At 64.8% G+C, this 55,890-nt stretch carries 50 protein-coding genes, 2 tRNA genes, 1 rRNA gene and 1 riboswitch (1 of these 54 cut by a window edge); of the genes, 30 read left to right on the top strand and 23 right to left on the bottom strand.

Annotation, left to right across the window (positions count from 1 at the left end):
- The 3 genes in view from IVB26_RS34845 to IVB26_RS34835 are tightly spaced (each overlapping or abutting the next) and all read left to right on the top strand, a layout consistent with a single transcriptional unit that may run on beyond the window.
- A protein-coding gene (locus tag IVB26_RS34845) for an ABC transporter permease (RefSeq protein ID WP_246924975.1) crosses the window boundary here: on the top strand, positions 1-237 show its final stretch. The gene continues 681 nt to the left of window position 1, outside the view; only the last 237 of its 918 coding nucleotides appear in the window; its start codon lies beyond the left edge, outside the window; the stop codon is at positions 235-237.
- Positions 237-1,232 carry an ABC transporter ATP-binding protein gene (locus tag IVB26_RS34840; RefSeq protein WP_247969458.1) on the top strand — a complete coding sequence of 332 codons (996 nt, stop codon included), beginning with the start codon at positions 237-239 and terminating at the stop codon, positions 1,230-1,232. The genes IVB26_RS34845 and IVB26_RS34840 overlap by 1 nt, the downstream gene beginning before the upstream one ends.
- On the top strand, positions 1,229-2,197 hold the full coding sequence (locus tag IVB26_RS34835; RefSeq protein WP_247969457.1) for an ABC transporter ATP-binding protein: 969 nt from the start codon (positions 1,229-1,231) through the stop codon (positions 2,195-2,197). The genes IVB26_RS34840 and IVB26_RS34835 overlap by 4 nt, the downstream gene beginning before the upstream one ends.
- 18 nt (positions 2,198-2,215) lie before the next feature.
- Here IVB26_RS34835 and IVB26_RS34830 read toward each other — a convergent pair whose 3' ends face one another.
- Positions 2,216-4,120: a sensor domain-containing diguanylate cyclase gene (locus IVB26_RS34830; RefSeq protein WP_247969456.1), complete on the bottom strand. Its 1,905-nt coding sequence runs from the start codon at positions 4,118-4,120 to the stop codon at positions 2,216-2,218.
- A gap of 180 nt (positions 4,121-4,300) precedes the next feature.
- Entirely contained in the window at positions 4,301-4,522 is a 222-nt protein-coding gene (locus IVB26_RS34825; RefSeq protein ID WP_246925967.1) for a dodecin, read from the bottom strand.
- 246 nt (positions 4,523-4,768) lie between these two features.
- Between IVB26_RS34825 and IVB26_RS34820 the strand changes: the two genes are divergently transcribed.
- Entirely contained in the window at positions 4,769-5,800 is a 1,032-nt protein-coding gene (locus IVB26_RS34820; RefSeq protein ID WP_247973348.1) for a glycoside hydrolase family 16 protein, read from the top strand.
- On the opposite strand, the gene IVB26_RS34815 is transcribed toward IVB26_RS34820, so the two are convergent.
- The 7 genes from IVB26_RS34815 to IVB26_RS34785 form a co-directional block, all read right to left on the bottom strand.
- Positions 5,767-6,324 carry an HNH endonuclease gene (locus IVB26_RS34815; RefSeq protein ID WP_061880676.1) on the bottom strand — a complete coding sequence of 186 codons (558 nt, stop codon included), beginning with the start codon at positions 6,322-6,324 and terminating at the stop codon, positions 5,767-5,769. The two genes, IVB26_RS34820 and IVB26_RS34815, sit on opposite strands and share 34 nt — an antisense overlap.
- 214 nt (positions 6,325-6,538) lie before the next feature.
- Entirely contained in the window at positions 6,539-7,516 is a 978-nt protein-coding gene (locus IVB26_RS34810) for a peptidyl-alpha-hydroxyglycine alpha-amidating lyase family protein (protein WP_247969455.1), read from the bottom strand.
- 129 nt (positions 7,517-7,645) lie between these two features.
- Complete coding sequence (locus IVB26_RS34805; RefSeq protein ID WP_247969454.1) at positions 7,646-9,421, bottom strand: flavin-containing monooxygenase; 1,776 nt, start codon at positions 9,419-9,421, stop codon at positions 7,646-7,648.
- A gap of 135 nt (positions 9,422-9,556) precedes the next feature.
- Positions 9,557-10,642, bottom strand: coding sequence for a DUF2855 family protein (locus IVB26_RS34800; RefSeq protein WP_247969453.1), 1,086 nt, complete (start codon positions 10,640-10,642; stop codon positions 9,557-9,559).
- A 105-nt stretch (positions 10,643-10,747) separates the two neighbouring features.
- Positions 10,748-12,268, bottom strand: coding sequence for an acyl-CoA synthetase (locus IVB26_RS34795; RefSeq protein ID WP_247969452.1), 1,521 nt, complete (start codon positions 12,266-12,268; stop codon positions 10,748-10,750).
- Between the two features lie 23 nt (positions 12,269-12,291).
- Entirely contained in the window at positions 12,292-13,476 is a 1,185-nt protein-coding gene (locus IVB26_RS34790) for an ABC transporter substrate-binding protein (protein WP_247969451.1), read from the bottom strand.
- Positions 13,477-13,529: 53 nt separating this feature from the next.
- Entirely contained in the window at positions 13,530-14,504 is a 975-nt protein-coding gene (locus IVB26_RS34785) for an NAD(P)H-dependent flavin oxidoreductase (protein ID WP_247969450.1), read from the bottom strand.
- A gap of 181 nt (positions 14,505-14,685) precedes the next feature.
- On the opposite strand from IVB26_RS34785, the gene IVB26_RS34780 reads away from it, so the two are divergent.
- A complete protein-coding gene (locus IVB26_RS34780) occupies positions 14,686-15,573 on the top strand; it encodes a LysR family transcriptional regulator (protein WP_247969449.1) in 888 nt (295 codons plus the stop codon).
- Here IVB26_RS34780 and IVB26_RS34775 read toward each other — a convergent pair.
- Positions 15,570-16,223 carry a DNA-3-methyladenine glycosylase family protein gene (locus tag IVB26_RS34775; protein WP_247969448.1) on the bottom strand — a complete coding sequence of 218 codons (654 nt, stop codon included), beginning with the start codon at positions 16,221-16,223 and terminating at the stop codon, positions 15,570-15,572. The genes IVB26_RS34780 and IVB26_RS34775 overlap by 4 nt on opposite strands.
- Positions 16,224-16,338: 115 nt before the next feature.
- Here IVB26_RS34775 and gluQRS point away from each other — a divergent pair, with 115 nt between their 5' ends.
- The gene (gluQRS, locus tag IVB26_RS34770; RefSeq protein WP_247973347.1) at positions 16,339-17,208 is read left to right on the top strand and encodes a tRNA glutamyl-Q(34) synthetase GluQRS; all 870 of its coding nucleotides are present in this window, start codon (positions 16,339-16,341) and stop codon (positions 17,206-17,208) included.
- Positions 17,209-17,312: 104 nt separating this feature from the next.
- Positions 17,313-18,578 (top strand): ATP-binding protein, encoded by a 1,266-nt coding sequence (locus tag IVB26_RS34765; RefSeq protein ID WP_247969447.1) that lies wholly within the window; start codon positions 17,313-17,315, stop codon positions 18,576-18,578.
- Here the strand turns inward: IVB26_RS34765 and IVB26_RS34760 are convergent.
- Complete coding sequence (locus IVB26_RS34760) at positions 18,502-19,395, bottom strand: YihY/virulence factor BrkB family protein (RefSeq protein WP_247969446.1); 894 nt, start codon at positions 19,393-19,395, stop codon at positions 18,502-18,504. The genes IVB26_RS34765 and IVB26_RS34760 overlap by 77 nt on opposite strands.
- A gap of 296 nt (positions 19,396-19,691) precedes the next feature.
- On the opposite strand from IVB26_RS34760, the gene IVB26_RS34755 reads away from it, so the two are divergent.
- The 6 genes from IVB26_RS34755 to IVB26_RS34730 all read left to right on the top strand — a co-directional run bounded on the left by IVB26_RS34755 (position 19,692) and on the right by IVB26_RS34730 (position 23,807).
- Positions 19,692-19,886 (top strand): twin transmembrane helix small protein, encoded by a 195-nt coding sequence (locus tag IVB26_RS34755; RefSeq protein ID WP_008543342.1) that lies wholly within the window; start codon positions 19,692-19,694, stop codon positions 19,884-19,886.
- An 86-nt stretch (positions 19,887-19,972) separates the two neighbouring features.
- On the top strand, positions 19,973-20,545 hold the full coding sequence (locus IVB26_RS34750) for a cob(I)yrinic acid a,c-diamide adenosyltransferase (protein ID WP_247969445.1): 573 nt from the start codon (positions 19,973-19,975) through the stop codon (positions 20,543-20,545).
- 126 nt (positions 20,546-20,671) lie between these two features.
- Positions 20,672-21,421, top strand: coding sequence for an electron transfer flavoprotein subunit beta/FixA family protein (locus IVB26_RS34745; RefSeq protein WP_247006978.1), 750 nt, complete (start codon positions 20,672-20,674; stop codon positions 21,419-21,421).
- Positions 21,421-22,365: an electron transfer flavoprotein subunit alpha/FixB family protein gene (locus IVB26_RS34740; RefSeq protein ID WP_247969444.1), complete on the top strand. Its 945-nt coding sequence runs from the start codon at positions 21,421-21,423 to the stop codon at positions 22,363-22,365. Before IVB26_RS34745 ends, IVB26_RS34740 begins: the two co-directional genes overlap by 1 nt.
- A gap of 191 nt (positions 22,366-22,556) precedes the next feature.
- Entirely contained in the window at positions 22,557-23,438 is an 882-nt protein-coding gene (locus tag IVB26_RS34735) for a 3-hydroxybutyryl-CoA dehydrogenase (protein ID WP_063203650.1), read from the top strand.
- A gap of 174 nt (positions 23,439-23,612) precedes the next feature.
- Complete coding sequence (locus tag IVB26_RS34730) at positions 23,613-23,807, top strand: hypothetical protein (RefSeq protein WP_008543352.1); 195 nt, start codon at positions 23,613-23,615, stop codon at positions 23,805-23,807.
- 7 nt (positions 23,808-23,814) lie between these two features.
- Here IVB26_RS34730 and tlpA read toward each other — a convergent pair whose 3' ends face one another.
- Complete coding sequence (tlpA, locus tag IVB26_RS34725) at positions 23,815-24,480, bottom strand: thiol:disulfide interchange protein TlpA (RefSeq protein ID WP_247969443.1); 666 nt, start codon at positions 24,478-24,480, stop codon at positions 23,815-23,817.
- Between the two features lie 101 nt (positions 24,481-24,581).
- On the opposite strand from tlpA, the gene argH reads away from it, so the two are divergent.
- The 3 genes from argH (at position 24,582) to lysA (ending at position 27,661) form a co-directional block, all read left to right on the top strand.
- Positions 24,582-25,979, top strand: a complete 1,398-nt coding sequence (gene argH, locus IVB26_RS34720; protein WP_247969442.1) for an argininosuccinate lyase — start codon at positions 24,582-24,584, stop codon at positions 25,977-25,979.
- 93 nt (positions 25,980-26,072) lie between these two features.
- The gene (gene lptM / locus IVB26_RS34715; protein WP_247969441.1) at positions 26,073-26,372 is read left to right on the top strand and encodes an LPS translocon maturation chaperone LptM; all 300 of its coding nucleotides are present in this window, start codon (positions 26,073-26,075) and stop codon (positions 26,370-26,372) included.
- A gap of 23 nt (positions 26,373-26,395) precedes the next feature.
- On the top strand, positions 26,396-27,661 hold the full coding sequence (lysA, locus tag IVB26_RS34710) for a diaminopimelate decarboxylase (protein ID WP_247969440.1): 1,266 nt from the start codon (positions 26,396-26,398) through the stop codon (positions 27,659-27,661).
- Positions 27,662-27,771: 110 nt separating this feature from the next.
- Here lysA and IVB26_RS34705 read toward each other — a convergent pair whose 3' ends face one another.
- Both IVB26_RS34705 and IVB26_RS34700 read right to left on the bottom strand, forming a co-directional pair.
- Positions 27,772-28,677, bottom strand: a complete 906-nt coding sequence (locus IVB26_RS34705) for an NAD(P)-dependent oxidoreductase (RefSeq protein ID WP_247969439.1) — start codon at positions 28,675-28,677, stop codon at positions 27,772-27,774.
- A 129-nt stretch (positions 28,678-28,806) separates the two neighbouring features.
- Positions 28,807-29,190 carry a carboxymuconolactone decarboxylase family protein gene (locus IVB26_RS34700; RefSeq protein WP_247969438.1) on the bottom strand — a complete coding sequence of 128 codons (384 nt, stop codon included), beginning with the start codon at positions 29,188-29,190 and terminating at the stop codon, positions 28,807-28,809.
- 178 nt (positions 29,191-29,368) lie between these two features.
- Here IVB26_RS34700 and IVB26_RS34695 point away from each other — a divergent pair, with 178 nt between their 5' ends.
- A complete protein-coding gene (locus tag IVB26_RS34695; protein WP_247969437.1) occupies positions 29,369-31,318 on the top strand; it encodes a TIGR02302 family protein in 1,950 nt (649 codons plus the stop codon).
- Positions 31,306-32,457, top strand: a complete 1,152-nt coding sequence (locus IVB26_RS34690; RefSeq protein WP_247969436.1) for a DUF4175 family protein — start codon at positions 31,306-31,308, stop codon at positions 32,455-32,457. The genes IVB26_RS34695 and IVB26_RS34690 overlap by 13 nt, the downstream gene beginning before the upstream one ends.
- Before the next feature lie 142 nt (positions 32,458-32,599).
- Here IVB26_RS34690 and IVB26_RS34685 read toward each other — a convergent pair whose 3' ends face one another.
- Both IVB26_RS34685 and IVB26_RS34680 read right to left on the bottom strand, forming a co-directional pair.
- Complete coding sequence (locus IVB26_RS34685) at positions 32,600-32,974, bottom strand: response regulator (RefSeq protein ID WP_028139933.1); 375 nt, start codon at positions 32,972-32,974, stop codon at positions 32,600-32,602.
- Between the two features lie 50 nt (positions 32,975-33,024).
- Positions 33,025-33,903 carry an MJ0042-type zinc finger domain-containing protein gene (locus IVB26_RS34680; protein ID WP_247969435.1) on the bottom strand — a complete coding sequence of 293 codons (879 nt, stop codon included), beginning with the start codon at positions 33,901-33,903 and terminating at the stop codon, positions 33,025-33,027.
- Between the two features lie 151 nt (positions 33,904-34,054).
- On the opposite strand from IVB26_RS34680, the gene ftsE reads away from it, so the two are divergent.
- The 4 genes from ftsE (at position 34,055) to IVB26_RS34660 (ending at position 37,428) form a co-directional block, all read left to right on the top strand.
- Positions 34,055-34,714 (top strand): cell division ATP-binding protein FtsE, encoded by a 660-nt coding sequence (ftsE, locus tag IVB26_RS34675; RefSeq protein WP_063694655.1) that lies wholly within the window; start codon positions 34,055-34,057, stop codon positions 34,712-34,714.
- On the top strand, positions 34,707-35,675 hold the full coding sequence (locus IVB26_RS34670; protein ID WP_247969434.1) for a cell division protein FtsX: 969 nt from the start codon (positions 34,707-34,709) through the stop codon (positions 35,673-35,675). Before ftsE ends, IVB26_RS34670 begins: the two co-directional genes overlap by 8 nt.
- 239 nt (positions 35,676-35,914) lie before the next feature.
- Positions 35,915-36,619 (top strand): YdcF family protein, encoded by a 705-nt coding sequence (locus IVB26_RS34665; protein ID WP_247969433.1) that lies wholly within the window; start codon positions 35,915-35,917, stop codon positions 36,617-36,619.
- A 35-nt stretch (positions 36,620-36,654) separates the two neighbouring features.
- The gene (locus IVB26_RS34660) at positions 36,655-37,428 is read left to right on the top strand and encodes a lysophospholipid acyltransferase family protein (protein ID WP_247969432.1); all 774 of its coding nucleotides are present in this window, start codon (positions 36,655-36,657) and stop codon (positions 37,426-37,428) included.
- On the opposite strand, the gene IVB26_RS34655 is transcribed toward IVB26_RS34660, so the two are convergent.
- Positions 37,425-38,030, bottom strand: a complete 606-nt coding sequence (locus IVB26_RS34655) for a gamma-glutamylcyclotransferase (RefSeq protein WP_247969431.1) — start codon at positions 38,028-38,030, stop codon at positions 37,425-37,427. The two genes, IVB26_RS34660 and IVB26_RS34655, sit on opposite strands and share 4 nt — an antisense overlap.
- Positions 38,031-38,140: 110 nt before the next feature.
- Here IVB26_RS34655 and IVB26_RS34650 point away from each other — a divergent pair, with 110 nt between their 5' ends.
- Positions 38,141-39,325: a DUF2125 domain-containing protein gene (locus IVB26_RS34650; protein ID WP_247969430.1), complete on the top strand. Its 1,185-nt coding sequence runs from the start codon at positions 38,141-38,143 to the stop codon at positions 39,323-39,325.
- A gap of 102 nt (positions 39,326-39,427) precedes the next feature.
- On the opposite strand, the gene IVB26_RS34645 is transcribed toward IVB26_RS34650, so the two are convergent.
- The 3 genes from IVB26_RS34645 to IVB26_RS34635 are packed head-to-tail and all read right to left on the bottom strand — an operon-like array spanning position 39,428 to position 42,345.
- Entirely contained in the window at positions 39,428-40,366 is a 939-nt protein-coding gene (locus tag IVB26_RS34645; protein ID WP_247969429.1) for a prephenate/arogenate dehydrogenase family protein, read from the bottom strand.
- Positions 40,363-41,460 carry a histidinol-phosphate transaminase gene (gene hisC, locus IVB26_RS34640; RefSeq protein WP_247969428.1) on the bottom strand — a complete coding sequence of 366 codons (1,098 nt, stop codon included), beginning with the start codon at positions 41,458-41,460 and terminating at the stop codon, positions 40,363-40,365. The genes IVB26_RS34645 and hisC overlap by 4 nt, the downstream gene beginning before the upstream one ends.
- Before the next feature lie 36 nt (positions 41,461-41,496).
- Positions 41,497-42,345, bottom strand: coding sequence for a chorismate mutase (locus IVB26_RS34635; RefSeq protein ID WP_246921941.1), 849 nt, complete (start codon positions 42,343-42,345; stop codon positions 41,497-41,499).
- 158 nt (positions 42,346-42,503) lie between these two features.
- Positions 42,504-42,583: riboswitch (SAM riboswitch) on the top strand.
- 91 nt (positions 42,584-42,674) lie between these two features.
- Between IVB26_RS34635 and metX the strand changes: the two genes are divergently transcribed.
- The gene (gene metX, locus IVB26_RS34630) at positions 42,675-43,871 is read left to right on the top strand and encodes a homoserine O-acetyltransferase MetX (RefSeq protein WP_247973346.1); all 1,197 of its coding nucleotides are present in this window, start codon (positions 42,675-42,677) and stop codon (positions 43,869-43,871) included.
- Between the two features lies 1 nt (position 43,872).
- Positions 43,873-44,535, top strand: coding sequence for a methionine biosynthesis protein MetW (gene metW, locus IVB26_RS34625; protein WP_247310433.1), 663 nt, complete (start codon positions 43,873-43,875; stop codon positions 44,533-44,535).
- Between the two features lie 117 nt (positions 44,536-44,652).
- Here the strand turns inward: metW and IVB26_RS34620 are convergent, their stop codons facing one another.
- Positions 44,653-45,516, bottom strand: coding sequence for an alpha/beta fold hydrolase (locus tag IVB26_RS34620; protein WP_247969427.1), 864 nt, complete (start codon positions 45,514-45,516; stop codon positions 44,653-44,655).
- Positions 45,517-45,732: 216 nt separating this feature from the next.
- On the opposite strand from IVB26_RS34620, the gene IVB26_RS34615 reads away from it, so the two are divergent.
- Positions 45,733-46,509 (top strand): TIGR02594 family protein, encoded by a 777-nt coding sequence (locus IVB26_RS34615; protein WP_247969426.1) that lies wholly within the window; start codon positions 45,733-45,735, stop codon positions 46,507-46,509.
- A 111-nt stretch (positions 46,510-46,620) separates the two neighbouring features.
- Here the strand turns inward: IVB26_RS34615 and IVB26_RS34610 are convergent, their stop codons facing one another.
- The gene (locus tag IVB26_RS34610) at positions 46,621-47,409 is read right to left on the bottom strand and encodes an MOSC domain-containing protein (protein WP_247969425.1); all 789 of its coding nucleotides are present in this window, start codon (positions 47,407-47,409) and stop codon (positions 46,621-46,623) included.
- A gap of 238 nt (positions 47,410-47,647) precedes the next feature.
- Between IVB26_RS34610 and clpB the strand changes: the two genes are divergently transcribed.
- Positions 47,648-50,287, top strand: coding sequence for an ATP-dependent chaperone ClpB (clpB, locus tag IVB26_RS34605; RefSeq protein WP_247969424.1), 2,640 nt, complete (start codon positions 47,648-47,650; stop codon positions 50,285-50,287).
- A gap of 380 nt (positions 50,288-50,667) precedes the next feature.
- On the opposite strand, the gene IVB26_RS34600 is transcribed toward clpB, so the two are convergent.
- Positions 50,668-52,731, bottom strand: coding sequence for a M23 family metallopeptidase (locus IVB26_RS34600; RefSeq protein WP_247969423.1), 2,064 nt, complete (start codon positions 52,729-52,731; stop codon positions 50,668-50,670).
- 1,128 nt (positions 52,732-53,859) lie between these two features.
- Here IVB26_RS34600 and IVB26_RS34595 point away from each other — a divergent pair.
- The 3 genes from IVB26_RS34595 to IVB26_RS34585 all read left to right on the top strand — a co-directional run bounded on the left by IVB26_RS34595 (position 53,860) and on the right by IVB26_RS34585 (position 55,721).
- A 16S ribosomal RNA gene (locus IVB26_RS34595) occupies positions 53,860-55,348 on the top strand.
- Positions 55,349-55,535: 187 nt separating this feature from the next.
- A tRNA-Ile gene (locus IVB26_RS34590) sits at positions 55,536-55,612 on the top strand.
- A 33-nt stretch (positions 55,613-55,645) separates the two neighbouring features.
- Positions 55,646-55,721: transfer RNA gene (locus IVB26_RS34585), tRNA-Ala, on the top strand.
- The last annotated feature ends 169 nt before the right edge of the window (positions 55,722-55,890 follow it).

The raw sequence follows: 55,890 nt of genomic DNA, 5'->3' as shown, positions 1-55,890 counted from the left end.
GGCACCATCGACGTTGCCGCCGCGATCATCGCGGAATCGACGCTGTCCTTCCTCGGCCTCGGTTTCCCGCCGGATACGCCGACCTGGGGGCGGCTGCTGTACGACGCCAAGGACTTCCTCGACATCGGCCCGCACTGGGCGCTGTTTCCGGGCGGCGCGATCTTCATCGCGGTGGTCGCCATCAACTTCATCGGCGACGGCCTGCGTGACGCGCTCGATGCGCGGCGGGTGATCTGATGGCGCCGCTGCTCGAGATCAAGGGCCTGAAAACCCACTTCTCCACCGACGACGGCATCCTCCAGGCCGTCGACGGCGTCGACATCTCCATCAACCGGGGCGAGACGCTCTGCGTCGTCGGAGAATCCGGCTGCGGCAAGACCGTGACCGCGATGTCGATCCTGAAGCTGATCGCGATGCCGCCGGGCCGGATCGCGGCGGGGCAGATCATCTTCGAGGGCCGCGATCTCGTGCCGCTGACCAGCAATCAGCTCGACGAGATCAGGGCCAAGGAGATCGGCTTCATCTTCCAGGAGCCGATGACCTCGCTCAATCCGGTGCTCACCATCGGCGAGCAGATCGCCGAGAGCCTGCGCCGCCACGAGGCGGTGACCAGGAAGCAGGCGCTCGAGCGCACCATCGAGATGCTGAAGCTGGTGCAGATCCCGAATGCCGAAGGCCGCGTGCACAATTATCCTCACCAGTTCTCCGGCGGCATGCGCCAGCGCGTGATGATCGCGATGGCACTGGCCTGCAAGCCGAAGCTGATCATCGCCGACGAGCCCACCACCGCGCTCGACGTCACCATCCAGGCGCAGATCCTCGACCTCTTGCAGGACATGAAGGAGCGCTTCGGCATGGCGGTGATGCTGATCACCCATGCCATGGGCGTGGTCGCCGAGACCGCGCAGCGCGTCGTCGTGATGTATGCCGGCAAGGTGGTGGAGGAGGCGCCGGTCGACGAGCTGTTCGGCAATCCGCGCCATCCCTATACGCAAGGATTGATCCGCTCGATCCCGCGCATCGATCTCGACAGCGAGCACAAGACGCGGCTCGAGGCGATCGGCGGCTCGGTACCGATCCTGATCAACCCACCCGTCGGCTGCCGCTTCGCGCCGCGCTGTAAATTCGCCATGAGCGTCTGCACCGAGAATGAGCCGCTGCTGCGCGAGGTCTCGCCCGGCCATCGCATGGCCTGTCACCTCGGCGACACCAATCTGGGAGGCGCGGCATGAGCGAGCCCTTGCTGCAAGTCTCCAACCTGAAGAAGCATTTCCCCGTGCTCGGCGGCCTGCTGTCGCGCCAGGTCGGCACCGTCTATGCCGTCGACGGCGTGTCGTTCTCGGTCAACCGCGGCGAGACGCTCGGTCTCGTCGGCGAATCCGGCTGCGGCAAGTCGACCACGGGACGCTGCGTGCTGCGGCTGATCGAGCCGACCGACGGCGAGGTCACCTTCGACGGCCAGGACGTTCGTCAGCTCGGCGGCAATGATCTGCGCGCGATGCGCCGGAACATGCAGCTGGTGTTCCAGGACCCGTTTGCCTCGCTCAATCCGCGCATGACGGTCGGCGCCATCCTCGGCGAGGCCTTCACCATCCACAATCTCGCTTCGTCCGCGAAAGAGCGCGAGGAGCGCGTCGCGGGCCTGCTGGTCAAGGTCGGGCTCAAGGCCGAGCACATGCGGCGCTATCCGCATGAATTCTCCGGCGGCCAGCGCCAGCGCATCGTGATCGCGCGCGCGCTCGCAGTCGAGCCGAAGCTGATCGTCTGCGACGAGCCGGTCTCGGCGCTCGACGTGTCGATCCAGGCCCAGGTGATCAACCTGCTGGAAGACCTCCAGGCCGAGCTGAACCTCACCTATCTCTTCGTCGCGCACGACCTCTCCGTGGTCGAGCACATCTCCGACCGCGTCGCGGTGATGTATCTCGGCCGCATCGTCGAACTTGCCAAGGCCAGCGATCTCTACCGCAACCCGCAGCATCCCTATACCAGGGCGCTATTGTCAGCGGTGCCGGTGCCAGATCCCAAGCTCAAGCGCGAGCGCATCCGACTCAAGGGCGACGTGCCGAGCCCGATGAAGCCGCCGTCGGGCTGCCACTTCCACACCCGCTGTCCCATCGCCCAGCCGCGCTGCGCGGAAAGCGCGCCGGAGCTGAGGGAAGGAGCGGGCGGACACTTCGTGTCGTGCCATCTGGCGTGAGGGCCGTCACCGATCTCCTCACGCCGTCTTCGCGGGCCATGGTATGACCTGTCCCGACATCACCAGCCGGTCACGGCCGCCGTCCTTGGCGGCGTAGAGCGCGCGGTCGGCGGCGGCGACCAGCGTGCTGCAGTCCATCGTGGTCTCGGACGGAACAGCCGATGCGCCGCCGAGGCTCGCAGTCACCAGCCGGGTCGGCGGATTTTGTCCATGCAGGATGGCGAGCTCCTGTAGTGCCTGGCGAATTCCTTCGCCGACCTCGGCGCAGCCGTCAGGGCCGGTATTCGGCAGCAATACGGCGAATTCCTCGCCGCCATAACGCGCGGCGAGATCGGCCGGGCGCCTGGCCTGAGCCGATAGAATCCGGCCGAGCGCGCGCAGGCAGGCGTCGCCCGCAAGATGCCCGTAATGGTCGTTGAACTTCTTGAAATGATCGACATCGATCAGCAGCAGCGAGAGCTGCGTGCCGTCGCGCCGGGCCCGCGCCCATTCGTCGGCAAGGCGCTCGTCGAATGCGCGCCGGTTGGCAAGGCCCGTGAGACCGTCGGTTGTTGCCAGCGAGGCGAGCTTGTCCTGAAGGTCCTTCTGCTCGGTGATGTCGCGCACGACCGCGACGACGCCGTCGATCGCGCCGCTGTCCGACGCCAGGGTCACGTGCAGCGCCGCCTCGGCCCAGATATCACCCTTGTCGCGATGGCGCTGGCGATAGACGAACCGCGCCTCCTCGGCTTCGCCATTCCTCAGCGCGGCGATGGCCTGCTCGACCCTTTCCATGTCGTCCGCGTGAATGCCGGCCAGGGCCGACGTGCCCAGCAATTCTTCGGCCGACCAGCCGGTGATGCGCGCGCAGGACGGAGAGACGTACAGCAGCCGGTTATCCAGCCCGATGCGGGTCACCATGTCGCTGGATTGCTCGGCCAGCAGGCGGAAATTGGCTTCCTTGGCGACGAGGGCCTGTGCCGTGCGTTGCCGCTGCAGCAACTGACGGACAAGATAGTAGCCGATCACGGCGATCAGCAGGACGAGACCGACGACGAAAGTCATGCGCGCGGCTGCCGCGCTCCGCCAGGGGGCCAGCACGTCGTCCTGCGACTTGCTCGCCAGCACCATCAGGGGATAGCGGCTGCTGCGCTGGTAATAGCTCAGCCGCTGCACGCCATCGAGCGGCGACTTGAAATAGTAGACCGCCGCGGCGGGGCGGCTGTCCCACCCCTTGAACAACGGCGCATTGGACAGGTCGCGTCCGGCGAAGGCGCCGCTCTCGTCGCGGCTGCGCGCCAGCATGATGCCACTGTTGTTGAGCAGCGACGCCGAGCCGTTCGGGCCGATGTCGAACCGCTCGTAGAACTTGACGAAATAGCTGACGTCGATCGTGAGCAGGGCGACGCCGGCGAAGCCGCCGTCGGAATCGTTGATCCGGCGGGACGCGGTGATGATCCATTGGCCTCCGGCGCGGCTTTTGATCGGAGGTCCGATCAGCGTGCCCGGGTCCGGCGAGTCGCGATGGCGCTTGAAATATTCCCGGTCGCTGTTGTTGAGCTTGGAGAAGTCGAGGCGCTCGGTCGTGGCAAGCCACCGGCCGCTCGCGTCATAGACGAAGATGCCGCGGATGCGGTCCGATGATTTGCGCGTGGGGAGATAGGCCTGGAGCTTTGCGATCGTGTCCGGTCCGGTTCCGTCGAGTTCGAGCCGATGGACCAGCCCGACCAGGAGCGTATCGACGAGCTCGAACGTGTCGTCCGCATGCTGGACCAGGGCTTGGGCCAGATTGGCGACATCGACCTCGGCGTTCCTGAGGTCGGCCTCGCGCGCTTCCCATTCGCGCCAGGCACTCAGGGCCAGGATCGCCACGCAAATCAGCACGACAAACCCTGCCGCCCAGAGCGGAAGACGCGTCTTGCCGAGTTCGCGGCTGGTGACCATCAGGCTTGCTCCATATTGGAGCAAACCTGCCACTTTCACCTTAACGGCCTGTTGCGATATTTGCGATGATTGCGCTGGTCCGTGCTGGACCGGGGGCGGCTGTGGATATTACGATCGCCTCGCGTCGGGCGGAGGTTCACGCCGCGCCGCGCGCGACGGTTCCGCCCGGCGTGCGCCGCGTCATCCCTCCAGCGTGAAGCCGACGCGCAGCGTCACCTGGTAGTGGCGGACGGTGCCGTTCTCGATGTGGCCGCGCGTCTGCACCACCTCGAACCATTTCATCTCGCGAACGGTCTTCCCGGCGCGGCTGACCGCGTTCTTGATCGCGTCCTCGATCGAGGTCTCGGACGATCCGACCAGTTCCAGGATCTTGTAGACGTGATCATGTTCGGCTGTGGGCATGATGAGCCTCCCTTACTGTGGCACGCCTTGCCGCGTGCGCTCTGATCTGAACGAGCGCCGGTCCTCCGGGTTCCGTCCCGTGACGGCCCGCAAGCATCGGGGGGGGTGGAGCGCGCCGTCCCGGGGCGGAGGGGGAGGCGGGAGAAATGGTTCTCAAATCACCCGCTGGCGTTGGATGCCACGGTTGCCCGGGCGGAAATCGCTGAGCTAACCTATGGGGATGTCATGGCATCTTCGAGTGCGGTGATGATCGACCGTTGGACGAGGGGCGCTCTGGTTGCGATCGGTCTCGGCGTGCTGCCTGCGCCGTGTACTGCGCAGGATGAGCTCGATGGCGCGCCGGCGAGCATGTCGCTGCAGGTCACGACCGATCCTTCCACCATCGCGTGCCGCAGGCTGGAGGCGGTCAATCCCGCCTCGCTCGTGTTCCTGCCGCTGCGCCGGACTTTCAGCGAGGAATTTGACGAGCATCCGCTGTCAAACGGACGCTGGGTCCCGCATTATGCGGGCGGAGCGGCCTGGCCGGAGGCGCGCTATTGGGGCGGCGACGGCTCCGACTTCAAGCGCAAGACCAGCGCCAATGGCGAGCAGCAGATCTACGTCGATCCGCGTTATGCGGGTCGTGCGGCGGCGCCACTCGGGCTCGATCCGTTCAGGGTGAAGGACGGCGTGCTGTCGATCATCGCCAGCCGCACGCCGCCGGAATTGAAACCGTTGCTGTTCGATAACGAATACATCTCGGGCATCCTGACGACCCAGGGCACGTTCGCCCAGAAGCATGGGTATTTCGAAATCCGCGCCAAGGTGCCGGTCGGCCATGCGGTGTGGCCGGCATTCTGGATGCTGGCGGACGACGGTGGCTGGCCGCCGGAGGTCGACGTGCTGGAGGGCCGCGGCGAGCGGCCGGGCGATCTGGTGATGACGACGCATTGGCGGATCCCCTCGACCCAGAAGATCCAGTCCTGTGGCTTCGATTTCGCGGTCGGCGACGCCTCCAGCGTATTCCACAATTACGGTGTGCTGTGGCAGGAGGATCGCCTGGTCTATTTCATCGACCGCAGGCCGGTCTCCGACATCAAGGTGCCGATCGGCTTCGACGATCCCATGTACATGATCGTCAATCTTGCGATCGGGTCGAAGTTCTTTCTCGGGGTTGGTCCCGTCGATGCGGAATCGCCGCCGAGCGTCGCGTTCGAGATCGATCGGATTTCCGCCTATCAGATCGACATCGAGCAGGCGCAACCCTACGGATCCAGCTCCGTATCCCAGTACAGATAGTCGAGCCAGCTATCGTGCAGATAGTTCGGCGGGAACAGGCGGCCGTTGCGGTGGAGCTGGTGTACGGTCGGCGCGAACGCGTTCTGGCGTGGAAACATCCTGGCCTGAGCGGGCGTCAGATTTCCCTTGCGTAAGTTACAGGGCGAGCACGCCGCGACCACGTTCTCCCAGGTGGTCTGGCCGCCTTTGCTGCGCGGGATGATGTGATCGAAGGTCAGGTCTTCGGGCGAGCCGCAATATTGGCAGGCGAAACGATCGCGCAGGAAGACGTTGAATCGGGTGAAGGCCGGATGGGTGGTCGGCTTGACGAAGGATTTGAGCGAGACGACGCTCGGTAGCTGCATCTGCAGCGTGGGACTGTGGACCGCCTGATCGTAGTGAGCGACGATGTTGACGCGGTCGAGAAACACCGCCTTGATCGCGTCCTGCCACGACCAAAGAGACAGCGGGTAGTAACTCAGCGGCCGGAAGTCCGCATTCAGCACCAACACCGGCCAACTGCCTTGCGAGACATGTGCGTTCAAGTAACGCTCCCGGCCTCCAATATACGCTGCGAAGCAGCATGTACTGACATACTACATGCAGCGTGACGGGATTGTGAAGCCCGTTGAGCGACTTATTCAGGCGCAAGCAATGCGGCGGCGGGGTGGCAAAAGCGCGCAAAATGCCGCGATTCCAAGGGGCCAACTTGGCTGGTCCGGAACCGCTTGCCCCTGCGCGTCGTGCTTCGTCCGGCAGCTACCCCCGTACCCGCTCAAGCTTCTGCAAACAGCGCGTGGCGCGCACCGTGGCCGGCATCTCCTCGTCGGGAAAGCTCGTCTTCCAGTCGGTGACGCCGACCTCGCCGACATAGATGTCGCCTTTCGAATCCAGCGCGATGCCGTGGGGCGCCAGGAATTTTCCGCTGGCAACGCCCGGGCCCTCCTCGCCGCCGAGCCGCGCGATGCGCTTGCCCTTGGCGTCAACGATCGACAGCCTCGGGCCGAGATTGGGCACCTTGCGGTTGACGGCCATGCCCGGGCCGAGCTCGCCGATCACGAAGGTCGGGCTCTTGGCCCCGCCGCAGCAGCACAGCGCGCAAGGCCGGTGCAGATTGTTCCACTGCGTTTCGTATCTGCCCTCGCCGTTGAACACCTGGACGCGATGGTTTTCGCGGTCGGCGACGTAGACCCAGCCGTCGGCATCGGTGGCGATGTTGTGCACGATGTTGAACTGGCCGGGATCGCTGCCCGGCTCGCCCCAGCTCTTGAGCAGCTTGCCGTCGTGGGTGAACTTGTGCACGCGTGTATTGCCATAGCCGTCGGAGACGTAGATCTCGCCCTTTGGCGACAGCGCGGTATGGGTGCAGCGATGGAACGGCTCGCCGCTCATGAACGGTGACGGCTTTGCGGGGATGCCGATCGTCAGCAGCACCTTGCCGTCGGTGGTGCATTTGCGCACGGTATGGTCGCCGTCATCGGTGCAATAGAGATTGTCGTCGGCATCGATGTGCAGGCCGTGCGCGCGCGAGAACAGCCCTTCGCCGAAGCTGCGCAGGAAATTGCCCTGGCGGTCCAGCACCACCATCGGATGGGCGCCACGATTGAAGACGTAGATCTGGTCGCGGCTGTCGACCGCGACCGAGGCGACGTCGGTGAGCTGCCAGCCGTCCGGCAGTTTTGCGAAATTGTCGACGACGCGGTAGCGGTGCTCGCCGGTGCCGAGAATGGCTGGCATTGGTGTCCTCTCACTGTTGCTGTCGTGCTCGACTGCATCCGCGTCGTCATTGCGAGCGCAGCGAAGCAATCCAGAATTTTTTTCGAGGCGACAGTCTGGATTGCTTCGCTGCGCTCGCAATGACGGGGGTCAGACCGTGCCCACCTCACGCCCCAAAATCCCTTCCTCGATCGCCTTGATCTGGAGCGCGAGATATTTCGAGTTGATGCGGCACTGCGCGAGGCTGCCGGCGATGAACCAGAGCCCGGGCTGCCTGGTGCGCGCATACATGTTGCGCAGCTCGAGGCCGTCGCCAAAACCCCAGATCGGGCCGACGCGGTCGGCGATGCCATCACCGAACAGCTTTCGCACCAGATAGTCCTGCGGCTTGTAGCCGGTCGAGAGCACGATGAGATCGGCGGCAACGGTCGAGCCGTCCTTCATCCGCGCGCCTTCCGCGACGAAGCCCTCGATGTCAGCAAACTGCCTGAGTCCGATCTTGCCCTCGACGATCAGGTTGGAGCAGCCGACGTTGAAATAATAGCCGCCGCCGCGCGTGAGGTATTTGAATTGCCACCCCGTCCCGGCCTCGCCGAAATCGAGCTTGAAGCCGACGCGAGTGAGGCCGTCGAGCAGCTCCTTGTCGAGCTCCTTGGACTGCTCCGTCAGCATCACATGGGTTTTCTGCGCCAGCGGCGTCGGCATCGAGGCCGCGATCAGATCATTGTCCTCGAGCGTGCCTTCATTGTAGGTCGCATAAGCGAGTTGCGCCGATGGCTCGATATTGGTGACCAGCGTGGCTGCGCGCTGCACCAGCGTCACCTCGGCGCCGCTGGAATAGAGATCCTGCGCGATGTCGTGACCGCTGTTGCCGGTGCCGATGACGATCGCCCGCTTGCCTGCCCAGTTCTCGCCGTCCTCGTAGCCGCTGGAATGCAGCAGCGTACCCCGGAAATTGGTGAGGCTCGGAATGTCAGGGATGTTGGCGATGCCGCTGACGCCGGTCGCCATGATCACGTGGCGCGGATGCATGGTCCGCCTGCTGCCGTCGGCGCGGCGCAGTGTGACCGTCCAGCGTGCCTTGGCCTCGTCATATGCGCCGTCTTCGAACTCGGTGCCGGTCCAGAAGTTCAGCTCCATGGCCTCGACATAAGCTTCGAACCAATTGGCGAGCTTGTCCTTGGGAATATAGGTCGGCCAGTTCGGCGGAAACGGCATGTAGGGCAGGTGATTGACTTGCACCTGGTTGTGCAGGGTCAGTGCGTGATAGCGCTTGCGCCAATTGTCGCCGATCCGCATCTCGCGATCGACGATCAGCGCGTCGACCTGCAACTGCTTCAGCCGCGCTGCGATCGCGAGCCCGGCCTGGCCGCCGCCGACCACCAGCACGGCCGGATCGCGTTTCGCATAGTCGCGCGAGGCGTTGCGCAAATCGAGCCAGTTCGGTCCGCGGAAATCGCGGGAATAGGCCTGGCCGCGCGGGCGCGACGTACCGAGCTGCTCTTCGAAACCCTTGAGCTCGTCGAGGGCGGTCAGCAGCGTCCAAGCCTTCAGACGATTGCCATCAGCGCTATCCGGAATGAGCCGGATGATGCCGCTGCCGCGCCCGATTGCGGTTTCGAAATTGAAGATCGCTTCGATGGTGTTGGTGCCGGCGCGGCTCACCCAGCGCGGCGGCGCGCGGTTGGGCGCGATCTTGAAATCGGCGGGCGCCGCCTTGGGCGCGAGCGTGGCCAGCGCTTGCGCAATCGTTTGGCGGCCGGCGATCGTTTGCAGGTTCCAGCTCAGCGCCAGCACGTCGCGCCAGAAGCTGTCGGCGAGGAAGAGGCGGTCCAGCGTGGAGGGATCGGGCCTGCCCAATCCGCGCTCGAACGCGTCGAGCCAGCCTTGCGCGGCGACGGAAATATCCTTCGTCCTGTCCAGCATGCGCGACCTCGTGGCCGTCTTCGCGGCGTTTCCTCGCGAGCATGATCCGGAAAAGTGTGCGGCGGTTTTCCGAAGAGATCACGCTCCAATCATGGAGGTCGAGGCTATCTGGTTTCATTGGCACCCAAAAGCCGGTTACCCCAGCAGCGAGAGCATATGCCCCTGCTCAGGCGGAATGCGCCCCTTCAGCGTCTGGAGATAAATCCGCTGCACCGCCGCCGGCCCACGGCTCTCGATCACGGTGAGGCATCTCTCCAAAAGAGGTGCGAAGCCCGACCAAGCCGCGCCAAAACGCTGCTCGACGCCGCCGGGCCCCCAATCCTTGGCGCGCTTGCGGATCTGGTCCGGTGCGAAGAACCAGCGCGGCTTTGCCCCGGGCAGGGTGCCTTCGTCGGCATCGCTCGCCCGATGCGTCAAACCGACGCGCACGGAGCACTTCATCTGGTCGTGGAAATGCTGATGCAGCTCGGCCCGCAACGCGCTGCTGCCGGCCATGTCGACGAAAGCGACCGGCGCATCCGTCGGCAGCGCGCGGACGCGATCATAGGTGACGACCTCGTCGTAACAGGGCAGCGAGCCGACGAAGTCGGCATTGCCCGCGGACGTGAGGCCAATCACCTTGCGGCCGCGCGTATGCAGCAGATGAGCGAGCCCGAACGCGGTCTTGCTGGAGGCGCTGGAGAGCAGCACAGCGCGTGCGCCAAAATCCTCGTTCTCGGCAAGGAAGTCGTCGACCAGGAACGACAGCATGAACAATGGCCGCAGCAGCGCCTGAAGGTCGCCCTGGTGTCCGGCAAAGGCGGGATCGCCGGTGACGCGGGAATAGAGATTGTAGACCGGCGAGACCTGCTTGCGATGCTCGGCACCGTCGCGAAGCGCGCGCTTGCTGACGTCCGCAGCCTCGATGACGAGGTGCGTTGCCATCGGGAAATAGCCGAACAACCGCTCGCCCACGGCGACGCCTGGATGTTTCGAGGCAATGACCTCGCCAAATCCCCACACCGGGATGTTGCCGAAGCCCTCCGGTGCCGGAAAAATCTGCCAGTATTTCAGCTCGTCGCCCATCACGGCATAGGTGATGTTGTTGGCGGTCAGCGCGAAGCGCTCGACCTTCACCAGCAGTGCGTCCTGCGGCAGCGCGGCTGCATCCGGGATGACGGTCTCGATCAGCTTGAATTGCTCGAGATCGTTGCGCGCAACGACGAAGTCGGTCGATGTCATGGTGAAGCCCTCGGCTTTTTCCGTGCCGGGATCTTGTCTTTCAGCCGCGGATGCTTTGCAACAGCAACATAGTTTTAAACGCCGTTTGTGGGCTAACTCCTAGGTTCAGTCCGGTTTCTTGTCCGCCCAGTAGGGATCGCGCAGCTTGCGCTTGAAGATCTTTCCGGTCGCCTCGCGCGGCAGGGCGTCCATGAACCGGACCTCTTTCGGCACCTTGAAGTTGGCCAGCCGCTCGCGCAGCCAGCCCTGCACGGACGCCGCGGACAGAAGGACGCCTGTCTCCGGCTCGATGCAGGCGCACAGCCGCTCACCATATTCGGCGTCGGGGATGCCGAACACGGCGCAATCGCGCACGCCGGGCATCGCGATCAGCACGTTCTCGATCTCGGCGGGGTAGATGTTGACGCCGCCTGATATCACCATGTCGCGCTTGCGGTCGCACAGGAACAGATAACCGTCCTCGTCGAGATAGCCGACGTCGCCCACGCTGACGAGACCGTCGCGCCCCGCCTCGGCGCGCGCCTGCGCCTTGCCGTGATAGTCGAAATCGGGCACCGCCGTCTGGCGCATGTAGATTTCGCCGACCTCGTTGGCACCACAGAGGCTGCCGTCCTCGCGAAAAATCCTGACGATGCCGCCGTCGATGGCGCGGCCGACCGTGCCGGGCTTCTTCAGGGCCTCCTCCGCGGAGTGCCAGACCGGGATGCCGGTCTCGGTCGAGCCGAAATATTCGTTGATCACCGGTCCCCACCAGTCGATCATCGCTCTCTTCACGTCGGGCGGACAGGGTGCGGCGCCGTGCACGACGAAGCGCAGCGACGAGAGATAGTAGCGCTGCCGGACTGCGTCGGGCAGTCGGAGCAGGCGTACGAACATGGTCGGAACCATGTGGATGTGCGTCACGCCGTGACGCTCGATCAGCGCAAGCAGCTCCTCCGCGTCGAACCGCGGCTGCAGGATGATGGTGCAGCCGTTGCGGAATGCCATCATGCCGTAGGAATGCGGCGCCGAATGATACATCGGTCCGTTGATCAGCACGACCTGGTCCTCGCGCGGCTTGATGCCGTAGGCGATCGCGCCGACGCGTTCGGAAGCGGCCGCCTGCTCGGGCTGCATCGGCATGCGCCGCACGCCCTTCGGCATGCCCGTGGTCCCCGAGGTGTAGATCATCGCCGCCGCTCGGCGCGGCGGCTCCTGGGTTTCCGGATGCCCATCGCGCCAGCGGTCCCAATCCATCAACCCCGCCGGGACCTCGGTCAGATCAGGAGGAATTGCGAAGGTCGCCGCGAGCTCGGGCGGCGTCGCGACGACGAGGAGGTGGATATCCACCGGCACGCCGTCGCGGATCTGCGGCAGCAGATCGGCATGGCAGACCAGGATCTTGGCGCCGCTGTCGGTCAGGATGTAACGGACTTCCTCGGCCTTGAGATGCCAGTTGATCGGCACCACCGGGCTGCCCAATGCGGCCGCGGCCGCGACCACCTCGAACAGGGCGAAATCGTTGCGCAGCATCATGGCAACCGGTGCGCCTTCGGCAAGGCCGAGGGTGCGAAGCCCGCTCGCCGCGCGTTTGATGCGTGCCTGGATCGCGTCATAGCCGATTAGGCGTTCGCCGCTGATGATCATGATCTGTCCTTGTTCCGTTCGCGTCAGCGATCATCCAGCACGTCGCCGAATCCCACCCAGCTCTTGCCGTTGAAGCGGCGGAGCTGAAGCTGCTGGAACGGCAGATAGTCGTCGGGGCCGGTGCTCACACTCATGCCCGGCAGCAGCAGCGGCAACTTCGCCTCTTTCAGAGAAGCGGCCTGCCGCATGATGTTGTCGCGGCTGAAATCATCCTTGCACGCCTTCAGCACCGCCATCAGCAGCGTCGCGTAATGGTAGCCGGCCGCGTAGTTGGAATTGGAGAGGTCCGCATTCGGCATGTATTGCTTCATGAAGGCGAAAAATTCCTTCGTGCCTGGATCGCTGGCCCATTGCGGGTCCATCGTGTCCTTCTGGTTGCTCGACGAGATCAGGCCGACCGCATTGTCGAGGCCAGCGGGCTCGAGGAACGAGATCGACGACGCTGACGTCGGCACGAACAGCAGGTCAGGCTTCCAGCCGATCTCGGCCACGCCCTTGATCATCTGCGAGGTGAACTTGCCGAGCACGACGCCGAACAGAACATCGGCGCCCGATGCCTTCAGGGTCGAGAGTTGCGAGCTGATCGTCGGCGCGCTGGTCTCGTAGGTCTGCTCAGCGATGATCATGCCGGCGGCCTTGTCGCCGAGCGCGCGCTTGAAGCCGGCGACATAGTCGCGGCCGAAATCGTCGTTCTGGGACAGGATGGCGATCTTGGCGCCGGGCTTGGTGCGCAGCACGTGCTTGGCATAGACCACGCCTTCGGACTCGTAGGCGGCCATGCCGGGCATGGTCCACGGATATTTCTGCGGATCGGCCCATTTCGTCGCGCCCGAGAGCACGAACAGCTGCGGCACCTTCTTGCCGTTGAGGTACCGATGCACCGCGCTGTTGGTGGCTGTGCCGAGCGAGCCGAACATCATCAGCACCTCGTCCTGCTCCACCAGCTTGCGGGTCTGCTCGACCGTCTTCGGCGGCGAATAGGCATCGTCCAGCGTGATGAACTTGACCTTGCGGCCGTTGATGCCGCCTTCGGCATTGACCTTCTCGAAGAAGGCCTCCTGCGCCCGCCCGATCGCGCCGAAACCGGAGACGGGGCCGCTATAGGGCAGGGTCTGTCCGATGCGGATCTCATCGCTGCTTCCGGCATCGGCGCTGCCGACGGCGAGCGTCAGCAGCGACATGCCGATCAATGCGGCTGCCAGCTTCATGGTATTCTCCCGTTTTTTTCTTGTCGGTCCAATCTTGTCGTTGGACCGCGTCGTCAGGCGCTCGCGCGCATCAGGAAGTCCTGGCGGGCCTGATCGAATTCAGCTTTCAACCGGTCGACCAGGTCGGAGACGGGCGGCGCGTCGGTGATCTGGCCGATGCCCTGGCCGCATCCCCAGATGTCGCGCCACGCCTTGGATTTCATGTTGCCCCCGGAGCCGAAGTTCATCTTGGTCTTGTCGGCGATCGGCAGATTGGCCGGATCGAGGCCCGCGGCGGCGATGGAAGGGCCGAGATAGTTGCCGTGCACGCCGGTGAACAGGTTCGTGTAGACGATGTCGTGCGCGGCGTGTTGCGTCAGCGCGGACTTATAGCCTTCGTCGGCGTTGGCTTCCTGTGTCGCGATGAAGCGCGTGCCCATATAGGCGAGGTCGGCGCCCAGCGTCAGCGCCGAGGCGATGCCAAAACCGTCGCTGATCGCGCCCGACAGCAGGATCGCGCCGTCAAACCATTGCTTGACCTCGCGCACCAGCGCGAATGGCGACAGCGTGCCGGCATGACCGCCCGCACCGGCGCAGACCAGGATCAGGCCATCAACGCCCTGCTCGGCGGCTTTTCGCGCATGCTTGACGTTGATGACGTCGTGGAACACCAGCCCGCCATAGGAATGCGCGGCCTCGACGAGCTCTGCCGGCGGCCGCAGCGAGGTGATGATGATGGGCGCCTTGTGCTTTACGCACGTCTCCATGTCCTTCATCAGCCGGTCGTTCGAGGCATGGCAGATCTGGTTGACGGCGTAGGGTGCGACCTTCTTGCCGGGATTGCGGGATTTGTATTCGCCGAGCTCGTCTTCAATGCGGCTGAGCCATTCGTCGAGCTTCTCGACCGGACGGGCGTTGAGCGCGGGAAAGGAGCCGACGACGCCCGCCTTGCACTGGGCGATCACCAGCTCCGGTCCGGAGACGATGAAGAGCGGCGAGCCGACGACCGGCAGCTCCAGATTGTTCTTGAGCAGGGCAGGCAGTGCCATTCGATCCTCCTGACGACGCGCATCGCTGGTCCTTCCGGATGACGGTGAGCGCTTCCATGTCGATTGTCGCGCTGGCGGGGTGCTCCCGCCTCGCGGTTTGATCTCACTATAGGGTTGGACGGCGGGTGGAGTATGGTTCAATATTGAACATATGCTTATTCAGTATTGAACGGAGCTGCCGGTGGATTGGGACCTCTGCAAGACCTTCGTCGCGGTGGCAGATACCGGCAGCTTTACCGCCGCGGCGCGGCGGCTGCACGCCAGCCATCCGACCGTCAGCCGCAAGATCGCGGCGCTGGAGGCGCAGCTCGGCACCAAGCTGCTGGCCCGCGCTGCCGACGGCTTCGTGCTCACTGCCGACGGCCGTACTCTGCGTGAGCATGCCGAGGCGATGGCGGCTGCCGCGCTCCGCGCCGAGGCTGCCGTCGGCGCCGGGGGGCGCAAGGCGCGCGGCACGGTCAAGCTGTCGATCGGGGCGACGCTGGCCTCACACTGGCTGATGCCCCGCCTTCACGCCTTTCTGAGCACGCATGATCACATCCGGCTCGAGATCATCACCCATCCGTTTCCGGCCAGCGTGCGGCGCCGGGAAGCCGACGTCGTGCTGCGGCCGTTCGACTGCGGCGAGGAAAATCTGGTCGGCCGCAAGATCGGCCGTCTCGGCACCGGCTTCTATGCCTCGCACGACTATGCCGCCGGCCGGTCCCTGCCGGAGCGCAGCGGCGAGTGGAAGGGGCACAGCGTGATCGGCTTTGCCGACCAGGATTCCAACGCGCAGCTTGCACGATGGAGCGACGCGATCACGCGCCAGGGCACGATCGTGATGCGCTGCTCGTCGCAGGGCGACATGCTGGCGGCGGTCCGCGCCGGGATCGGAATCTCCGCGCTGTCGTGCCTCGTCGGGGAAAGCTATCCCGACCTCGTGCGCGTCGCTCCGCAGAAGCTCGCCAGCGTGTCCGACCTGTGGCTGCTGGCCCATCCCGACCTCGTCGAGCTCCCTGCGGTGCGAGCCGTGATTGACTTCGTGGCCGAATGCGCCCGCGCCGATCGCGAGCGGCTGCGTGGCTAGCTTGACCCGGCGAGCACGCCCTCGCGCTTCTTCACCGCGCGATAATAGCTCCACCACAAATGCGCCGCCGCGCCGCGCAGGGGGCGCCAGGGTTCGGCGAGCGGCGCCATCTGCTTCTCCGTCGGCCGCGCCTGAAGGCCGAGGCCGATCTTGATGGCTTCCTGCACGGCGAGGTCGCCCGCCGGCCAGGCATCGCCATGGCCGAGGCAAAACAGGAGATAGACGTCCGCGGTCCAGGGGCCGATGCCGGGCAGCGCGATCAGCGTGTGATGCGCGGCGTCGGCATCTTCCTCGGCGAGCACGTCGAGGTTCAGCCGCTGCGCTCTGATCTCGCGCGCGAGATGCTTCAGCGTCTTGATCTTGGCGGCCGAGAGCCCGAGCCGCCCCAGCCGGTCGGCACGGGCGCGGCCCACCGCCTCATGATCGAACGGCTCGAACGCCGCCGACAGCCGCCCCCAGATCGCCGCGGCGCTGGCGGTCGAGAGCTGCTGCCCGCACACGATGTGGGCAAGGCCCGCAAAGCCCGGCTCGCGCCGTCGCAGCGCCGGCATGCCGGCCGCCGCAAGCACGGGTTTCAGGCGCGGATCGCGCTTGATCAGCGCATGGACGGCTTCTTCGAGATCGGACTGGGTTTCGAGGTGGATCGTCATGGTCACTCAACTTGTCATGCGCGGGCTTGACCCGCGCATCCATCTCCTATCGTAACAGAATCGTGGAAGATGGATTGCCGGGTCAAGCCCGGCAATGACGAGGTCCATGAAACCGATGCCACCCGTTTTCCGATTTGCCCCGAGCCCGAACGGCCACCTCCATCTCGGTCACGCCTATTCCGCGCTGCTCAACTTCGATCGCGCGCGCGAGACCGGCGGGCGGCTGTTGCTGCGGATCGAGGACATCGACACGACGCGCTGCCGGCCGGAATTCGAGACGGCGATTGAGGAGGATCTCGCCTGGCTCGGGATCAATTGGGAGACGCCGGTGCGTCGGCAGTCGGAGCATCTCGCCGACTATCGCGCCGCGCTGGACAGACTGTCCGCGCTTGGCCTTGTCTATCCCGCCTTCGAGAGCCGCGCCGAGATCGCACAGCTCGTTTCCGCGCGTGAGGCGGACGGCCCCTGGCCGCGCGATCCCGACGGCGCGCCGCTTTATCCCGGCGATTCAAAATCGCTGCCTGCCGGTGAGCGGTCGCGGCTGATCACGTCAGGCGCGCCCTACGCGCTGCGGCTCGACATGGCGGCCGCCTGTCAGCGCGCCGCCGGGCTGACGTGGCGCGAACGCGGCGCGCGCCCCGACGGCGAGGGCGGCATTGTCCCGGCGCGCCCCGAAGCGTGGGGCGACGTGATCCTGGCCCGGAAGGAGACGCCGACCAGCTACCATCTGTCCGTCGTCGTGGATGACGCACTTCAGGGCGTCAGCGAGATCGTGCGGGGCCAGGACCTGTTTCACGCCACCTCGGTGCACCGCCTGCTCCAGGTCCTGCTCGGCCTGCCCGAACCCGCCTACCGCCATCACCGGCTGATTTGCGACGAGACTGGGCGGAAGCTGTCGAAATCGAACCGCTCGACCGGTCTGCGCGCCTTGCGCGCGGCCGGCGTCACGCCTGCCGGCATCCGTCAGCTGGTGGGATTAGGTTAAGTTTCTCTGGGGGTTAGCTAAACGCCGCCGTGACTCCGGGGGTTCCGCCGTGTCATGCTTGGCCGACAGCCTGGGGTTCGAAGGGGACACTTCGAAGGGGATTCATGGCGGCGAAAAAGCGCGCAGCGCGCACCACGCGGACGTCCAAGCGACCGCCTCGGAAGCGGTCCGGGCTGGTGGCCTCGTCGCGCAAGCGCAGCACCAATGTGGTCGCGCCTGATGTGGTCCAGGCGGCGCTCGCCGCCTTTGCCCATGAAGTTCGCACCCCCCTGACCGGCATTCTGGCGATCAGCGACCTGCTCGCGACCTCCGATCTCGGCGAACGGGAACGGCGCTGGGCCGACACCATCAAGGCCGGTGCCGAGCATCTGGCGAGCCTTGCCACGCTGTTCGTGGATGCCGCCAGAACCGGCAAGGGGGCCGGGAAGGGCGGAGGCACGCTGCGACAGGACCTGTTCGACCTGCGAACGCTTGCCCGCAATGCCGGCGATTCGCTGGCCGGCCGGGCCGCGGCCAAGGGGCTGAGGGCCGAGGTGGAAATCTCCGAAAAGCTGCCGGGGCTGGTGGTCGGCGATCCCGTCCGCCTGCGCGCCGCGCTCGAGAACCTGATCGACAATGCCGTGAAATTCACCGACCAGGGCGGCGTGGCCCTCGCTGTCGAGCCGTGGCGTCCCGTCAAGGGCAAAGCCAAAGGCAGGGTCGGCGTCGCCTTCGCGGTGTCCGACAGCGGCATCGGCTTGACCATGGCCGAGATCAAGCGGCTGTTCCGCCCGTTCACCCAGGCCAATGTCACCATCGCCTCGCGCTTCGGTGGCGCTGGCCTCGGCCTATCCTCGGTCAAGCAATTGGCGCGTGCGATGGGCGGCGACATCATCGTTGCTCCCCGGCGGGGCGGCGGCGCCACCTTTACGCTGACGGTGTCGCTCGATGCGGCGGGATCGGACAAATCTCGCGGGAGGAAGGGCGAAGCCGAACCAGATGCGGTTGCGGCGCTGCGCGTCCTCAGCGTCGAGGACAATCCGTTCGGTCGCGTCGTGCTCAACACCATTCTGACCGAGCTCGGCCATCATGCCGAGTTCATCGGGCGCGGCGAGGACGCCGTGAACCGACTGGAGCAGGGCGCATTCGATGCGGTGCTGATGGACATGGTTCTGCCCGGCATCGACGGCGTCGAAGCCATCCGGCGGATCCGCACCATGCCGACGCAGTTGGCTCAGATCCCGATCATCGGAGTTTCCGGTCGCGGCGAGGACGAGGCGGCTTCGCGCGAGGCGGGCGCCGATGCCTTCCTGGTCAAGCCTGTGTCTCCGCGGGCGCTAGCGACTGCGCTGCTTGAAGCGACACGCCGTGAGGAAGTCGCGACTTTATGATCGCGGCGTTGAGCTCGCCGCCGTAAACGAAGATCGCGGCGATGAAGTACAGAAACACCAGCGCGATGATCACCGAGGCGAGCCCCGCATACATCGTCACGTAATTGTTGGCGAAGCGGGCCAGATATTGTCCGAACACGACGCTGGAGATCAGCGAGGCCACGATGGTGAAGACGATGCCAGGCAGGATCTGGAGAAAGCCGCGCCGTCCTGCCGGTAGCCAGGCATGCAGAATGATCAGCGCCACCACCAGCGCACTGATGGTGATGCCGTAGCGCAGCCAGGTGAGGATGCTTTCGTTCGACTCGACGAATAGCGGGATATGGCGCCGCGCCGCTTCGATCAGAAGCGGACCGAGCACGATCAGGAACGCCATGGCGAGCGCGGTGAAAGCTGCAATCAACGTGTAGGCAATCGATTCCAGCCGCAGCCAGTACCAGCGCCGCATCTCCACCACCGCATAGGCGCGGTTGAGCGCGACCCGGAGCGCCTCGACGCCGTTGGAAGCGAAATAGACCGACAGTGCCGCGCCGATGGTCAGAATGCCGGTGCGGGTCGTGGTCAGCACGTCGTGGACCTCGCCCGAGATCGAATCGGCGACCTGCTTGGGCCAGATCTGCAACATCAGGCTGGCGGCCTGGTCGGCGAGTTCCTTCGAGCCGAAGAAGCCGGCGAGCGAGGTCAGCACGATCAGGAACGGGAATAGCGCCATCAGCGTCGACAGCGCGATGTGGCTAGCGATCGCCCAGCCGTCATCGGCGAGGAACGTGTAGAACGCGTCCTCCAGCACGCAGTAAATGTAGCGGATGGCTTTCACGTGGCACCTACACCGCTGCTCTCTCCCCCCGCACGTAGGGAGAGGCCAGGAGAACAGGCAACGGGCGCAAATCGAAAATCATCGCGCTACCATCTGATATTATTGGTCCAAAAGCCAGTTCGCGAAGCGCCCCAATGTCATTCCGGGGCGCGCGGAGCGCGAGCCCGGAATCCATTTTGCCGCAAGGCAGGACGCCCGATGGATTCCGGGCTCGATGCTGCGCATCGCCCCGGAATGACCGCGGAGGCTGCCGCGGCACCATGGCGGACCGGCGCGCACGGTGTTATCTACCGCCAATGGCATCTATCCTGAGTACTTTCATCCTGCCGATCGCGGTCGGCGCCGTGGCGTTGGTGCTGCTGCTCGGTCTCATCAACATGATGCGCGGCGGCTCGCCCAACACCTCGCAGAAGCTGATGCGCTGGCGCGTGCTGCTTCAGTTCGTGGCGATCGTCATCGCGATGGCTGCGGTCTGGGCGATGGGACGATAGGCCATGATCCGGACCCGAAGGGCCGCGTTAGCGCAAAGTGTGAAGCGGTTTTTCGACAGGATCATGCCCAAGATTAAGAGGTCTCCATGGTCACGTTGAACCGCATCTACACGAAGACCGGTGACGAGGGCACGACGGCGCTCGGAACCGGCGAGCGGCGTCCGAAATACGATCTGCGCATCGAAGCCTATGGCACCGTCGACGAGACCAACGCCGCCATCGGCGTCGTCAGGCTCCATACCGGCGACATGCCCGAGTTCGACGCGATGCTCGGCCGCATCCAGAACGATCTGTTCGATCTTGGCGCCGATCTCGCGGTCCCCGAACGTGAAGGCAAAGCGGAGCGGCTGCGCGTGGTGGCGAGCCAGGTCGAGCGGCTCGAGCGCGACATCGACGCGCTCAACGACAAGCTCGCGCCGCTCACCTCCTTCGTGCTGCCGGGCGGCACGCCGGCCGCTGCCCATCTGCATGTGGCGCGCACGATATGCCGCAGGGCGGAACGCGTGATCGTGGAACTGGCGGCCCGGCCCGGCGAGCCGGTCAGCGCAGCTGGCATCCAATATATGAACCGCCTGTCGGACTTCCTGTTCGTGGCCAGCCGAGCCACCAACGGTAACGGTGCCGGCGACGTGCTGTGGGTTCCGGGCCAGAACCGCTGACCCATCGAGCCGCCGCATTTCAGAAGGCTAAAATTTGGCTCGTTCGCGCGTTGACCGGGGCAGATCAGGCCTTTAGGTTCCGCGCCAGTTGATAACCCCCCTCCCAAATTGAGTGAAAGAGGATCGATGAAGGTCTTAGTGCCGGTAAAGCGGGTGGTCGATTACAACGTCAAGGTCCGCGTCAAGGGCGATGGATCGGGCGTTGAACTCGCCAACGTCAAGATGTCGATGAACCCCTTCGACGAAATCGCGGTCGAGGAAGCGCTGCGCCTGAAGGAAGCCGGCAAGGCCACCGAGGTCGTGGTGGTCTCCATTGGCCCGGCGCAGGCGTCGGAGACGATCCGCACCGGTCTTGCCATGGGCGCCGACCGCGGCATCCTGGTGAAAGCCGAAGGCAGCGTCGAGCCGCTCGCGGTCGCCAAGATCCTGAAGAAGGTTGCGGACGAAGAGCAGCCCGGCCTGATCATTCTCGGCAAGCAGGCGATCGACGACGACAGCAACCAGACCGGCCAGATGCTGGCCGCGCTGCTCGGCTGGTCGCAGGCGACGTTTGCCTCGAAGCTCGAGGTCGAAGGCTCCGACTTCAAGGTCACCCGCGAAGTCGATGGCGGCCTCCAGACCGTGAAGCTGAAGGGACCGGCGATCGTCACCACCGATCTGCGTCTCAACGAGCCGCGCTACGCCTCGCTGCCGAACATCATGAAGGCCAAGAAGAAGCCGATCGCGGACAAGACCGTCGCCGATTACGGCGTCGATGTCGCTCCGCGTCTCGAGGTCGTCAAGACGACGGAGCCGGCCGGCCGCAAGGCCGGCGTCAAGGTCAAGGACGTCGCCGAGCTGGTGTCGAAACTCAAGAACGAAGCCGGGGTGCTCTGATGACGACGCTTCTGATTGCCGAACACGACAATGCGTCGCTCAAGGATGCGACCAACAAGGCCCTGACCGCGGCTGCCGCGCTCGGCGCGGATGTCGAGGTGCTGGTCGCCGGCCAGAACGCCAAGGCCGCGGCGGATGCCGCCGCCAAGCTTGCCGGCGTGAAGAAGGTGCTGCTCGCCGACGGCGATCTCTACGCGCACGATCTCGCCGAGCCGCTGGCCGCGCTGGTCGTGTCGCTGGCTTCCGGCTATGACGCGATCGTCGCCCCCGCGACCTCGCGCTTCAAGAACGTGATGCCGCGCGTTGCCGCGCTGCTCGACGTCATGCAGGTCTCGGAGATCATCAAGGTGGTCGCCCCCGACACCTATGAGCGTCCGATCTATGCCGGCAACGCCATCCAGACCGTGAAGTCCAAGGACACCAAGAAGGTCATCACGGTGCGGACCTCGACCTTCGCGGCAGCGGGCGAGGGTGGTAGCGCCGCAGTCGAGAACGTGGCAGCGGCGGCCGATCCCGGCCTGTCGTCGTTCGTCGGCGAGGAAGTCGCCAAGAGCGACCGCCCCGAGCTGACCTCGGCCAAGATCATCGTCTCCGGTGGCCGCGCCATGCAGAGCCGCGAGAATTTTGCCAAGTACATCGAGCCGCTCGCTGACAAGCTTGGGGCCGGTGTCGGTGCCTCGCGTGCGGCGGTGGACGCCGGCTATGCGCCGAACGACTGGCAGGTCGGCCAGACCGGCAAGGTCGTGGCCCCCGAGCTCTATGTCGCCGTCGGCATTTCCGGCGCGATCCAGCATCTGGCCGGCATGAAGGACTCCAAGGTGATCGTCGCGATCAACAAGGACGAGGACGCGCCGATCTTCCAGGTCGCCGATTACGGCCTGGTCGCCGACCTCTACCAGGTGGTTCCGGAGCTGACGGCCGAACTCGGCAAGCTCGGCAAGTAAAACGAGCCAAAAACACCGGCCGGAGCTATAAACTCCGGCCGGTGTTTCATTTCTGAGGCGTTTTCTTTGGCGTGGGGCACGCCTTCGAAGCGATCCAATCTAGGTTTCGAGCCAAGGTTCTGATTAAATCGGACCTCCCGGCTCGGGGGATAGGCAGGCGCGACATGCGCGCCGTTCCGGTGGATGACAAGATGGCGGCAGTGATCAAGAAGGTCGGCGTGATCGGCGCGGGTCAGATGGGCAGTGGCATCGCGCACGTTGCGGCGCTGGCCGGCTTCGACGTGGTGCTCAACGACGTCTCGGCCGACCGCCTCAAGTCGGGGATGGCCACCATCAACGGCAATCTGGCGCGACAGGTCTCCAAGAAGGCCGTCTCCGAGGATGACAAGGCCAAGGCGATGGCGCGCATCACGCCCGCCGAAAAGCTCGACGATCTCGCCGATTGCGACCTCGTGATCGAGACCGCAGTCGAGAAGGAGGAGGTCAAGCGCAAGATCTTCCACGAGCTCTGTGCGGTGTTGAAGCCGGAGGCGATCGTCGCCTCCGATACGTCCTCGATCTCGATCACGCGGCTCGCCGCCGCGACCGACCGTCCCGAGCGCTTCATCGGCATTCACTTCATGAATCCGGTGCCGCTGATGGAACTGGTGGAGCTGATCCGAGGCATCGCCACTGACGATTCGACCTTCGAGGCGTCCAAGGAGTTCGTCGCCAAGCTCGGCAAGCAGGTCGCGGTCTCCGAGGATTTCCCGGCCTTCATCGTCAACCGCATCCTGCTGCCGATGATCAACGAGGCGATCTACACGCTGTATGAAGGCGTCGGCAATGTCGAGGCGATCGACGCGGCGATGAAGCTCGGGGCTCACCATCCGATGGGCCCGCTCGAGCTGGCCGATTTCATCGGTCTCGATACCTGCCTCTCCATCATGCAGGTGCTGCACGAGGGTTTGGCCGACTCCAAGTACCGCCCGTGCCCTCTGCTGGTGAAATACGTCGAGGCCGGCTGGCTCGGCCGCAAAACCCAGCGCGGCTTCTACGATTATCGCGGCGCCAAACCGGTTCCGACGCGCTGATCCATTTCACGGCGCCGTAGGGTGGGTTAGCGCAGCGTAACCCACCACTTCTGTCTCAGCGGATGCCAAAGAGGTGGATTACGCCTTCGGCTAATCCACCCTACGGCTCCTGTGACATTTCATGTCCCGTTAATCTCTCGCGCCTAGGTTACGGCCGGTACGAGGGTTCGCGTAATGGACATGATGGCAATGGTCAGCACCATGCTGGCCGCTCAGCAAGGCGCGCTGCAGTCGAATATTGCGGCGACGCTGACCAAGCAGAACGCGGACATGGAGAAATCCACCGTCCTGACGCTGCTCGGCGCCGGTCAGCCCTCGCTCGCCAATGTCGGCCCAGGCGTCGGCGGCAATCTCAACGTCACCGCCTGAACCATCCTTAGAGCGACGCGGCGGCCTTGCCGGTCGCCGCCCGGATCAGCTTGAGCGCGTCCTCGCTCGCCCATTCCGCCGGCCCCGCGATCGTCGCAATCTCGCAGCCTTGCGGATCGACCAGCACCGAGGTCGGCATGCCCAGGGCCCGGCCTATGGCCTTAAGATCCTGAAACACCTTGGCTTTCTGGTCGCTGAAATAGCTCAGCCTGCCAAGATTGGCCTCTTTCAGGAAGTTTTTCGGCTTCTCGGGGTCGCGGGTGTCGATATTGATCGCCACCACCTCGAAATCCGGGCCCGACAGCTTGCCCTGGAGCTCGTCCAGCGCCGGCATTTCCTTCCGGCATGGCACGCACCAGGTCGCCCACAGGTTCACCAGCAGCGTCTTGCCGCGGAAATCTGACAGTTTCTTCGGCTTGCCGTCGGCATCCTCGAAGGCGAGGTCGGGCAGCTTGAGCGGGGCGCTCGCCATGGTTAGCGCCGCCACTTCGCCATGGGCGAGCGGGGCGATCTTTTGCGCCGTGGCCACCGCCGGCTTGCAGGTCGGATCGCCGCCAGGCGCGCGGCTCAGGCCCAGTCCGTACAGCGCGGCGAAGCCGGCCAGCCCTCCGACCGCCACGGTGGCGATGACGAGGGGGACCCGGCGCGTGGCGGAGGGCTTCTTGTCGAGCATATCGTTTGTCATCCGGTCGCAGATATGGCTATCAGGGGCCTCTTAATACGGCTGGCGGCGGCCAGCAAACGTGCGGCAAATCAAGGCGTGAGCAGGGGATCATGAGCAACAAGATGTGGGGCGGCCGGTTCTCGGAACGTCCCGATGAGATCATGGAAGAGATCAACGTCTCCATCGACGTCGATCGTCACCTCTACGCCCAGGACATTGCCGCGTCCAAGGCTCACGCTGCGATGCTCGCCGCGAAGGGCATCATCACGGGCTCTGATGCGAAAAATATCGGCAAGGGTCTAGACACGATTTTGTCAGAGATCGGCAAGGGCGGCTTCGAGTTCAAGCGCACGCTCGAGGACATTCATATGAATGTCGAGAGCCGCCTGTCCGAACTGATCGGCCCCGCCGCCGGAAGGCTGCACACCGCGCGCTCGCGCAACGACCAGGTCGCGACCGATTTTCGTCTCTACGTGCGTGACGTTCTCGACGAGACCGATGCCGCGCTCGCCGCGTTCCAGGGAGCCTTGGTCGGGCGTGCGCTCGAGCACGCCGGCACCGTCATGCCCGGCTTCACGCATCTGCAGACTGCGCAGCCGGTGACCTTCGGCCATCATCTGCTCGCCTATGTCGAGATGGCCGCGCGCGATCGCGGCCGCTTCCAGGATGCGCGCAAGCGGCTGAACGAATCGCCGCTCGGCGCCGCCGCGCTCGCCGGCACCTCGTTCCCGATCGACCGCCACGCCACCGCAAAAGCGCTTCTCTTCGACCGTCCGATGGCGAACTCGCTCGACGCGGTGTCCGACCGTGACTTCGTGCTGGAGACGCTGTCAGCAGCCTCGATCTGTGCCGTGCACATGTCGCGCTTCGCCGAGGAAATCGTGATCTGGACCTCGCCGCTGGTCGGCATGATCCGGCTCAGCGACAAGTTCACCACGGGATCCTCGATCATGCCGCAGAAGCGCAATCCGGATGCCGCGGAGCTGGTACGCGCCAAGACCGGCCGCGTCATCGGTGCGCTCAACGGTCTGTTGATCGTGATGAAGGGCCTGCCGCTCGCCTATCAAAAGGACATGCAGGAGGATAAGCAGGGCGCCATGGAAGGGTTTGCCGCGCTGTCGCTGGCGATCCGCGCCATGACCGGCATGGTCCGCGACCTCGTGCCCGACGAAGCCAAGATGAAGGCGGCCGCGGGCGAGGGCTATGCCACCGCGACCGACCTCGCCGACTGGCTGGTGCGGACCCTGAAGATGCCGTTCCGCGAGGCCCATCACGTCACTGGCCGCATCGTCGCCAAGGCCGCCGAGGGCGGCGTGGCGCTGCACGAGCTGCCGCTCAAGGAGATGCAGGCGATCGAGCCGAAAATCACCAAGGACGTGTTCGGCGTGCTCTCGGTCGAATCGTCGGTGAAGAGCCGCACCAGCTTCGGCGGCACCGCGCCGAAGAACGTGACTGCCCAGGCCAAGGCCTGGTTGAAGCGGCTGGAAAAAGAGCGAAAATTGGGCTGAGGGTAAAATTTCGCTGATGTTTCATGGTCATCCGGCTCTCGCCAGACCACGCCAATCTCTGTATGGTGCGGCCCGCGTAGTGGGGATTTCGTCGTGACGTCAAAGTTTCGCCCGGCCGGCTCGGGGTGGGCCATCATTGTCTTGAGCCTGACAGCGCTTGCGCTTGCCGGCTGCGGCCGCAAAGGTCCGCTGGATCTGCCGCCGACCGCCACCAACGCGCCGACGGCCAACGGCGCCGCGCCTGTCGACACCGAGACCGCAGCCCAGAAGACGTCGAGCATGTTCAATCCCACCTCAGCCTCAGGTGCGGATGCCGAGCCCGCGGCGGCCAAGGGCCGGAAGAAACCGTTTATTCTCGACTCGCTCCTGGACGAACCTCCCGGCAAGAAATAAGCCGGGACAACCGAGCCTAAGCCATGAACCATTTCGACTATCGCAACGGCGTGCTGCACGCCGAGGCGGTGAACCTGTCCGAGCTGGCCGCGACCGTCGGCACGCCGTTCTATTGCTATTCGACCGCGACGCTGGAGCGGCACTATCGCGTCTTCACCGATGCCTTCGCCGGTGAGAAGGTGCTGGTCTGCTACGCCATGAAGGCGAACTCCAACCAGTCGGTGCTGCGCACGCTGGCCAAGCTGGGCGCCGGCGCCGACGTGGTCTCCGGCGGAGAATTGAAGCGCGCGCTGGCCGCCGGCATTCCGCCGAATAAGATCCTGTTCTCCGGCGTCGGCAAGACCGAAACCGAACTGCGTGCCGCGCTCGCCGCCGACATCCTCTGCCTCAACGTCGAATCCGAGCCCGAGCTCGAGCTGCTGTCGCGGCTTGCGACCGAGATGGGCAAGACCGCGCGCATCTCGCTCCGCGTCAACCCCGATGTCGATGCCGGCACCCACGCCAAGATCTCGACCGGCAAGTCCGAGAACAAGTTCGGCATTCCGATCGTGCATGCCCGTGAGGTCTATGCCCGCGCTGCGAAACTCCCGGGCATCGAGGTGACCGGGACCGACGTGCATATCGGCAGCCAGATCACCGAGCTCTCCGGCATGGAGACCGCGTTCCGCATCCTGTCCGAGTTCGTGCAGACGCTGCGCACCGACGGTCACAACATCAGCCATGTCGATTTCGGCGGCGGCCTCGGCATTCCCTATTACATGGACCGCGAGGCGCCGCCGGCACCCGCCGCCTATGCCGCCATGGTCAAGCGCGTCAGCCACAATCTCGGCTGCACGCTGATGTTCGAGCCCGGCCGCATGATCGTCGGCAATGCCGGCATCCTGGTCGCCAAGGTGATCTACGTGAAGCACGGCGACGGCAAGAATTTCGTCATCATCGACGCTGCCATGAACGATTTGATCCGCCCGACGCTGTATGAGGCGCATCACGATATCCTGCCGGTGAAGCAGCCCGCCACGGGCACCGCCACCATCACGGCCGATGTCGTCGGCCCGGTCTGCGAGACCGGCGACTATCTCGCGCTCGATCGTACGCTGCCGACGCCCGCCCCCGGCGATCTCCTCGCTATCATGACCGCAGGTGCCTACGGCGCGGTGCAGGCCGGCACCTACAACACCCGGCCGCTGGTGCCGGAGGTGCTGGTGAAGGACGATCAGTACGCCGTGGTGCGCCCGCGCGTGGAGGTCGAGCAGCTGATCGCGATGGATACGCCGGCGCCGTGGCTGTGAGTGATTGACCGTAGCCCGGATGGAGCGCAGCGAAATCCGGGTTCTCGCCAAGCCGCAACAGCCCCGGATTACGCTGCGCTCCATCCGGGCTACGCAGCTCCTGTGTAGCGCTACTTCCCGGCCAATCCGCCCTTCCCATCAACCAGAACCCCCGCCTTCTTCTCGATCGGCTTGATCGCCGCGGTGAAATCGGATTCGGCGCCTTCCGCAGCTATCACGGTCTCCCACAACCGCCCGACCGCGTCCGCGACCTCCATCGACAAGCCGAGCTGCTTCATCTCCTCCAGCGCCAGCCGCACGTCCTTCACCATCAATCCCGTGGCGAAGCCGAAGTCGAATGTGCGCGGCAGCACCGAGCGCGGAAACTTGTCGCGGCTCGCCGTGTTCATGCCGGAGCCGGCATTGATGACGTCGATCATCACGGCGGGATCGAGCCCAGCCTTCACGCCCATCACCACCGCTTCCGACGTCGCCACGATCGCGGTCGCCGACAGGAAATTATTGGCGAGCTTCATGGTCTGCGCCGCGCCGGGCTTCTCGCCGATGAAGAACACTTTTCCGATGATGTCGAGCGCGGGCTTGAGCAGTTCGAACTCCGCCTTCGGCCCGGAGACCATCACCGCCAACGTGCCCTTCTCGGCGCCGCCGACGCCGCCGGAGACGGGGCAGTCGATCTGCACGATGTTGCGTTGGGCGAGGAGGCCGTGAATCTTCGTCGCCATCGTTGAGCCGACGGTCGAGAGATCGATGAAGCGTTTTGCGCGGCTGCCCTCGATCACGCCGTTCGCTCCGGTTGCAACCTCGAGCGAAGCCTGCAGCGAGGGCAGGCTCGCCATGACGGTCTCGACCTGATCGGCAACGTCCTTCGGCGATGTCGCCGCAGCCGCGCCGAGCGCGACGAACTTGCCCGTGACCTCCTCGCGCGTGTCGAACACGACGAGCCTGTGTCCCGCCTCGATCAGCCGCCGCGCCATCGGGAAACCCATGTTTCCGAGGCCGATGAATCCGATGTCCATGGTGTTTCCTTTCTGTTGTCATTGCGAGGAGCGAAGCGACGAAGCAATCCAGGGATGTGTCCGTGGAGGGATTTCTGGATTGCTTCGCTTCGCTCGCAATGACGGAGCGTTGAAAGCTATTTGTTCGGCTCACGCCTTGCCGTCGATCTCCGCGAACACCTCGCGCGCGACGCGAAAACTGTCGACTGCGGCAGGCATGCCGCCGTAGATCGCGACCTGCATCAGGATCTCGCGGATTTCCTCGCGGCTGACGCCGTTGGTGAGCGCGCCCTTCAGATGTGCGCGGAACTCGTGCTGGCGGTTGAGGATCGCGATCATGGCGATGTTGAGCATGCTGCGGGTCTTGCGCGGCAGCTCCTCGCGGCCCCACACCGTGCCCCAGCAATATTCGTTCAGCATCTCCTGGAACGGACGGTTGAAATCATCGACGTTCTTGAGGGCGTTGTTGACATAGGCCTCGCCCAGCACCGCTTTGCGGACTTCCAGGCCCTTGTCGTGCATCTTCTTGTCCATGACGTTTCCCTTACTTCCCTTGCGTTTCTCTCGGGCAGCGCGCGGAAATTACGGGGTTGGGCGGGGCCAGTCACGTCCTCGTGTTATGCGGGAAAAGGGGTGTCTCCCGTACGGGAACGGATGCCTCAGTGCTGCCGTTGTGATAGGCTCCTCTCCACCGGGCAACCTGGAGAGTTGATTGAACGGCGTCACCCCCGACCCGTCAGACCCGATCCGCAACAGTGACGCTCTGTCGCGGTTGAAGCTGGCGCAGGCCCTCGATCGGGCCATCTATGCCATCGCGTGGGAGCGTGCTTGGCCAAATCTGGCGCGGCTTCTGACCGTCGTCGGCCTGTTCCTGGTGGTGTCCTGGGCCGGCCTGTGGCTGGCGTTGCCGTTCATCGCCCGTGCCATCGGTCTCGTCGTTTTCGCCGCCATCGCAATCGCCGTCCTGTTGCCCCTGTTTCGCTTCCGCTGGCCGAGCCGCGACGAGGCGCTGGCCCGGCTCGATCGTGGCTCCGGCATCCGTCACCGCCCGGCGACGACGCTGACCGACACACTGTCCTCGCAGGATCCGGTCGCACAGGCGCTGTGGCAGGCGCAGCGCGAGCGTACGCTGGCCTCGATCAAGCGCATCCGCGCCGGTCTGCCGCATCCGCGACTCGCGCTCCATGATCCCTGGGCGCTGCGCGCGCTGGTCATGGTGATGCTGGTCGCGACCTTCTTCGCCGCCGGCGACGAGCGCGCGATGCGGCTCGGGGCCGCCTTCGACTGGAACGGCGTGCTGGCGCCGGCGAATGTTCGCGTTGATGCCTGGGTCACCCCGCCGCTCTACACCGGCAAGCCGCCGGTCATCCTGTCGGCCGCCAACAAGGAGGCCGCAGCGCTGCCGGCTTCAGGCCCGCTTGCCGTTCCCGCAGGCTCGACCCTGATCGTGCGCTCCTCCGGCGGCAGCCTGGATGTCGCCGTCTCCGGCGGTCTCAAGGAGGTCGCGCCCGCGGAGGCTGCACCCAAGGGCACCAACGAGAAGCATTTTGCCATCACCGGTGACGGCACCGCGCGTGTCCGTGCGCCTTCCGGCCAGCCGCAGTGGGCGTTTGCGGCAACGCCGGACCGTGCGCCGACGATCGCGCTTGCCAAGGATCCCGAGCGCCAGGCGCGCGGCGGGCTCCAGCTCTCCTACAAGATCGAGGATGATTACGGCGTCACCGGCGCGGATGCGCACATTGCCTTGCGCTCCGCCGACGCCAAAGATGCCGTCAAGGATGGCCGCAAGGATTCCGACGCCAAGGCCGCGGCGCGGCCGTTGTTCGAGCCGCCGCACTTCCCGCTCGTGCTGCCGAACGCCCGCACCCGCAACGGCGTCGGCCAGACGGTGAAGGACCTCAGCGAGGATCCGTATGCCGGCGCCGACGTCACGCTGACGCTGACCGCCAAAGACGAGGCCGGCAACGAGGCTAGAAGCGAACCCTTCAACATGCGCCTGCCCGAGCGTCTGTTCACCAACTCGCTCGCGCGCGCGCTGATCGAGCAACGCCGCATCCTCGCGCTCGACGCCAACAGGAATTCCGACGTCTACACCGCGCTCGACGCGCTGATGATCGCACCAGAATTGTTCACGCCCGATGCCGGCTGCTATCTCGGCCTCCGGAGCCTCGCGACCCAGCTCGAGGCTGCCCGCACCGACGACGCCCTGCGCAATGTCGTGGCGAGCATGTGGGCCTTCGCGGTCACCATCGAGGACGACGGTGTCGCCGGCAGCGTCAACGCCGCGCTGCGCTCGGCGCAGGACGCGCTCAAGGCGGCCCTGGAGCGCGGTGCCAGCGAGGACGAGCTCAGGGTGCTGACGCAGAAGCTTCGTGAGGCCATGGCCGGCAAGGTGCGCGATCTCGCCCGACGCGCCGAGCAGAATCCGCTCGGGGCCCGGCAGCCGTTCCCCGCGGAGGTCCAGCTCATCCTCGACAAGGCGATCGAGCTGCGGCAGAAGACCCAGCATGCGACGCCCGAGCAGCTCGCAGAGCTGGCGCAGCAGCAGGACGTCTTGCGCGAGCAGCTTCAAGCCTATCGCAAGTCGGCGAACAGCCGTGCCAACAAGGCGGGGGACGACAAGACCAACCAGTTTACGCGGGACCGGAAATGCGGAAGCTAGCACGCGTGCCAGTCTGGAAGGCGATGTCGATCGCCTGTCTCGCCGTCCTGTTGGGAGGCGTACCCCCGGTCGCGGCCCAGCAGGATCAGGATCCTGATGCGTTGCTCGACAGCGCGGAAAAGGCGATGCAGGATTCCGGCGACAGCCTCAGGCAGAAGGAGTCCGGGAAGAGCCTGAACAACCAATCCGACGCCATTCAGAAGCTCGAGGAATACAAGCGCGCCACGGAGAGAAGCCAATCTTCCAGTCGCGATCGTTCCGTCATCACGCAGCGGGATCTGGACGATCTGTTGCGGCAGATCGAGAAGGCGGCGCGCGAAGGCAATAAAGAGGCCGCGCAGCGCATGCTCGAGCAGCTCGCGCAGATCATGGAAAATCTGCAGATGGCGCAGCCCGGGCAATCCGGCGAGAGCGAGATGGAGCAGGCGCTGAACGAGCTCAGCGACATGATCCGCAAGCAGCAGCAATTGCGCGACAAGACTTTCAAGCAGGGCCAGGACTCCCGGCGGGACCGCTCGCGCGGCAAGCAGGGCGACCAGTCGATGTCGGACCTCCAGCAGGATCAGCAGTCGCTGCGCGACCGCCTGAAGAAGCTGCAGGACGAGCTCGCCAAGCGCGGCCTCGCGCAGAAGGGACAAAAGGGTCAGAAGGGACAGCAGGGTCAACAGGGACAGAAAGGCCAGCAGGGCGACCAGGGCCAGAACGGCGATCAGGACGGCGACGACGGCGATGACGATGGCAGCCTCGACACCGCGGACGGCGCCATGGGTGATGCTGGTTCAAAGCTCGGCGAGGGCAATGCCGACGGTGCCGTGGATTCACAGGGCAAGGCACTCGATGCGATGCGCAAGGGCGCGCAGAAGATGGCCGAGGCGATGCAGCAGGGCGATGGCGACGGGCAGGGCGATGGTCCCGGCAATCGGGCCGGTCGCCAGCAGAGCGGCGGCAATCAGACCGATCCGCTGGGCCGCCCGCTTCACGGCCGCGATCTCAGCGACGACTATTCCGTCAAGATCCCCGGCGAGATCGACGCCCAGCGTGTCCGCCGCATCCTCGAAGAACTCCGCCGCCGCCTCGGCGACAGCTCGCGCCCGCAGATCGAGCTCGATTATATCGAGCGGCTGCTGAAGGATTTTTAACGTCACACTCAGTGTCATCGCCCGGCTTGACCGGGCGATCCAGTACTCCGAGACGACAGTGATCCAATCGAGAAGCCGCGGCGTACTGGATGCCCCGGTCAAGCCGGGGCATGACAGCGGCATGTGTGGCTAGTGTTTGCCGCTACCCCTTCTTCGCCGCCAGCGCGTCCGCCACCGCCGTGCGGATGTCGGCGACCGAGAACGGTTTTGTCACGACGTCGTGCACCAGCGCATTCAGGTTCGAGGCGCGCTCGCGCTGGTCCGCAAAGCCGGTCATCAGCAGGATGGTCAGGTCGGGGAAATCGCGCGCGGCGGAGAGCGCCAGTGCGATGCCGTCCATGATGGGCATCTGGATGTCGGTGAGCAGCAGGTCGAAGGCGCCGTCCTCGCGGGTCAGGATCTCGAGCGCCTCGGCGCCGTCCTGCGCGGTGACGGTCTCGTGGCCGTCCATGGCGATGGCGCGCGCCACCAGCGTGCGCATCGAATCCTCGTCGTCGGCGATCAGGATTTTCGGCATCAGATCAACCTCTGGGGACGAACCTTCCCGTGCAGGACTCTGCAAGCTGATTATACGCTGCCGCCGGCAATGTCGCGCCGGTTGAAGAAGCGAACGTCGATATTGCGGCCCTCGGGCGGCGGCGAGGCGAGGCGAGAGCGGAAGAAGGCGCGCTCGCCGGGCCGCAGCACGGTCTGCTCCAGCACCGTATTCCAGGCATAGATCTCCGCGCCTTGCGCGTCGCGCACGGCAAAGCGCAGCCGCGGGATGTCGAGCGGCTTCTTGCCCTCGCCGACGATCACGCCCTCGATCACCAACACCTGCTTACCGTCCACGGTCTCGCTGGAGAGCTTCACGTCCTTGAAGGCGAGGCCGCGCAAGTTCACCTCGAGCCCTACCATTTTGTAGAACGCCGCCGTCTGCGGCAGCAGCCGCACCATGTCGCCGCGCCAGATCACCAGCCCCAGCACCAGCGCGCCCATGGCGGCGCAGGCGGTCGGCAGGCCGAAATAGGATTTTCGCGGCGCAATGGTGGGTGCCGGGCGGCTGACCCGCGCACCACGGCGGCCGAACAGGCCGCGGAACCAGGACTGATGCTGCGCGCCGACGACCTCCTCTTCGGCCTCGCGGGCCGCCGCTGACCACTCGTCCTCGGTTTCCTTGGCCTCTTCATCGGGCCAGTCGCTGGCGATCGAGGGGCTGTCGACGACAGGCGCATCAGCGGCGCCGTCGTCCTTGGCATAGGAGTTCCACTGCTCGGCGAGGTCGGACTGGTCGTCGGCCTGGCTGGCTGCGGCCATGGCCGGGACGGATGCCTCCTCGATGGCATCCTCGGCATGGGCGATCCAGGTCTCCTTGCAGCGGGAACAGCGGACCGCCCGTCCGTTCGCCCCCAGGCTCGCAAGCTTGATGGCGTAGGATGTCATACAATGAGGGCAGACGATATGCATGGACGAGCCTTGATGCATGAACGAGGACTTGACCATGTATGCTACAGGGCGACCGTTAACGAACCGGAAACCATAACGGCCGCAAAACCCGTTGATCGCGTATGGCGGAGCGCAGCAGTGCGACCCGCGCCCCTCTCGAACGGAGCTGAGCTTGGTTCGGTTCGAAAATGTTGGATTGCGTTACGGTCTGGGGCCGGAGATTCTGCGCGACCTCAGCTTCCAGATCCCGGCGCATTCGTTCCAGTTCCTCACCGGCCCGTCGGGTGCCGGCAAGACCTCGCTGCTGCGCCTGTTGTTCTTGTCGCATCGGCCGACGCGGGGCCTCGTCAATCTGTTTGGTCATGACATCTCGCAGCTCGGCAAGGACGAGATCGCCGACTTGCGCAAGCGCATCGGCATCGTGCTGCAGGATTTCCGCCTGCTCGATCACATGACGACCTATGAGAACGTCGCGCTGCCGTTCCGCGTCATGGGGCGCAGCGAGTCGAGCTATCGCAAGGAGGTGATCGATCTGTTGCGCTGGGTCGGGCTTGGCGAGCGCATGGACGCGCTGCCGCCGATCCTGTCGGGCGGCGAGAAGCAGCGCGCCGCGATCGCGCGCGCCGTGATCTCGCGGCCGCAACTGCTGCTCGCGGACGAGCCGACCGGCAGCGTCGATCCGACGCTCGGACGCCGCCTGCTGCGGCTCTTCATCGAGCTCAACAAATCGGGCACCGCCGTCATCATCGCGACCCACGACATCGGCTTGATGGACCAGTACGAGGCACGGCGGCTCGTGCTGCACCAGGGACGGCTGCACGTCTATGAGTAGGACCGACGAGCGCGGCGTACTGGTCGACCTCGGACAGGAGCGTCCGCAGCTCCCGGCCAAGGCGCGCAACATGTCGCCGATCGTGCCGCGCGCTTCGATCCACGGCCGCGCACTGGTCGCCGTCGTCGCCATCATGACCTTTCTCGCCTCGATGACCACCGGCACGGTGCTGCTGGTCAGCGCCTCCGCCGCCGAATGGCAGTCGGACGTTGCAAGCGAGATCACCATCCAGGTTCGCCCGCAGGTCGGCCGCGATCTCGAACGCGACACCGCCGCCGTGACGGAGGCGATGCGCACGCAAGCCGGCATCGTCGAGGTCAAGCCGTTCAGCAGGGAGGAGAGCGGCAAGCTGCTCGAGCCCTGGCTCGGCACCGGGCTGTCGATGGACGATCTGCCGGTGCCGCGCATGATCATCGCGCGTGTGCAGCCCGGCACGTCGCTCGATCTCGGCAGCTTGCGCGCGCGCGTGACCCAGGTCGCGCCGGGCGCCAGCGTCGACGATCACCGTGCCTGGATCGAGCGGATGCGCTCGATGACCAACGCCACCGTGCTCGCCGGCCTCGGCATCCTTGCGCTCGTCATCATCGCCACCATCATCTCCGTCTCGTTCGCGACGCGCGGCGCCATGGCGGCGAACCGTCCGATCGTCGAGGTGCTGCATTTCGTCGGCGCCGGCGACCGCTACATCGCCAACCACTTCCTGCGTCATTTCCTCAGGCTGGGGCTGGAGGGCGGCTTGATCGGCGGCGGTGCCGCCATGCTGGTGTTCGGCTTCTCCGAGTCGATTGCCGGCTGGTTTTCCGGTACCCCCGTCGGCGACCAGTTCGCCGCGCTGCTCGGCACTTTCTCGCTGCGGCCATCCGGCTACATCGTACTCGCGGTCCAGGCCGTGCTGATCGGCGCCATCACCGCAGTGGCCGCGCGCCAGACGCTGTTTGCGACGCTGAATGATGTGGATTGAAGATGCGCATGGCTGAGTGAAATGTTCGCGGTGAGCTCGCTGCCTTCCCTTCTCGCCTTGTGGGAGAAGGTTGCGCGAAGCGCCGGATGAGGGCTCTCCGTCCAAGCGTGCAAACGTCGATGAGAGTTCGCGGAGAGAACCCCTCGCCCGGCTCTCGCAAGGGGAGGGTGAAGAAACCGGACTCCACTTCGTCTCAAAACGTCATAAAATCACCTCAGGGAAGGGATCACCGACATCACATGACCTCGCCGACCGACGATCGATCGCCGAACCTGCCGCGCGGCTGGCTGCGCGCGGCATTGGTGTCGACGATTGCGTTCGCCTTCGTCGGCGCGGCGGCGGGTTTCATCGCGTTCCTGTCGCAATTGCGCGGCGCCGAGACCGCGCCGGGGCGCAAGGCCGATGGCATCGTGGTGCTGACTGGCGGCTCCTCGCGGGTGTCGGATGCGATGGAGCTGCTCGCTGCTGGCTACGGCAGGCGGCTGCTGATCTCCGGCGTGCATCCGACCTCCACGGCGAACGACATCTCCCGGACCTTGCCGGAGAACCAGTCCTTCATGACCTGTTGCGTCGATCTCGACCGCACCGCCCTCTCGACCCGCGGCAATGCGGCGGAGGCGCGGCGTTGGGCCGAGAGGCGCCGTTTCCAATCGCTGATCGTGGTCACCTCGAACTATCACATGCCGCGCGCGCTGGTGGAGTTCTCGCATGCGATGCCACAGACGACGCTGATCCCGTTCGCGGTGGTCGGTGACAAATGGCGCGAGGAGCCGTGGTGGACCTCGGCGTCCACCTTGCGGCTGCTGCTGTCGGAATATGTCAAGTATATCGCGGCCGAGCTCAGGGTAAGGCTGGAGAATTTCGGGATTGACCTTTCGCCCGAGATGTCGGAGCAGCCTGCAAGCGTGCAGCCGAAGCGGCCCAACACTGCACAGGCCAATTGATCGGCAAATTGATCGGCAAATTAACTGGATCGTCGATGTTCCTGATTTTCCTGCGCTCGCTGGTGTTCAACGTGCTGTTCTACGCCGTGCTGGTGTGCCTCGCGATCGTGGCGCTGCCGACCTTCGCATTGCCGCCTCGCGCGATGCTGACGGTTGCGGCGTGGTGGGCGAAGGCGACGCTGGTCCTGATGCGCGTGGTCTGCAACATCAAGGTGGAATTCCGGGGTACGGAGAAGATTCCGCAGGGGCCGCTGGTGATCGTGGCGAAGCATCAGTCGTTCTGGGAGACCTTCGTGCTGCCGGGCTTCTTCGATCGCCCGATCTTCATCCTCAAGCGTCAGCTGATGCAGATCCCGATATTCGGTCAGTTCCTGGTCAAGACCGGAATGATCGCGATCGACCGCAATGCCGGGGTGAAGGCGCTGCTCGACATGACGCGCCGGGCACGCGAGGCGGTGCGCAGCGGAAAGCAGCTCGTGATCTTTCCGGAAGGCACGCGCCGCGCGCCGGGCGCACCGCCCGACTACAAGACCGGCTTTGCGCAGATCTATTCGTCCTGCGGCGTGCCGTGTCTGCCGATCGCGCTCAACTCCGGCCTGTTCTGGCCCCGCCGCACCTTCATGCGTTATCCCGGCACGCTGGTGGTCGAATTCCTCGATCCGTTGCCATCAGGCCTGCCGAAGGACGAGTTTCTCTCCCGTGTGCAGACGGCCATCGAGGACGCCACCAACCGCCTCGTCGAAGCGGGCCGGAAGGAGCAGGAGCAGTTGATCGGCTCGTCGCCGAGCTATGCGCCGACTGGCGGCTAGCGGTTTTCGCGGTCTTCGGCGGGCGCGGGCAGGGAATGTGCATCACCGTGCAGCATCAATGCGAGCTGATGCAGCTGCGTGTCGCGAAAGCCTTCGGCCTCGATCGCCTTCACCGTCGCCGTCACGTAATCGCGGTTCGCGCCGGACTGGCCGTGGCCCTGGATAACATGGCGATGCTGCTCGGCGAGCGAGAGCCGGCCGGCATACTGGACATGGCCGCGATCCACGACATAGGCGAGCGCGGAGACGCGCTGCCGTGCATCGTTCTCCAGCCATACCGAGCGCATCACCTCGCGATAGACCGACGTCACCTGCTCGCGCGCGCGCAGGTAAGCGACGACCTCAGCGCGGTTCTTCTCCGCGACGCGGAAGGCGATGCCGCGGCAGGCGCCGCCACGATCGAGCCCGAGGACCAGGCCCGGCTTCTCCGGCGTGCCGCGATGGACGAAGGAATAGACGCAGAGCGCGCGGTGCTCGCCGACCAGCCGCGCCGGGGCGCGCTCCTCGAATGCGAAGCCCGGCCGCCATATCAGCGAGCCGTAGCCGAACACCCAGAGGTCGCCGTTGGCTGTGGTGACGGAGGGGAGGGTAATTTCCGACATTTCGGGCACGGCTACCAGAACCGCGCCCCCAAGCGAAGCGAATTCTCCGCCTTTCGTCGCAGGCGGGCCTCGCTTACATTTGCCTGAATCTGGGGTCAAAGGGTCGCCGCATGTCCAATATGACCGTTGCCGCAGGCCGCCGCTCCCGTTGGGGCCTTTTCATCGCACCCGTTCTCGTCCTGATCCTCGCCGTGGCGTGGAGCTGCTTCTGGTTCTATGCGGCGTCGCAGGCCGAAATCGCCGCCCACGCCTGGCGGGCGCAGGAGGCCAAGGCGGGCCGCATCTATGATTGCGCCAAGCGCTCGATCGTCGGCTTCCCGTTCCGCTTCGAGGTCCAGTGCTCCGGCGCCAGCGTCGCCCTGGTCTCGCAGAATGCGAGCCAGACGCCGTTCACGGCGAAGCTCGACAACATCCTGGTCGTCGCCCAGGTCTACGATCCCAAGCGCGTCATCGCCCAATTCTCCGCACCCGCGACCCTGACCGACGGCGTCACGCAAAACACCTTCGTGGTGAACTGGAGTAACGGTCGCGCCAGCGTGGCCGGCCTGCCGGCCGTGCCGGATCGCGCCTCCATCGTGTTCGACGATCCCACCCTCAACCGGCTCGACGGCAGCGTGCAGGTGCCGCTTGCGCGCGCCAAGCAGGTCGAGTTGCACGGCCGCCTCGCTGAGGGATCGCCGGCCGATCATCCTGTGATCGAGACCGTGCTCCATGTCGCGCAGGGCAGCATCCAGGGCGTTCATCCCCTGCTCGCCGAGCCATTCGAGGCGGACACGCGTGCCAAGGTCACCGGCCTGTCCGACCTGACGCCAAAGCCCTGGCCGCAGCGCTTCCGCGAGATCCAGGCCGCCGGCGGTCACATCGAGATCGTGCAGTCGCGGATCCAGCAGGGCGAGATGATCGCGATCGCGGCCGGCACGCTCGGCATCTCCACCAACGGCCGGCTCGACGGCGAATTGCAGATGACGGTGACGGGCCTCGAGCGCGTGATCCCGGCGCTCGGCATCGAGAAGATGCTGGAGGAGGGCGTGCCGCAGGCGACGCTCGACCGCGTCGCGCCGGGTGTGAAGTCGCAGGATCTCAACAACCTCTTCGGTGCGCTCGACCGCGCCGTGCCCGGCCTCGGCAAGGTCATCAAGCAGAACGCCAATGCCGGCGTTGCCGCCGGCATCAACTCGATCGGCACCGAGAGCACGCTGGAAGGCAAGAAGGCGAGAAGCTTCCCGCTGAAGTTCGTCGACGGCGCCGTGCTGCTCGGCCCGGTCAAGGTTGGCCAGATCCCGCCGCTGTATTAGTTGTTCTCGTAGCCCGGATGGAGCGAAGCGCAATCCGGGAGAGCGCCAACCGTATCGAAGAACCCCGGATTACGCTTGCGCTCCATCCGGGCTACTTCAGCTTTACGGCTTCTTGCCGAGCTGCCCGTGCTGCCGGCCGAAATCCGCCGCCGCCGAATCCTGGCCGATCTCGACGATGCCGCGGCGGATGGCGCGGGTGCGGGTGAAGTGGTCGAACAGCGCTTCGCCGTCGCCGCGGCGGATCGCGCGGGTGAGCTTTGCCAGATCCTCGGTGAAGGTGCCGAGCATCTCCAGCACGGCCTCCTTGTTGGCGAGGAAGACGTCGCGCCACATCGTCGGGTCGGATGCGGCGATGCGGGTGAAATCGCGAAAGCCGCCGGCGGAGAACTTGATGACCTCGGATTCCGTCACCTGCGCCAGCTCGTCGGCGGTGCCGACGATGGTGTAGGCGATCAGATGCGGCAGATGGCTGGTGATGGCGAGCACGAGATCGTGATGATCCGGCGTCATGACCTCGACCTTGGCGCCCATCGCCGCCCAGAACGCGCGCAGGCGATCGGTGGCCGCGGCGTCGACGCCTTCGGGCGGGGTGAGAATGCACCAGCGGTTGATGAAGAGCTCGGCGAAACCTGAATCCGGACCCGAATGCTCGGTGCCCGCGACCGGATGCGCCGGCACGAAATGAACGGTCTTCGGCAGGTGCGGCGCCATGTCCCTGACGATCGCGCCCTTGACCGAGCCGACGTCGGAGATAACAGCGCCTGGCTTCAGGTGCGCGGCGATCTCCTGGGCCACAGGTCCGCAGGCGCCGACGGGAATGCAGAGGATGACGAGATCGGCATCCTTCACCGCTTCCGCATTGGTAGCCACGACCTGGTCGACGATGCCGAGCTCCATCACCCGCGCGCGCGTCTTCTCCGAGCGCGCGGTGGTGACGATCTCGCCCGCCAGGCCCTGGAGCTTCGCAGCGCGCGCGATCGAGCCGCCGATCAGGCCGAAGCCGATCAGCGCGACACGCTGGAAGTGCGGATCCGCGCTCATTTGCCGGCCACGAAGTCGCGCAAGGCATCGACCACGAGGCGATTGGCTTCCTCGGTGCCGATGGTCATGCGCAGCGAATGCGGCAGGCCGTAGTTCTTCAACGCGCGCAACACCAGGCCGCGCTTGGTGAGGAAGGCGTCGGCGTCATCAGCGGACTTGCCCTTGTCGGTCGGGAAGTGGATCAGCACGAAATTGGCGACGCTCGGCGTCACCTTCAGTCCGAGCTTGCCGATCTCCTCGGTGAGCCAGTTGCGCCAGGTCTCGGTGAACTGCTTCGACATCGCCTGGTGCGCTGTGTCCTCGATCGCGGCGACCGCGGCATACATCGCCGGCGTCGACACGTTGAAGGGACCGCGGATGCGGTTGACGGCGTCGATGATGTGCTCGGGGCCGAACATCCAGCCGATGCGCAGCGCCGCGAGGCCGTGGATCTTGGAGAATGTGTGCGTCACCACCGTATTCTCGGTGGTGGCGACGAGCTCGATCCCCATCTCGTAATCGTTGCGCGAGACGTAATCGCAATAGGCGGCATCCAGCACCAGCAGCACGTGCGAGGGCAGGCCGGCGCGCAGCCGCTTGACCTCGTCGAACGGCACATAGGTCCCGGTCGGATTGTTCGGGTTGGCGAGCCAGACCAGCTTGGTGCGCGGCGTCACGGCTTTCAGGATGGCGTCGACGTCGCAGGTGAGGTTGGTCTCCTGCGCGACGACATTCTTGGCACCGACCGCCATGGTCGCGATCGGGTAGACCAGGAAGCCGTGCGTGGTCGAGATCGCCTCGTCGCCCTGGCCGAGATAGGTGTGAGCGAGCAGGTTGAGGATCTCGTCCGAGCCGGCGCCGCAGATGATGCGGTTGGGATCGAGCCCGAAGGAACGGCCGATCGCCTCGCGCAGCACGCGCGAGGTTCCTTCCGGATAGTCCTCCAGATGGTCCGCCACGCGCTTGAACGCCTCGATCGCCTTGGGCGAGGGCCCGAACGGCGTCTCGTTGGCCGAGAGCTTGAATACCTTGCGGCCCGGCTCGGCGACCGGGCTCTTGCCGGGCGTGTAGGGCGCAATATCGAGAATGCCGGGATTCGGCACGGGGCGGGACATCTTCAACTCCGAAAATGGCGGGGCGTGGCGCGCGGTTTACGATTTCGCCCCGGTCGGGGGCACCGTATAGCGCGTTGCGTGGCTGCCGACGAGGGCCGTGGAGCGAACCGAGGCCCCCGCCTCGATCAGGGCAGCCCTGATTTTGTCGATGCTGGTCGCACCCGTGACCGAGACCAGCAGCGCCGCGCCGTCGAAGGCGGTGTCGGGCACCGCCACGATCTCGGCGAGCGGAGACAGGGCACGCGCGACCTCGGCGTTCCATCCCGAGACGCGCACGCTGAAGGTCTCGACCTCCGTCACCAAAGCGCTGTCGGCGACGCGCGAGATTGCGAACACCGGCAGTGCGGCCGGATGGTCGGCGCGCTCGACGAAGGGCAGACGCGCGATGATTTTTGGCGCGCCTTCTTGCTCGAGCGAGAGCCACCAGGGCGTGCGGCTTGAGGTCGCCGAAACCAGCGCCAGATCGCCCTTGGACTTCGCCACCGCTTCGACCGCGGCCTGCGCGCTGAAATGCGCGACGTAGGGCACCGTAAAACCAAAATGGAAGCGCGCGGAATCGCGCATCGCCGGCTCGCTCACGGAGATGTCGGCATGCACGGAGAACGGCGCCTGCACATAGGTGAAGGTCGAGATGATGACGCGCCAGATGCTCTCGACCGTGTCGAGCGGCAGGATGCCGCGATGGCGCTGCACGAGGTCGCGCATCATCGCGGCCTCGCGCGCCGGGCGGAACGCGGAGCCGACCTCCTGGGTCTGCTTCACCTGGATCAGGCGGTCGATGATGTCGCCGCGCTGCATGAGGAGGCGATGCATGCCCTCGTCGATCGCGTCGATCTCCTTGCGCAGTTCCTGCAGCGATGGTGGCGCGGGCGGGCGTTGGGACATGTCTTGGCTGTCGATCGTTTCGATTGGGGGATGCCCTGATTAGGCAGTCGGGGCGGCGAAAGCAAAGAGAAATCACGTCCTTTTCGGTCGACGCGACAGAGGCGAATTGAGCCGATCCCGGCCGCGACTTGACGAAAACCGCCCAAGACGGTAGCTTTTGCCCGTTCCGTGGTCATTTGAGCCGGCCGGCTTGCAGCCACGTTAAAAAACTCGCTAAACAGGCCGGGGACGCTTCCGATCCCGGCCGAACCTATCGTTCAGGCCGGGTTTTTCATGGCCTGATGCAAGTGGCGATCAAGCGTTTGATCGCAAACGAGGTCGATGGTCAGATGGGTGGCGTCAAGTCGATACCGAGTCCTGCGATCAGCGCCGACGAGCGATCGCACGAGGTGGATCATCCGAGCTCGCAGGTCGCGCATTTCGGCACCGAGCAGCCGCTGCGGCTCGATTGCGGCGTCGATCTCACCCCGTTCCAGATCGCCTACCAGACCTATGGCGAGCTCAACGCCGATCGCTCCAACGCCGTTCTGATCTGCCATGCGCTGACCGGCGATCAGCATGTCGCCAATGTGCATCCCGTCACCGGCAAGCCCGGCTGGTGGGAGACGCTGGTCGGCCCCGGCCGCCCCATTGATCCCAAGCACTACTTCATCATCTGCTCCAACGTGATCGGCGGCTGCATGGGCTCGACCGGGCCGGCATCCATCAATCCGTCCACCGGCAAGGTCTGGGGTCTGGATTTCCCTGTCATCACCATCCCCGACATGGTGCGCGCGCAGGCGATGCTGGTCGACCGGCTCGGCATCGACACGCTGTTTGCGGTCGTCGGCGGCTCGATGGGCGGCATGCAGGTGCTGCAATGGACCGCCGCCTATCCTGCCCGCGTGTTCTCTGCGTTGGCGATTGCCTGCTCGACGCGGCACTCCGCGCAGAACATCGCCTTCCACGAGCTCGGCCGCCAGGCCGTGATGGCCGATCCCGATTGGCATGGGGGCGGCTATGCTGATCACGGCATTCATCCGCATCGCGGGCTCGGGGTCGCGCGAATGGCGGCACACATCACCTATCTCTCGGACGCCGCGCTGCATCGCAAGTTCGGCCGGCGCATGCAGGACCGCGAGCTGCCGACCTTCTCGTTCGATGCGGATTTCCAGGTCGAGAGCTATCTGCGCTACCAGGGCTCCTCCTTCGTCGAGCGCTTCGACGCCAACTCCTATCTCTATCTGACGCGCGCGATGGACTATTTCGACATCGCCGCCGACCATGGCGGCGTGCTGGCGAAGGCGTTCGCCGATATCAAGACGCGCTTCTGCGTGGTCTCGTTCACCAGCGATTGGCTCTTCCCGACCTCGGAATCGCGCGCGCTGGTGCACGCGCTGAACGCCTCGAGCGCGCGGGTGTCGTTCGCCGAGATCGAGACCGATCGCGGGCATGACGCCTTCCTGCTCGACGTGCCCGAATTCTTCGATATCTCCCGCGCCTTCCTGCAATCGGCAGGCAAGGCCCGCGGACTGAAGGATAGCTAAGATGTCCGTGCAGGAAGTCTTGCCGCTCGGCGGCGTTGCGACCGGCCAGTCCGGCGATTTTCGCGCCGATTATCGGCTAGTGGCCGAAATGGTGAAGCCGGGCTCGAAGGTGCTCGACGTCGGCTGCGGCGAGGGCGATCTGCTCCAGTTGCTGGAGACCCGCGGCATCGACGGCCGCGGCATCGAATTGTCGCGCGAGGGCGTCAACCGCTGCGTCGCCAAGGGTCTTGCGGTGGTGCAGGGCGATGCCGACACCGACCTCGTCAATTATCCGGATGACGCCTTCGACTACGTGATCCTGTCGCAAACGCTGCAGGCGACGCGGCAGCCGCGGGTGGTGCTGGAGAATCTGCTGCGCATCGGCCGCCGCGCCATCGTCTCGTTCCCGAATTTCGGCTTCTGGAAGATGCGGCTCCAGCTCCTGATCGGCGGCCACATGCCCCGCACCGAGAATTTGCCGGCGACCTGGTACGACACCGCCAACATCCATTTCTGCACCATCAAGGATTTCGTGCAGCTCTGCGACGAGATCAACGTCAAGATGGAGCGCTCGGTCGCACTCGATCTCTATGGCCGCCCGGTGCCGCTGAACCTGCCGTGGTGGGTGTGGAATATGTTCGGCGAGCAGGGCGTGTTTTTGCTGAGCAGGGGCGGCGGGAAGTAGTAGTTGCTCGTCATTGCGAGGAGCCCTTGCGACGAAGCAATCCAGACTGTTTCCGCTGAGGTAGTCTGGATTGCTTCGCTGCGCTCGCAATGACCGAGTAAGCGGTTATAGCGGTGCCTAGTGCGCCGCCAGCGACCTCGGATCGCGCACCGGCCATCTTCCCGCTTCCACCAGCGTCACGAACCGCTCGACGCTTTCGTTGAACAGCGCGGGTTCTTCCAGATTGAGCACGTGGCCCGATTTCGGAAACATCGCCAGCCCCGCCGCGGGCAGATGCTTCTTCAGGAACAGGCTCGGCCCAACGCAGGGATCGTCCTCGTCGCCGCAGATGATCAGCGCCGGCGTCGTCGCCTTCTTGATCGCATCCGTCATCGTGTAGATCGAGGGGCGCCCGCCCTGGAAGCCGCGCATCGTGTGCGCCGATCCCTTGGCGTCATGCCGCGCCAGCGCGGCGTAGAAATCGGCGTGCCCGCGCGGATCCTTCACCAGAAAGGGAATCCGGCTCGGCGCCTCGCGTGTGACTTTCGCGACCTCGGCGGAGCCCAGCGTCTCGTACTGCTCGGCATTGGCGCGGCATTGCTTGCGCCAGGCGTCGAGGTTCTCGAGCTCCGAGCCGGAGCCGACGCCGGCCAGCGTCATCGACAGCGCACGTTGTGGCGCGTTCAATCCGATCTGGAGCGATGAGTAGGCGCCCATCGACAGGCCGACGAGATGTGCGCGCTCGATCTCGAGATGATCGAGCACCGCGAGCGCGTCGGTGTAGAAGTGCTTGTAGCTGTAGACCTCGCCATCAGGCACGTCCGACGGCGTGTAGCCGCGCGCGGAATAAGTGATGCAGCGGTGGCCGCGCGAGAAGTAGCGCATCTGCGGCTCCCAATTGGTGTAGTCGGCCGCGAATTCGTGCAGAAAAATTATCGGCGTGCCCGCGCCCGCTTCCTCGAAATAGATGCGGACGTCGTCCGTGGTCGTGGCGTGGGGCATTAACTGTTTCCCTCTCTTCAAGCCGCCTATTCAGGATCGCAGTTAATGTCGTTGTCCGCAATGCGGCGGCATCAGGAGAGCATCGGCGCAAAATCATCGCAGCCATTCGCCGGCGCGGCGTCTTTTTCTCGCCACATCGGGCGGCTTAACGGCCAGACGCATGTCGGCCACAGCACGGGTCGACCTGGAAGTGGGGGTGTCAACGAAGGATGAGTAATGTTTGAGTTGTTTGCGTCTCGCCTGTCGCGTTGTGTCGTCGCGCTGGCGCTTTTCTTCGCGGCGGTTGCCGCGTTCATTTCTCCGGCCTCAGCGCGGCCGCATCATCGTCATAGCGCAGAGCGGCACGCTTACGTGCACCACGGCAGACATCATCATTACCGCCACCATGCACGCAGCTCGCGCTTCGAGCGCGGCGCGGCGCAGTTGCAGGCGGGCGGATTCGGCAACACCTTTGCCAGCTATGACCCGAACGCCAATAGCCCCGGTGTTGCCATGAGCGGCAATGGTGAAACGATCATTAGAGGCAGCGGTCGAATGGCCACGGGCGGTAGCCATCGAATGGCTATGCGCGGTAGCGATGGAATGGCCACAGGCGCGAACGGCGGCATGGCCGGTAGCGGCATGAGCAACAGCGGCTTCGGCGGTGGATCGGGCCTCGTCTCGGAGGCGCGCCGCTATGTCGGCAGCAATCCGACCGGGCGCGGCAGCCTGTGGTGCGCGCGCTTCATGAACATGGTGCTGCAGCACACCGGCCATCAGGGCACGGGATCGGACATGGCGAGCTCGTTCGCGCGTTACGGCACGCGCGTCTCCGGTCCGCAGGTCGGCGCAATCGCGGTGATGTCGCGCGGCCGTCGCGGCGGCCATGTCGGCATCATCACCGGCATCGACGCGCAGGGCAATCCGATCATGATCTCCGGCAACAACGGCAATCGCGTCCGAGAGGCGCCGGTCTCGCGCGGCCGGATTTATGCGTATGTGATGCCGAACTAGCCATGGAGCCGTAGGGTGGGCAAAGGCGCGAAGCGCCGTGCCCACCAGCGGTGTGTCAGCATTCGAGAACGAAGTGGTGGGCACGCTTCGCTTTGCCCACCCTACGGCAGCTCAGATGAGCTTCGGCTCTTCCATCGCAACCGCATCGCCCATGCCGATGTCGCCGTTGGCGATCACCTCGGCATAGATGCCGCAGTCCATGTGGCCGAGATGGCGCGAGAGCGTGGGCGGGATTTCGAGATCGCGCTTGCCGGTCTCGGGATCGACATTGGTGGCAGGGCAGCGGACGATGCGCTTGACCACTTTCAGCCGGGCCTGCCCGATCGCGAGCGTCTGGCCGACGAGATCGAGCTCCGACCAGGCCGGCCAGCCCTTCACGTAGAGATTGGCGCGGAAGCGCAGCGGATGCACGGCAGTGCCGCCCAGCATGGCCTCGATGGCGCGGACACTGCCGAGATTGATGATGGAGACGACCTTGCGGGCGACATCGGAGAAGCTGTGGTCGCGGCCGGACAGCACCTTCGGAGGCCCCTTCAGCTCTGGCTGAAAGTTCTCCGTGAAGTAGCGCTCGATGGCAGCGCGCCCGGCTGCGGTCTCCAGATCGCCGCTGGCGACGCTCTGGCCGTCCCTGCGGATGGTCAACACATTGGTGGCGTCGTCGAAACGGCTGTCGAGCTCAGCGAGCCGCTCGTTGCGCGCCAGCATCAGAAACTGGATTTTCGGCTTCCATTCGGGCGCATCAGGGTCGAACCCGCTCGGGCCGTTCTCGATGGCATAGCGGCGGTCGGCGGGTAGGGTCTGGCCCGCCCGCAAGGGGGCGTGGCGCAGGGACTCGGGCGTCAGGCCCTTGATCGGGTAGCGGTAGAGGCCGGTGATCTCGGCGGTGCGGCTGGCTGTCATGCCGCTACTTAAGGGATTCGACCCGGACCCGCCAAGCTGGCGGATCAGCGCACGAAATTGTGAAGGCGCCTCTTTCGCATCCGCAACCAGCTTCCCACATCTGCGTCAGGCCGGCGCAATGTCGGCAAAATACGACCGTTACCGGTTGAGAAACGTCAATGCGGTAATTGGAAACCCAATGAAGATGCCGTTTGGGGTGCCTTAGAGGGCCCCGAGGGCAGGCCGAGGGACAGAAAAGATGAATATCGACAAATATACCGAACGCTCCAGGGGCTTCGTCCAGTCTGCGCAGTCGCTCGCGATGCGCGAGGGGCACCAGCAGTTTTCCACACTGCACGTGCTGAAGGTTCTGCTGGACGACAATGAGGGCCTCGCTTCCGGCCTGATCGACCGCGCCGGCGGCAATTCCCGCGCAATTCTCAAGGCGACCGAGGACGCCCTGAACAAGGTGCCGAAGGTCTCCGGCGGCGGTGCCGGGCAGATCTATCTGGCGCCCGAACTCGCCCGCACCTTCGACGCGGCCGAAAAGGCCGGTGAGAAGGCCGGCGACAGCTTCGTCACCGTCGAGCGGCTGCTGCTCGGCCTCGCGCTGGAAAAGACCAGCGAGGCGGGTACGATCCTGAGCAAGGGCGGCGTCACCCCTCAAAACCTCAACGCGGCGATCGAGGCGCTGCGCAAGGGCCGCACGGCTGATAGCGCGACCGCCGAGAACGCCTATGACGCGCTGAAGAAATATGCCCGCGACCTGACACAGGCTGCGCGCGACGGCAAGCTCGATCCGGTCATCGGCCGCGACGAGGAGATCCGCCGTACCATCCAGGTGCTGTCGCGACGAACCAAGAACAATCCCGTCCTGATCGGTGAGCCCGGCGTCGGCAAGACCGCCATCGCCGAAGGCCTTGCGCTGCGGATCGTCAACGGCGACGTGCCGGAGAGCCTGAAGGACAAGAAGCTGCTGTCGCTGGACCTCGGCGCGCTGATCGCCGGCGCCAAGTATCGCGGTGAGTTCGAGGAACGGCTGAAGGCCGTGCTTCAGGAGGTCACCGGCAGTGAAGGCACCTTCATCCTGTTCATTGATGAGATGCATACGCTGATCGGCGCCGGCAAAGGCGATGGCGCGATGGACGCCTCCAACCTGCTCAAGCCGGCGCTCGCCCGCGGCGAGTTGCACTGCATCGGCGCGACCACGCTCGACGAGTACCAGAAGCACGTCGAGAAGGATGCCGCGCTGGCCCGGCGCTTCCAGCCGATCTTCGTCAGCGAGCCCTCGGTCGAGGACACCATCTCGATCCTGCGCGGCCTGAAGGACAAGTACGAGCAGCACCACGGCGTGCGGATCACCGATTCCGCGCTTGTGGCCGCGACGACGCTGTCCAACCGCTACATCACCGACCGCTTCCTGCCCGACAAGGCGATCGACCTGATGGATGAGGCCGCCGCGCGGCTGAAGATGCAGGTCGATTCCAAGCCGGAAGAGCTGGATTCGCTGGATCGCGAGATCATCCGGCTCAAGATCGAGCAGGAGGCCCTGAAGAAGGAAAGCGATCCCGGCTCCAAGACCCGGCTCCAGACCCTGGAGAAGGACCTCGCCGAGCTCGAGGAGAAGTCTGCGGCGCTGACGGCGCGCTGGAGCGCGGAGAAGAACAAGCTCTCCGATGCCCAGAAGCTGAAGTCCGAGCTCGACGGCTTGCGTGTCGAGCTTGCCAATGCGCAGCGGCGCGGCGAATTCCAGAAGGCCGGCGAGCTGGCCTACGGCCGGATCCCCGAGCTCGAGAAGCAGCTTGCGGATATCGAGGCGCGCGAAGGCTCCGGCGAGATGATGGAGGAGGCGGTCACCGCCAACCACATCGCGCAGGTGGTCTCGCGCTGGACCGGTGTGCCCGTCGACAAGATGCTGGAAGGCGAGAAGGAGAAGCTCCTGAAGATGGAGGAGCAGCTCGGCACCCGCGTCGTCGGCCAAGCCGAGGCCGTGCGTGCGGTCGCAACCGCCGTGCGCCGTTCGCGCGCTGGCCTGCAGGACCCGAACCGCCCCACCGGCTCGTTCATGTTCTTAGGCCCCACCGGCGTCGGCAAGACCGAGCTGACCAAGGCGCTCGCGGAGTACCTGTTCAACGACGAGACCGCGATGGTCCGCCTCGACATGTCCGAATACATGGAGAAGCACTCGGTCTCGCGGCTGATCGGCGCGCCTCCGGGCTATGTCGGCTATGACGAGGGCGGTGCGCTCACCGAAGCGGTGCGGCGCCGGCCTTATCAGGTGGTGCTGTTCGACGAGATCGAGAAGGCGCATCCTGACGTCTTCAACGTCCTGTTGCAGGTGCTCGACGACGGCCGCCTGACCGACGGCCAGGGCCGCACCGTCGATTTCCGCAACACGCTGATCATCATGACCTCGAATCTTGGTTCGGAGTTCCTGGTGAACCAGCCGGAGGGCGAGGACACCTCGGCCGTGCGCGAGCAGGTGATGGGAATGGTGCGCGGGCATTTCCGCCCCGAATTCCTCAACCGCGTCGACGAGATCATCCTGTTCCACCGCCTGCAGCGGAGCGAGATGGGCCGGATCGTCGAGATCCAGTTCGCGCGACTGCAGAAGCTCCTCACCGACCGCAAGATCGTGCTGAGCCTCGATGCCGCCGGTCGCGACTGGCTCGCCGCCAAGGGCTGGGATCCCGCCTACGGCGCAAGGCCGCTGAAGCGCGTGATCCAGCGCCATCTCCAGGATCCGCTCGCCGAGATGATCCTGGCCGGCGACGTCAGGGACGGCGACAGCGTCGCGATCTCGTCCGAAGGCAACGTGCTGACCTTCAACGGCAAGGCGCCGCAGACCGCCGAGATCGCGCAGTTCGAGGCGCCGGTGCCGAAGCGCAAGCTGAACTGAACGCGGGCGTTCGACGCCTGAAACGACAAGCCGCCCCGGAGAGGTCAGCCTCTCCGGGGCGGTTTGTTTTGCTGGTCCGCTGAGTGACTGCGGATGCGAAGGCTGTTCGGGGCGTCAATCATCGCGATGCAGCCTTGCCGGAATATGCACGCTATCTACAATTTTGACGCACTGCACGCAAAGAGAGTGTTGTGCATAAGTTACACGGTAAGCGATTTAGCGCTATGCGTGTGCGAATCTTCTTTAACAACTGGCCACGCCGTCGCCCTTGCGCGAATAGAGATCGCCGGCGAGAGCGCCGCGCCGGCGACGCTGCCGGCGAACAGATGGCCGGCCTTCGGATCGTGTTTGGAGATGTCAGCCGATGGCCGATGGCCGACTTACCGGTTGGTGACCTGCAGCGGGCCGCCGGTCGCATCCGACATCCGGGCGATGGCGCCGCCGCGGCCGCTCATCATGCCCTCGAGCCGGTCGCGCTCCTTCTCGAAGCCTGCGAGCATCGGGCCCTCGAGCGAACGGCCGCGCGGCAGCTTCACGCGCATCGGGTCGACGAAACGGCCGTTGACCAGGATCTCGTAGTGGACATGGGGGCCGGTCGACTGGCCCGTCGAACCGACGAAGCCGATCACCTGGCCCTGGCGCACCTTCTTGCCCGCCTCCATGCCCTTGGCGAAAGCCGACATGTGACCGTAGGCGGTCTCGTAGCCGTTGGAATGCTTGATGCGGATGTATTTGCCGTAGCCGCCCTCGGGGCCGGCCTTCTCGATCAGGCCGTTGCCGGAGGCGAAGATGGGCGTGCCGTAGGCGGTGGCCCAGTCGACGCCGGTGTGCATCTTCACATAGCCGAGGATCGGGTGGCGGCGGCCGCCGAAGCCGGAGCGCATGATGGCGTTGTTGACCGGCTTTCTGACCAGGAACTTCTTCGCGCTCTTGCCGGTCTCGTCGTAGTAGTCGACCACGCCGTCGTCGGGGCTCTGGTAGCGGTAGTATTTCTTGGTCTCGCCGCCGACGGTGAGGGAGGCGAACAGCACGTCGTTCTTTTCGATCGAGGTCACGCCCTCGTCTTCGCCGGCGTAGAACACGTCGAAGGAATCGCCCGGCTGCACCTTGCGCTGGAAATCGACGTCGTAGGAGTAGATCTTGATCATGTCCTCGATGACCGGCATCGGCACCTTGTTGCGCATCGCGGTCTCGTAGATGCTCTGGTACAGCCGCACGCCGGAGCCGTCATCGTCGTCATCGTCGTCGCTGTTGGCGTTGGCCGCAGCGTCCGCGACGGTGTTCATGCTGGAGACGTCGACCGCGACGTATTTGCCGAGATCGGACAGCGCCGCGATCGCCTCGACCATGGTCTCGTTGGCGACGACGACACGGTAGGGCTGGAGGCGGCCGCCGGGGCTCGCGGGCGCCATCAGGATGCGGAGCTTCTCGCCTTCCTTGAGGCCGCCGTCGCGGCCGCGGGGGCCGAGCGTCGCGGTGATCGCCTTGATCTCATCGGCGTTCGCGCCGAGATCGCGCAGCACGCCGGCGACGCTGTCGCCCTTCTTGACCAGATGGACGCGTTCGCCGTTGGGATTGCCGCCGGTGATCTGCTCCTTTGTCTTGGGCAGCAGCGTGACGTTTTCCGGTACCACGCGCGTCTCGAAGCCGGCATAGGGATCGGACGGCGAGGCTTCGGAGGCGTAGGCGGTTCTGATGTCGGAGGGGCCGGTCGCGCCGGAGATGTCGGCGGCGGCATTGGCGAGCGATGCGTAGCGCACCCCGCCATTGCCGCGCCAATTGGCGGCGTCGCGCACCCGCATCAGGATGTCGTCGAGCGCCACCACCGCCGAAATCTTGGCCTTCGGCAGCACCGGCGACAGGTCCTTGGTGACGAAGGAGACTTCCGCGTCGGGCTCGACGGCTTCCGGATTGTTGGGGTCTTCCGCTGCCGTCTTCGGATCGGAGCCGACATCGGTAAGCAGGCGCTGGGCGTTGAACGGCGGAATCTTCGCCGACAGATCGCTCGTCGTCATCGACAGATTGCCGGCGATCCGCACGAACGGGCGCACCCGCATCACGTCGCGGTTGCCGACGCGGGCAACCGTGGAGACGCGCACGATGTTGCGGGACGCGGTGGATTCGTTCGGTGGCGGCAGGCGGTCGCTCTTGTGCAGCGTGGCGGCGCGATCGGCGCCGCCGAATGCACCGCGTAGCGCGCCCTCGACCCGCTCCGGCACCTTGGCGAAGGTCATTTCGCCGTCGAGAGATGCGAAAACGGCGCCGCCGATCAGGGCCGCGCCGCAGAGTCCGGTCAGAATCGTCCCGCTGAACCATTGCACCGAGACGCGGCGGCGGTCGATCACGGCGGCTTCAGAACCATCGACGGATAGCGGCGGCTCGTGGCCGAGATCGATGATCCCGGTCTCACGCCCGTAAGCGCCGCGTGACGTCCTGTGGTTCACTCAAGTCCCCCAATCAACGACCCAAGAAGCCCGCTTCGAACCTTGTCCTGGTCGCCCTCTTGAAGGGGGATCGCCGGAAAAGGCAAGCCGCACTGGCGTCCGCGCTCAGGAGGCCCCTTGGATGGGGCCGGCCGAAATTACGAACAGCTGGACGGGTAAAGCTCTCTCGATGTCTCTCGAATGTCCGGGGAAGGCTGCGTCATCTGCAAGATCGCCTTCCTCTGACCCCATGAAAACCGCCGGCAGCCCCCTCTGGCATCCCCCGCGATTCAAGCTTGTCTCTTATCAGAACGCCGCGGGATTGTGGCTCAAGTACGGCGCCTGTCATGGAAAAAGTTTCCTGAACGGCCGGCCGTAAAGGGCCCCCGTCTGACTGGGCAAGCGCAGCCTAGCCCGACCTAAGCGGGCCTCTCGATCCGGCTTGGGGTGTCCGGCCGGGGATCGTCGGGCTTGGGCCAGGAGCCTCCCGGCTGGGAGAAGCGGGGGCGCCCGGAAGGGTGAAGGGGAGGGGCCCGGGAGGGGACTTAAAGCGCCCTCCGGAGCCCGCCGGCGGGCAAACTTTTTTTTCAGATTTTTTGCCGTCCTGCCCCGGTCGCCACGCTCCACGCCTCGCTAATTGATTGGAAACGCTGGAATTTTTTCCACGATCCACCGTGCGACGATTTGTTGACAATGGGCGTTGACAATCCCGAGTGCGGGGGCCTATAACCCGACCACTGAGCGCGGCGCCGCCGGGTCACTGACCAAGGCGAGCGAACGCGCCACTGATGCTCCTCACCTTGTTGAGTGACACAACAGTCGACGTAAGTCGATTGGAGTTCATTCATCGTCGGTAAGGGTGTCGGAACCCTTCCTCTCAGGAAGGTTGAGGCCTCCACGGTCTCGGGCTGTTTGACAAGTGAAGATGAAGAAAGAGAAACGTGGACGGCGGAGTCCTTGCGGGTCTCGCTTTTGAAAAGCTTCGGCTTTTCTGATCGAGACCGGACGAAAGACTTCGGCGGTACACGTTTTAAAGGAAACACCATCGTTGCCAGCGATGTGAATCGCAGGCAGCTCGGCGACTTCGGTCGTCGGAAAAATGGTGGGACCTCGTCAAACGTTGTGATCAGCCGGTTCAAAGTTCAAGTCCAACTTGAGAGTTTGATCCTGGCTCAGAGCGAACGCTGGCGGCAGGCTTAACACATGCAAGTCGAGCGGGCGTAGCAATACGTCAGCGGCAGACGGGTGAGTAACGCGTGGGAACGTACCTTTTGGTTCGGAACAACACAGGGAAACTTGTGCTAATACCGGATAAGCCCTTACGGGGAAAGATTTATCGCCGAAAGATCGGCCCGCGTCTGATTAGCTAGTTGGTGAGGTAATGGCTCACCAAGGCGACGATCAGTAGCTGGTCTGAGAGGATGATCAGCCACATTGGGACTGAGACACGGCCCAAACTCCTACGGGAGGCAGCAGTGGGGAATATTGGACAATGGGGGCAACCCTGATCCAGCCATGCCGCGTGAGTGATGAAGGCCCTAGGGTTGTAAAGCTCTTTTGTGCGGGAAGATAATGACGGTACCGCAAGAATAAGCCCCGGCTAACTTCGTGCCAGCAGCCGCGGTAATACGAAGGGGGCTAGCGTTGCTCGGAATCACTGGGCGTAAAGGGTGCGTAGGCGGGTCTTTAAGTCAGGGGTGAAATCCTGGAGCTCAACTCCAGAACTGCCTTTGATACTGAAGATCTTGAGTTCGGGAGAGGTGAGTGGAACTGCGAGTGTAGAGGTGAAATTCGTAGATATTCGCAAGAACACCAGTGGCGAAGGCGGCTCACTGGCCCGATACTGACGCTGAGGCACGAAAGCGTGGGGAGCAAACAGGATTAGATACCCTGGTAGTCCACGCCGTAAACGATGAATGCCAGCCGTTAGTGGGTTTACTCACTAGTGGCGCAGCTAACGCTTTAAGCATTCCGCCTGGGGAGTACGGTCGCAAGATTAAAACTCAAAGGAATTGACGGGGGCCCGCACAAGCGGTGGAGCATGTGGTTTAATTCGACGCAACGCGCAGAACCTTACCAGCCCTTGACATGTCCAGGACCGGTCGCAGAGATGTGACCTTCTCTTCGGAGCCTGGAACACAGGTGCTGCATGGCTGTCGTCAGCTCGTGTCGTGAGATGTTGGGTTAAGTCCCGCAACGAGCGCAACCCCCGTCCTTAGTTGCTACCATTTAGTTGAGCACTCTAAGGAGACTGCCGGTGATAAGCCGCGAGGAAGGTGGGGATGACGTCAAGTCCTCATGGCCCTTACGGGCTGGGCTACACACGTGCTACAATGGCGGTGACAATGGGATGCTAAGGGGCGACCCTTCGCAAATCTCAAAAAGCCGTCTCAGTTCGGATTGGGCTCTGCAACTCGAGCCCATGAAGTTGGAATCGCTAGTAATCGTGGATCAGCACGCCACGGTGAATACGTTCCCGGGCCTTGTACACACCGCCCGTCACACCATGGGAGTTGGTTTTACCTGAAGACGGTGCGCTAACCCGCAAGGGAGGCAGCCGGCCACGGTAGGGTCAGCGACTGGGGTGAAGTCGTAACAAGGTAGCCGTAGGGGAACCTGCGGCTGGATCACCTCCTTTCTAAGGATGGTTCTTCAGAAGCTTGCTTCTATCGAACCGTTTTAGAAACATCAGTGGCCAACAGATCGCCAGATCGTTGAGCTGCATTGGCGGGATTTCGCCGTCTACGTTTCTCTTTCTTCGCGGACGAACACGCGCTGGGGCTGCAAGCTGCAGAATCCCTGGTCCTTAACAGGATATGCGTTAGGGGCTTGTAGCTCAGTTGGTTAGAGCGCGCGCTTGATAAGCGTGAGGTCGGAAGTTCAAGTCTTCCCAGGCCCACCACTTTCATCGAGTGAGCATTCGTCTTCTGGTTACGGGGCCATAGCTCAGCTGGGAGAGCGCGTGCTTTGCAAGCATGAGGTCGTCGGTTCGATCCCGTCTGGCTCCACCAGATGGTTTGATCACCGAGATCTTGTACCGTCGTCCGCGAACATCACTTCGCACTTACTAGTCTGGATAGACAGTAAGCTGCGTGATTTCTGACATCGTAAAGAGGAGATCGATCCGAGTTGGATCGTGCGGCAAGCAATTGCCACGCGAGACTTCATTATCTCCGGATC

Origin of the sequence: Bradyrhizobium sp. 195 (assembly GCF_023101665.1) — a bacterium.
In the GTDB taxonomy this organism is placed as follows: Bacteria; Pseudomonadota; Alphaproteobacteria; order Rhizobiales; family Xanthobacteraceae; genus Bradyrhizobium.
This window is presented reverse-complemented; position numbering and strand designations above follow the sequence as displayed.

Bases quoted from the DNA above. Each gene is read 5' to 3' on its own strand.
- IVB26_RS34840 (WP_247969458.1), top strand. From the start codon at position 237: ATGGCGCCGCTGCTCGAGATCAAGGGCCTGAAAACCCACTTCTCCACC.
- IVB26_RS34835 (WP_247969457.1), top strand. From the start codon at position 1,229: ATGAGCGAGCCCTTGCTGCAAGTCTCCAACCTGAAGAAGCATTTCCCC.
- IVB26_RS34830 (WP_247969456.1), bottom strand. From the start codon at position 4,120: ATGGTCACCAGCCGCGAACTCGGCAAGACGCGTCTTCCGCTCTGGGCG.
- IVB26_RS34825 (WP_246925967.1), bottom strand. From the start codon at position 4,522: ATGCCCACAGCCGAACATGATCACGTCTACAAGATCCTGGAACTGGTC.
- IVB26_RS34820 (WP_247973348.1), top strand. From the start codon at position 4,769: ATGATCGACCGTTGGACGAGGGGCGCTCTGGTTGCGATCGGTCTCGGC.
- IVB26_RS34810 (WP_247969455.1), bottom strand. From the start codon at position 7,516: ATGCCAGCCATTCTCGGCACCGGCGAGCACCGCTACCGCGTCGTCGAC.
- IVB26_RS34805 (WP_247969454.1), bottom strand. From the start codon at position 9,421: ATGCTGGACAGGACGAAGGATATTTCCGTCGCCGCGCAAGGCTGGCTC.
- IVB26_RS34800 (WP_247969453.1), bottom strand. From the start codon at position 10,642: ATGACATCGACCGACTTCGTCGTTGCGCGCAACGATCTCGAGCAATTC.
- IVB26_RS34795 (WP_247969452.1), bottom strand. From the start codon at position 12,268: ATGATCATCAGCGGCGAACGCCTAATCGGCTATGACGCGATCCAGGCA.
- IVB26_RS34790 (WP_247969451.1), bottom strand. From the start codon at position 13,476: ATGAAGCTGGCAGCCGCATTGATCGGCATGTCGCTGCTGACGCTCGCC.
- IVB26_RS34785 (WP_247969450.1), bottom strand. From the start codon at position 14,504: ATGGCACTGCCTGCCCTGCTCAAGAACAATCTGGAGCTGCCGGTCGTC.
- IVB26_RS34775 (WP_247969448.1), bottom strand. From the start codon at position 16,223: ATGACGATCCACCTCGAAACCCAGTCCGATCTCGAAGAAGCCGTCCAT.
- gluQRS (WP_247973347.1), top strand. From the start codon at position 16,339: ATGCCACCCGTTTTCCGATTTGCCCCGAGCCCGAACGGCCACCTCCAT.
- IVB26_RS34765 (WP_247969447.1), top strand. From the start codon at position 17,313: ATGGCGGCGAAAAAGCGCGCAGCGCGCACCACGCGGACGTCCAAGCGA.
- IVB26_RS34755 (WP_008543342.1), top strand. From the start codon at position 19,692: ATGGCATCTATCCTGAGTACTTTCATCCTGCCGATCGCGGTCGGCGCC.
- IVB26_RS34750 (WP_247969445.1), top strand. From the start codon at position 19,973: ATGGTCACGTTGAACCGCATCTACACGAAGACCGGTGACGAGGGCACG.
- IVB26_RS34745 (WP_247006978.1), top strand. From the start codon at position 20,672: ATGAAGGTCTTAGTGCCGGTAAAGCGGGTGGTCGATTACAACGTCAAG.
- IVB26_RS34740 (WP_247969444.1), top strand. From the start codon at position 21,421: ATGACGACGCTTCTGATTGCCGAACACGACAATGCGTCGCTCAAGGAT.
- IVB26_RS34735 (WP_063203650.1), top strand. From the start codon at position 22,557: ATGGCGGCAGTGATCAAGAAGGTCGGCGTGATCGGCGCGGGTCAGATG.
- IVB26_RS34730 (WP_008543352.1), top strand. From the start codon at position 23,613: ATGGACATGATGGCAATGGTCAGCACCATGCTGGCCGCTCAGCAAGGC.
- tlpA (WP_247969443.1), bottom strand. From the start codon at position 24,480: ATGCTCGACAAGAAGCCCTCCGCCACGCGCCGGGTCCCCCTCGTCATC.
- argH (WP_247969442.1), top strand. From the start codon at position 24,582: ATGAGCAACAAGATGTGGGGCGGCCGGTTCTCGGAACGTCCCGATGAG.
- lysA (WP_247969440.1), top strand. From the start codon at position 26,396: ATGAACCATTTCGACTATCGCAACGGCGTGCTGCACGCCGAGGCGGTG.
- IVB26_RS34705 (WP_247969439.1), bottom strand. From the start codon at position 28,677: ATGGACATCGGATTCATCGGCCTCGGAAACATGGGTTTCCCGATGGCG.
- IVB26_RS34700 (WP_247969438.1), bottom strand. From the start codon at position 29,190: ATGGACAAGAAGATGCACGACAAGGGCCTGGAAGTCCGCAAAGCGGTG.
- IVB26_RS34690 (WP_247969436.1), top strand. From the start codon at position 31,306: ATGCGGAAGCTAGCACGCGTGCCAGTCTGGAAGGCGATGTCGATCGCC.
- IVB26_RS34685 (WP_028139933.1), bottom strand. From the start codon at position 32,974: ATGCCGAAAATCCTGATCGCCGACGACGAGGATTCGATGCGCACGCTG.
- IVB26_RS34680 (WP_247969435.1), bottom strand. From the start codon at position 33,903: ATGCATATCGTCTGCCCTCATTGTATGACATCCTACGCCATCAAGCTT.
- IVB26_RS34670 (WP_247969434.1), top strand. From the start codon at position 34,707: ATGAGTAGGACCGACGAGCGCGGCGTACTGGTCGACCTCGGACAGGAG.
- IVB26_RS34665 (WP_247969433.1), top strand. From the start codon at position 35,915: ATGACCTCGCCGACCGACGATCGATCGCCGAACCTGCCGCGCGGCTGG.
- IVB26_RS34660 (WP_247969432.1), top strand. From the start codon at position 36,655: ATGTTCCTGATTTTCCTGCGCTCGCTGGTGTTCAACGTGCTGTTCTAC.
- IVB26_RS34655 (WP_247969431.1), bottom strand. From the start codon at position 38,030: ATGTCGGAAATTACCCTCCCCTCCGTCACCACAGCCAACGGCGACCTC.
- IVB26_RS34650 (WP_247969430.1), top strand. From the start codon at position 38,141: ATGTCCAATATGACCGTTGCCGCAGGCCGCCGCTCCCGTTGGGGCCTT.
- IVB26_RS34645 (WP_247969429.1), bottom strand. From the start codon at position 40,366: ATGAGCGCGGATCCGCACTTCCAGCGTGTCGCGCTGATCGGCTTCGGC.
- hisC (WP_247969428.1), bottom strand. From the start codon at position 41,460: ATGTCCCGCCCCGTGCCGAATCCCGGCATTCTCGATATTGCGCCCTAC.
- IVB26_RS34635 (WP_246921941.1), bottom strand. From the start codon at position 42,345: ATGTCCCAACGCCCGCCCGCGCCACCATCGCTGCAGGAACTGCGCAAG.
- metX (WP_247973346.1), top strand. From the start codon at position 42,675: ATGGGTGGCGTCAAGTCGATACCGAGTCCTGCGATCAGCGCCGACGAG.
- metW (WP_247310433.1), top strand. From the start codon at position 43,873: ATGTCCGTGCAGGAAGTCTTGCCGCTCGGCGGCGTTGCGACCGGCCAG.
- IVB26_RS34620 (WP_247969427.1), bottom strand. From the start codon at position 45,516: ATGCCCCACGCCACGACCACGGACGACGTCCGCATCTATTTCGAGGAA.
- IVB26_RS34615 (WP_247969426.1), top strand. From the start codon at position 45,733: ATGTTTGAGTTGTTTGCGTCTCGCCTGTCGCGTTGTGTCGTCGCGCTG.
- IVB26_RS34610 (WP_247969425.1), bottom strand. From the start codon at position 47,409: ATGACAGCCAGCCGCACCGCCGAGATCACCGGCCTCTACCGCTACCCG.
- clpB (WP_247969424.1), top strand. From the start codon at position 47,648: ATGAATATCGACAAATATACCGAACGCTCCAGGGGCTTCGTCCAGTCT.